Origin of the sequence: Nocardiopsis ganjiahuensis DSM 45031 (assembly GCF_000341085.1) — a bacterium.
GTDB lineage: Bacteria > Actinomycetota > Actinomycetes > Streptosporangiales > Streptosporangiaceae > Nocardiopsis > Nocardiopsis ganjiahuensis.
Map to the genome: position 1 here is coordinate 1 of NZ_ANBA01000028.1, position 56,615 is coordinate 56,615.

Here is a 56,615-nt window from a genome sequence, read left to right on the forward strand (position 1 = left end):
CCGACGAGGACGGCAAGTCCACCCTGTTCTACACCTACAAGGGCCGCGCCAACTCCGGTGTCGGCGATGGTGGAGAGGGTGAAGGCGAGGAGTGACTGACCGGGCCCGTTCACCCTGGTGTGAACGGGCCCTTCTCTCGACGGCTCAGCCGATCAGGTCGCCGGTGCCCACGGTTCGGGCCCTCGGCGAATAGCTTTTAGAGGAGAGGTTCGCAGCCCCGGACAGCCAGGTCGGACTCGTTTCGAACCTTGACCGCCTCGATGTCCTCCAGGTCGAAGGCCTTGAGGGCGGCCACCTCGACGCAGATTTCGTAGGCCACCTCACTGGAAGTCTGCCCGTCCTCTCCGTTGACGTATGGGCTGTCGTACGGGAGTGACGTGTTGACCAGGATCTCGCCGGGCTCTCCTTCCTCCCAGCCGGTGACCAGGTCCCACCACTCCCGGGGTTCGCGCTCCCCGTCCTGTCCGGGCCCCAGGGTCACAACGGCCTGTGCCTCGACATCCTCGATGAGGGAGACCTCGGGTTCCGGGGCCTCCTCCGTCTCCTCCTCGGCGGGCGCCTCCGGCTCGGGCTCAGGGCTCTGACTGGCCTCCGCCACGGCGGGCTCCTCCTCCGGAGCCCCGTTGGCCAGGGTGTCGACGATCGCGGCGCAGCTCGCCGTGATGAACATCAGCGCGAAGAAGCCTCCGCAGCCGATCCCGACCTTGGCTTTCGTGCTGAGGCTGTTCAGGGAGAAGCCGGATCTGTTCGGTGGATTCATGTGGGGGCTTTCCATCGAGAGGGTGGCGGTCGCTGGACCAGCCGTTGCATGCCGCGTCTACCTTATCAAGATCCGACCTGCTCGCCCTGGTTCGAGTCAACCGGTGCCGTTTTATTTTCCGCTGTGCGAACAAAAGGAAGAAGGACGATGACGGAGAAACAGATAGCCGTTGTGCTCATCACCGACCTGAGTAAGGTCGGTTCGGAAATTGAAAAGCAGTTGAAGAAAGCACTCGCTCCCGCAGAGAAGGTTGGGGAGTCGATCGGGCAGAAACTGACCAAGGGTTTCACCAAACAGACGGTCGCCTTCACCAAGAGCGGGCACCGGATGGCCCAGAGCTTCACCCAGGCTACGGGGCCCATAGATCGGGCCATCGCCAACTTCTCCGCGGGCTTCTCCGACGCCCGGCAGGCGGCGAGCGCTTTCACCGGTGTGGCGGGTCGGCTCGGCGGTGCGGCCCGCACGTCGGTCACCGCGGCCGAGAAGGGCTTCGACGACCTGTCGAAGACGATCGACAATACAGCCGTGCGGGTCGGTTCCGGGCTCCTGGGTGGTGTCCGGGCGCTCAGCCGTGGGACGGCGAGCCTGGGCAAGGGCGGGTACAAGGCCTTCCACCAGATGTCCGAGGGGGCCCGCCTCGTCGCCAACGGTGTTCTGGCGGCCTGGCAGTCCTATGACGGCCTCCTTCCCCGGCTGAGGGCCGTGGGCCAGGTGGGCGGTTCCACGCTGCGGGCTCTCCAGGTCGGGTTCCTGGCCGCACAGGTCAGGGCGATCAACTTCGGCCACAGCGTGGTGGAGGCAGCGGGGAACGGCCTGAGGTCCGTCAGCAAACGGATGAAGGAGCTCCGGGACACCATCAGCAACGGCTTCCGCGCGGGTATCGAGTCGGTGAAGACCTTCACCTCGAACCTCAAGCAGGCCTGGACCGAGGCGGGCGGTTTCACCGGGGTCATGAGCGCGCTCGGCCAGAGGATGAAGGACGGCTTCTCCGCCGGGGCGGCCGCGCTGACGAGCCTGCGCACGAACATCGGTCAGGCATGGAAGGACATCGGTGGGTTCAGGGGCGCGGTCAGCAGCCTGTGGAACGGCCTGCGTACGGGGGCCTCCGCGGCCGCCACCGCCTTCGGTGGGATCCGGGCCTCGGCCGCCAACGCCTTCAACTTCCTGAAGACCGTCGCCACCAACGGTTTCAACCAGATGTGGCAGAGCGCCGCGAATGCCTCCAAGGGCATCACCAACGTCTTCGCCCAGGCGTTCAAGGGGCTCACCAAGCTGGTTCCCAACCTCAATCTGGAGAACATCGGCAAGGGCATCGCCGCCGGTTTCGCCCGGCTGGACGGCATGGACATGCTCTCCTCCCGGCTCGAACGCATCACCGGGAGTGGGCAGCAGGCCGCCAAGGTCATCTCCGACCTCGCCCAGAGTGCCTCCCGGTTCAGCTTCGACCAGGCGACGGTGGGCAACTTCGGCGCCCGGCTCCTGGAGGCCGGGGTCAACGGCCAGCGGCTGATCCCAACCCTGGAGGCGATTGGCAACATCGCCGCGCACACCGGGAAGACCACCGCTGCCGGGTTCGACGAGGTCGGCAACGCCTTCCTGGAGATGTCCCGGGCGGGCACCGTCTCCCAGACCCACCTGGACTCAATGAGCAGACTCGGGATCAACGCGCTCGACATCCTCGCCAAACAGTCCGGAATGTCCTCCGCGGAAATGGCACAGCAAATCTCGAACGGTGCGATTGGCTCTCAGGAAGCCATGGACATGTTGGTGGCCGGCCTCTCCGAGGGGTCCGATTCCCTGGCCGGGTCCATGAACGACCTCAACAACACGGTGGGCGGCTCCTTCCGCAGGCTCAAGGACGAGGCCCTCGCCGCCCTGGGCACGCTCTTCGCGCCCCTCCAAGGGCCGATCAGCAGCGGGGTCGACTGGGTCATCGAGAAGCTGCAACGGCTCCCCGACTTCATGGCCGAGATGTCCGCGCTGTTCGGACCGGCCATGAGCAACCTCGGCGCCGTTTTCGCTCCACTCGCGCAGCAGATCGGTTCGGCTCTCGGTACCGCCCTGGGGCTGGCCCGGGAGGCACTCGCCGCGCTGGCTCCCCACTTCGAGAACTTCACGGCCTTCCTGCGCGAGAACAAGGAGATCGTCGCCCTGTTCGCGACGGCCATCGGTACCTTCGTGGTCGGCCTGGGGCTGGCGACCGGAGCGATCCAGCTCATGACGATCGCCAACAACCTTCTCAGGGCCTCGTTCCTGGGACACCCCATCGGCATGCTCATCGCCGGTATCGCCGCCCTGGTGGCGGGCCTGATCTACGCCTACAACAACTTCGAGGGTTTCCGGAACGTCGTGGACGCGCTCTGGGAAGGGCTGATGAGCGCGGTCGAACCCGTGGTCTCGTTCTTCCAGGAGACGGTCTGGCCGCTCCTGGTCGAGGGCTGGAACCGCCTCCTGGAAGCGGCTGCGCCCGTGGTCGAGGCGGTCAAGGAGTTCTTCGCGGGAATGGGTGAGGAGGGCGGCGCCTTCTCGGAGAAGATCACCGAGATCACCGACTGGATCGGTGAGCGCATGACCCAGCTCGCCGATATCTTCCAGGGGGTCCTGGACATCATCAGCGCGCTGTGGAGCGAGCACGGCGACACGATCATGGCCGTCGTCCAGATGTTCCTCGGGTTCGTCTCCGCCATCTGGTCCGGCGTCTGGACGGCCCTCGTCGGTGTCCTCAGCGGGGTCTGGACCATGATCCAGGGCATCATCGAGGGCGCCCTCGGGGTCATCCAGGGGATCATCAACGTCTTCGCGGGTGTCCTGACCGGTGACTGGTCCCGGGTCTGGGAGGGGATCAAACAGATCTTCTCCGGCGTCGGAACCGCCCTCGTCGGCATCGCCCAGGGTCTCTGGCAGGCGCTCGTCGGTGTCTTCAACGGTCTGAAGACCGCCCTCATGGGCATCTGGAACAGCATCTGGAACGCGGTCCGCGGACCGGTGTCCAGAGCGGTGACCGTCGTGCTCAACCTGGTCAACGGTCTCAAGAGCAAGCTCTTCAACGCGGGCAAGAACGTGGTCCGGGGCCTGATCGACGGCCTCAAGTCCATGATCTCCGGTGTCAGCGGCACCATGTCCGACATCGCGCAGAGCATCCGGGACAAACTCCCGTTCAGCCCGGCCAAGGACGGTCCCCTGCGCCGCTACCCCCCGCACCGGGGCGGGCGCAACATCGCCCGCTACCTCGCCGACGGTCTGGCCGACGAGACCCGCGCGGTGGACCGCGCGGCGCTCGGCCTCGCCGACACCATCCACGCCAGGGTGCCCGCCTCCATCGAGGTCCGTCGCCACGCCGCGAGTACGGGAGGGGCCGCCGCGGCCCAGCCCACCATCCAGGTGGTCAACCACTACCCCCAGGCCGAGCCGACCTCGGCCACCGTCAACCGTTCCCTCCAGTACGCCGCCGCGATCGGAGTGGTGTGATCATGCCCTTTCCCACCTATTCAGTGGACGGGGTCGCCCTGGACTCTCCGGGGTGGCACCTGGCCCCCGGAACCCAGCTGCGACCCCTGCCCGCGGTCCGGTCCGTCGAGGTCCGGCTGCCCGGCCGGGCCGGGGACGTACCCGTCCTGGGCCTGGACCACGAGGCCACCAGCCTCGGCCTGACCCTCAACGTCACCGACCGCGACCACCAGGGGCGCCGGGGCGGTTTCCCCGGGCTCGAAGGCAACCTGGAGGCCCTGACCGGTCTCTTCGGGACCCGGCACCGCCTCCTGGACCTGCGCTACCACGTCGACGCGCGCACCACCCGCCGTGCGGACGCCGAGGTGATCTCCTCGGCCGAACCCGAGGTCGACGTGGCCTCGGCCCGTGCCCGCCTGACCGTGCTCGTCCGGATCCCGGGCGTGTACTGGCGGGGGACGGACCTGTCCACCTGGCAGGCCCGCCTGCTCACCGACCCGCCCGAAGAGGGGACCGTGGTCAGCTGGCTCTCCGGTTCGACCGCGCCCATCACCGACGCGCAGGTGGAGATCCACGGCCGGGTAGACCGTCCCACGGTCGTGGACGTGGCCACCGGCGGCGGCTTCACCTGGCCCGGGGCGCTCAGTCCGAACCAGGGGCTGGCGGTGGACTGCGCGGCCATGCGCGCCCACCGCTTCCCGCTGGATTCCCCCGGGGAGCGTGAGGACGTCACCGGCCTGGTCAGCGGGATCGGACCGGGCTCGGCCTCCCGATGGCTCCACCTCACCCCGGCACTGGTGCGCGGCAACCCGCACCAGCGGCACGTCAGGGTCCGTGCGGACGCGGTCTCCGCGGGTGAGGCGACCGAGATCCGGATCAGCGCGAGGAGGTCCTTCCTGTGAACGGATTCGACATCCGCCTGGTGGCCCTGGCTCCCAACGGGGAGGAGCTGGGGCCGCTGCCGTATCCGAACAGTGTCGAGGTGGGCCAGCCCTACAACGACCTGCCGTCCCTGCGCGTGGACTACTCCGCCCACGCCCCGGGCGCCTCTCACCTGGAGCGGCCCTGCGAGGTGGCCGTCCAGACCTACGACCCCGGGACCGGGGAGTGGACCGAGGGGCCCGACTCCCGGTTCCTGCGGGTCAAGCGCTCCGGGGACCTGACCGACCCGACCGGTGTCCGCTCCTACCAGATGCCCGGTTACGGGTGGCAGCTGCGCAAGCTCCGCCTCTACCCGTCCGCCACCGGCACGGAGACCGAGGAAGGCAAGCGCGCCTTCGCGGGCGCCACGGTCGGCACGGTCCTGCGCACCTGGATCAACGAGGGGCGCTCCCGGGGCGCCCTGCCCGGCCTGGAGGCCGACTTCGACACCCAGCGGGACTCCGCGGGCCGGGAGTGGGACACCGCCCTGACCCTCGACTACGAACTCGGCACCGACCTGCTCTCCGTCCTGGAGGGGATGGCCGAGCAGGGAGTGTGCGACTGGCGGTTCGAGGGACGGACCCTGCGGGTGTTCGCCCCCGACACCGTGATGGCCCGCGACCTGGCCTCGGGGCCGGCCCCGGTCGATCTCAGGCTGGGCCGTGATATCACCGAGGCCCCCACCGACGCCAGCCTTGAGGACCTGGTCTCCCACCTGTTCGTGGCGGGGGACGAGGGTTTCCGGCTGGAGGTGGACAACCCCGGGGCGCAGATGCCCTGGGGGCGCTGGGAGGACTACCTCACCCAGGGCGGGGTCAGCGACGAGGGCACGGCGCGGCTGCTCGCCGGAGCCGCCCTCCAGCGCGGGGCCCGGGAACGGGTCCAGATCACCCGGGGGCTGATGCTGGGAGGCGCCCGATGGCTGCCCTGGCGGGACTACCGCCCCGGCGACCTGCTCCTGGCCCCGGACGGGGAGGGCCGCATGGCGTCGCTGCGGCTGCGCCAGATCACCCTGTCCCGCGACCAGGACGGGGCGGTCACCGGGAACCTGGTCCTCAACGACCGCTTCCTGGAGGCCGAGATCCGTCGGGCCCGACGCACCACCGCCCTGACCGGCGGAAGCGTCGGCAACGGCGGCAGCGGAGCGCAACCCGCTCCGGAGGGCCCGGACACCAGGCGCCCCGTGGCTCCCCAAGGGCTGATCGTGCACAGCGACGCCTACCTGGACGCCGACGGCGCGGCCCAGGGGTACGCCGGACTCACCTGGTCGCCCGTGGACTCGGCCATCGACGGCGGTGCCGTCGACACGGGCGCGTACCAGGTGTACGGGCGCCGCAACGTCACCGGTGAGGTGTGGCGCCGCCTGGTGTCGGTGGACCATCCCGACACCACGGTCGGCGTCTCGCCCCTGCCGGTCGGCCAGGAGTGGGCCTTCAAGGTCCGTGCGGTGTCCTCCCGCAACGGGCTGGCCGGACCGTTCGGGCCGCAGGAGGTGGTGACCCTGGCCAGTGACACGGAGGCGCCGCCGGTGCCCTCCGTCCCGCTGCTGTCCACCCGCCTGGGCGTGATCAGCGCCGAGTGGGACGGCGCCGGAGCCGAGGGCGAGCCCATGCCCGCCGACTTCCGGCACGCCCGCCTGTGGATGCGCGGCGACCAGGGCTGGGAGCACCGGTTCGACTACCAGGGGCCGCCCCGGGATCCGTGGACGGTCGAACACGGTGCCCTCACGGTCACGGCCGAAGGGCTTTCGCTGAACGGCTCGGCCACTCTGGTCCGTGACCTGGGCGGTCTCGACCAGACACTGGAGTTGGTGGCGCGCCGTGTCGACGAGGACCGGGGCACCCTGTGGCTGGCACCCCGTGCGGGCGACGCCCCGGAGCGGGGGAGCCACTACACCCCCGAGGTCCCGGTCGACCTCTACGAGGTACCCCTGGGCCAGAGCGTCGTCGTGCGGATCCAGACCCAGGGGGCCCGGGTCAGGGCGTGGCTGGACGGAACCCCCGTCCACGACGCCCCGCTGGCCTGGGGACAGCGGTTCGGCACCCGGTTCGCCATCGAGGGCATCGGTGTCGTCCTGAGTGAGGCACGTGTCCCCGCCACGGACACCTGGGAGCCGATCGCGCTCCTGGAAGGGGCGACCGCGGTCACCGTGGCCGGACAGCCCTACAACACGCCCCGCTGGTTCCGGCTGACCGCCGTCGACCGTTCGGGCAACGAGTCCGACCCGAGCGCGGAAGGGGCGGTCCGGACCGAACCCCTGGTCGACGTCGACCTCCACCCCGGCACCGTCAGGGCCGCCCACATCCGGGCCAACGCGGTGACGGCGGACAAGATCGACGTCGGCGCGATCGACGCCGGGCACATCCGGGCCGGGGCCGTCGAGAGCAGGCACATCACCGCCGACGCCGTCAACGGCAAGACGATCACCGGTGCCGTGGTGCGGTCCTCGGCCGGGCCGGGCCCGCGCTGGCAGGCGGACGGCAACGGGATCCGGTTCTGGAACCGGAGCAACCAGGTGACCTTCAACGCCAGCACCGGCACGGGCAACGTCCTGGCCACGGGTCGGTTCCAGACCGCCGCCAGCGGGAACCGGGTGTGGATCGACGGCAACCTCCGGGGCCGTCCGCGGATGGAGCTGCACACGGGTGACAGCAGCCAGGCGCAGCCCAGTGTCTTCGCGATGGGCCAGCAGTCGGACGGGTTCCCCGACGGTTCCCTGGTGGTGAGCGGCCGTGAGGAGAGGGTCAACAACACCGGCCGCGCCGACCTGGTCCTGGAGCCCGGCGGCGATTTCAAGCTGATCCAGAATCACGGGGCCAACGGCCAGGTGGGGATGCACAAGGCAGGCCGGACGCTCAGATTCCGGGGGGCCCTGCCCACCGGGATGCTGGGGGGCACCAACACCTTCATGGCCCGGGGCTTCGACCCCCAGGGGGAGAGGTGGACGGGGTGGCAGTGGTCCTGGGGGACGCCGATCCCCTCGGGGCGGTCCGCCATCCTCTTCGTTCAGCTCCGCTCCGGCGACCCCAGCGGCATGTCCATTTCCGTCAGCGGGGCGAACTCCACCGGGTTCAGGGTCGAAAAGCGCCCGTCAGGAAGTCAGCACTACTACCTGTGGGCTGTTCTCAAGGAAGGAGGGCACGGCGAATGACGACTGTGCGCATGTACTACCGGGACGACGACCGGGTGGACCTCGTCGAGGGGGAGCGGATCAGGTCGGTTCCGCTGGAGGCGGTGGCGACCCGGGTGGAACTCCTGGGATACACCGATCCGGCCGACGGCCTGGCGGCCTGCCTGGCCGAAATGGATCAGGTTGAGGACGACGACTCGCACCCCTACGACCAGGTCTACGACGCCTATCTGCCGTACCTGAGACGGGAACGGGGCTACCGGGACGCCCAGGGCACGGAGCACTCCGCACCCCGGAGCGGAACGGCCGGGGCGGAACTGCTCTCCGGCGGCACCAGTGCCGACGGGATCGGGGCCGCCGCGGAGTCCCCTCTGGACGCGGCGCTGGACGCGGCCCGCCGCAGGGCGCGCACGCAGCTGGGCGCCCCCGAACCGGGGGCGGGCCGGTCCGCGGCCGCCGTGGTGAGCGGTGCCGTGGCGATGGGCCGATCCGGCCCGGCCTCCCTGCTCGCCGAGGAGGCCGCGTCCCATGAGGAGGTCCTGGGCCGGCTCCGGAACGAGCCCTTGATCGCCGAACTCCGAGCGGAGTTCCGGGACCAGCTCGTTCCGCCGAGGGAACCAGGGGAGAGCATGTGACATCCCCTGAACCCCAGAGCAATCCCTTCTCCTCCGTGGTCACCGCGCGCGACGTCTACGACGCGACCCGCGAGACCCAGGCCGACGTACGCAACGCCCTGACCCGGCTGACGGCCCTGGAACGGGAGCACGCCGAGTTCAAACACCGACTCACCGCCCTGGAGCGCTGGCGCTACGCACTCCCGATCACCGGGATAAGCGCCGCCCTGGCCGCTCTGGGCGCGGTCCTCACCGCCCTGATCGGCTGACGCCCGCCGGGTCCCGCCCGCACCGCGGCCGGGACCCGGCCGCCGTCCGACCCCTTTCTCTTCTCTCCGAAGGAGCCCGCCTTGCCTGTCCCCCTGTCCAACCTGCCCGACGACTTCCACCGCGTCCGCGTCCGCGGCCGCTGGGCGCTGCTCCGCGGCGAGCACGCCCAGGGCATGGTCACCTTCCGCCCCAGTGTCGAATGGCTGATCTCCCCCGAACACGACCTGATCATCATGGGTGTCGACCTGGTCGAACCTATCGACGCTCAGGGCGAGGTGGACCTTAAACTGCCCGCCACCGACGACCCCGGCCTGGTCGGTACCCCCTTCCACTACGAGGTGGTGGTGGAGATCCCCGGGCTGGACCCCTACGAGTTCTCCCTCGTGGTCCCGCACGCCGCGGAGGAGGTGGACCTGTCGGCGGTGATCCCGCCCGGTCCCGAACACCCCGAACCGCCCGAGCCCTACGTTCTCAGCGTGAACGGGGAGACCGGCCACGTGTACGTTCCCGAGGGGCCGCCCGGAGAACGGGGGCACCAGGGCGACCAGGGGCCGCAGGGCGAGCAGGGCCCCGAGGGCGAACGCGGCCCCCGGGGCGAGACCGGTCCGCGCGGACCGGTCGGCCCCGGCCTGGCCCCGCTGGGCGAGCTCGAGAGTACCGGCGACCTGCCCGAGGAGGGTGAACGCCTGGGCGACGCCTACCTGATCGACGGGGCCCTGCACGCTTGGAACGGCGACGCCTGGCAGGACACGGGACCGCTACGGGGTGCGGACGGGCGCGACGTCCACCTCCGCAGGGGCCAGGACGCCCTCCAGTGGCGCCGCACCGGGCAGGAGTGGTCGGACCTGGTGGACCTGGCCGACATCACCGGCCCGGCCGGCAGCGACGGCACCGACGGCGAGACCGGTCCGCGCGGCCCGCGCGGAGACCGGGGGCAGGCCGGGGACGCGTCCTGGACCTGGTCGGCGCCGCACGGGGGCGCCGACCCGCCGCAGGCCGTGGCGCACCGCCACCACAACACCCTGGGAGAGGAGCGCGAGCTGGTCTCCCTGCACGCCGCGGTGGGTACCGTCGGCAACGCCGACATCGTGGTGGCCCTGGACCGCAACGGTACGCAGATCGGAGTCGCCACGATCCCGGGAGGCGCTCACTCGTCCCCGGTGGTGGGGCTGCAGGAGTCCCTGGGGGCCGGGGAGTACCTGCAAACCCGTGTGGTGCAGGGTGACGCCGGCGCTCGTGCGCTCACGGTGGAAGTGCGGGTGTTCTGATGCCGACCTTCGCCTTCAACACCTGCGGCGGCGCTCCGGGGCACCTGGTCACCGCGGGGGGAGAGAACCCCCACGGCGACGCCTGGCACGCCGTCGAAGGGCATGTGGCCTATGACGAGCGGCCGGACCGTTCCTGGCCCGCCATCCGCCTGGGCTCGCCGGTCGCGGGGCCCTCCTCGGTCGAGCTGCCTGCGGCGGGGGTGAGCACGGTCTCGGTCTACCTGTGGGTGCCCGCCGGGGGCCGGTGCGTGCTCTCCCTGCGGCGTGCCGGCGGTTCGGCACCGGCCGTCGAGTGGGACGCTGACGCGTTGCGGCTCGGCGGGCAGCAGTTGCCGGAAGCGGAGGACGCCCGGGCCCGGGGCCGGCTGGTCCGGGCACAGATCAGGGTGCGTTCGGAAGGTACGGACTACCGGCTCAACCACCGCAACCCCGAACTGACCGCCCCCGACCTGGAGGCCGAGGGGCCGGCCACGGGCACGGGCGACCGGGTGGCGGTCGCCGTGCCCGCGGGGCACACGGCTTGGATGATCCAGCTCCGGGCGGGTTCCGGCCCCTGGCCGGGGAGCGCGATCCTGCGCCACGGCTCGGAGTTCACCCGTGAGGTGACCCTGCTCCAGGAGGACCTCCTGGCGGCCGGGTACGAGCTGCCGCAGTTCGGCGCCGACGGCGACTACGGAAACGAGACGGTCGACGCGGTCATGGCCTTCCAGAGCGATCACGGCCTGCTGTCGGACGGCTCGGTCGGGCAGGAGAGTCGCGGGGTGCTGAACGCACTGCTGAACTCGGACCGGTACACGACCCCGGACGGGCACACGGGCTGGGGGATTCCGATGAGGTGAGCGGGGACGGGCGTGCGCGGAGCTTCTTTCGCGCACGCCCGTTTTCGGCGTGCGGATTCTGCCATCGGGCCGGGGCGGTGACAAGGGGGTGGGTGGGTTTACTCGTTGCGATGGCCGAAAGCGGCCATTTGACGCTGAGGAAAGAAGTCCCAGGTGCGACGGGGTCCCACCTCTCGAATGTATCGAACGTGCGTTCGATAACACCTCTGGTTTCCCCTTGCCCCTTGCGATCCGATCGTGTTCGGTGATCATCTATGGACGTTTGGCATGAGAGTAGTGGAACGAGGTACGAATTCTGATGGCTTTGGGCCGGGGTGTGACTGAAGAGGGCCGGGTGGTCTTCCAAGCCCGTGCTCCGGAGGAACTGCCGGGAGTGGTGGTCACCGTGGGCGGGCCCGCTGGGCTGGTCGTTCTCGTTCGCGAGGGGGTGCCCGTGAGTGAGGTGATGGCAGACGCCCGAGCCCTGTTGGACGAGGTGCGGCTGGTGGCCCTTCGCGGGTGGCTCGACGGTCGCAGGGTCGCGAGGGCCGAGGGGGTCGAGTACTCGAAGGTGTAACTGGCAAACTTTGGCAAAGTTGTAACCAGGGTGGATGGTCGAGGTTTCTTCGACTTCCCCAGCCATCGGGATTTGGTTGGCATCTTCCAGCTGTTTCCGGGGGTCCGCTATTGGGCAACTTTGCCAAACTATGCATCAATTGGGTCAAGTTTGGCTTAGTGTTGGGTTATGTCGAAGGAAACCCCACTCACTGATCTCCACTACGACCTTCTCGACCGGGCCATGGACGAGCGGCGGCTGGCGCTGGGTATGCGATGGCGTGACCTCGCCGACCGGGCGGGCCTGTCCGGGCAGGCGCTGCGCGACATCAGGCGAGGGCGCAGCGTGCCCAGGGATCTCACTGCCCGCAACCTCGAAGACGCCCTCGGCTGGAACCGCGGATCCATCCAGCGCGTACTCCGGGGGGACGAACCTGAGGTGGCGGCCGCACCGCCGCCCGCGGGTGCCTCGGACGGGCTGAGCTGGTGGGCCGACGGGGACGCGACGTGTTACGAACTCACACGCAGTATCGGTGGCAATCCCTTCTCCGCGCGCCTGGTGGTGCGGGACGGCCGTTCCCGGGAGCAGGTGGAGAAGGAGCTGCGCAAGGTGGTCGAACTGGCCCGGATCCAGCTGGAGACCTGACTCTTCGCGGTGTGCGCCGCTGCGGTGCCGTTCAGGCGGCGGAGGAGTCCAGATAGGCGTCCAGGACGTCCCCCAGCGAGTACAGCGGCCGGTCGGCCGACCCTCGCTGCTTCACGGTGATCCTGCCCCGGCGGGCGTAACCGCGCACGGCCGCGGCGCTCACGTCGTGACCGAGCACGCGCAGGGAGCGGGCGCCCTCGGCTGCGGTGACGAGCCGGTCCCCGGCGGCGCGCAGCAGGCGTTCACGGCCTTCGGAGACCGTGAGCTCGGTCCCGCATTCACGGCAGCGGGTGCGGTCGGCCCCGGCGCGGGCGTAACAGGGTTTTCCGCACCTTGCGCACACGCCGGCCAGGACGCGTTCCGTGGGCAGGTCCACGGAGCGTTCGGCCTGAGCCACGGCGGAGACGATCTCGTCGACGCACTCCGCGCCGATGTCGGAGCGGCGCAGCCACTGGACGAAGCGGCCCAGCCAGCGTGCCATGGACGCGAGGTCGTCCTGCGGGAGCCCGCCGCCGATCTCCTCCTGGAGGAGCCGGCACCAGGTGGAGAGCGTGTTGCGCAGGACCGCGGCCGCCTCGGACGCCCGGGGGTCGTAGGCCAGCGGGGTCTCGGTGGAGCGGCGCCCCAGGTTTCCCGGTCCGGTGCGGTGCTGCCGGGCCAGCGTCAGGTCCAGGTCGACCGCCAGCCCGTCCTCTTCGCCGACCTTGAGGAGGGCCAGGCGCAACTCCTCCGTGCATCCGGCGCACACGTAGGCGTCGTCGGCGATCGGATTGGCGCAGGAGGGGACGTCACAGGGGATGAGCACGGTTCTCCGTTCACGAGCGAGCAGGCAAGCAAGAGCAAGTTAGCCAAAGTTTGCAAAAGTTGCAAGGGTGATCGGAGGGCAGAAGGCGTGCAGATCCTCTTTGTTTTCAGGGTTTATCGCGCGTTTTGGCTGCTCTCTCTAACTCTGGGCTCGAGCAAGTTGAGCAAACTTGGTGCCAGATTTATGGTGTGTGTCTCGTCGGCGGCGCGGGCGTGTAACCCGTGATTCGCGTGTGACGCGCGTGCGTCCGTGCGGCTGTATGCGGCCACCGGGGCGGTTTCGGGCTCCCGGGGGCAATCGGGTCGGGTGGATCGGCGCCTTGGGGCTGTCGTTCCTGGTCTGGGCGGTGGCGGTGATCAGCCTGATCACCGCGGTCGTCGCGCTTGTCGCCTACAACGACCTGAACGGCAGCTTCCTGCGCTCGGGTCCGGAGAAGGAGCTTCAGAAGGCCCTGCTGCGGGGTGGCGTGGGCTGGTCGGTGCTGTTCGCCGCGGCCTGTGCCGGCCTCGGTGCCCGCCTCTACCAGTTGAACGACAACGCCCGTCCGGGGGAGCCGCGGGCGATCTATCGGACGACGGTCGCGGTGGCCGGATTTCACCTGGTCGTCACCGGATGGGCGCTGAACGGCGCCTGGGGCAACTGGATGGACGTCTCTGACCGGCCGCAGGGCACGGGCTTCCGAACAAGAAGCGGTGTCGAGGGCGGACACACGAAGGGCGCCGCCCGGCGGAGACCGCCGAGCGGCGCCCTGGAGGCGGGGCCGGCTCAGGAGGCGGGGTCGGCCGTTCGCTCGGCGGCGTCGCGCTCGGCCGCCACCTGGCGCCGGTCGGGGAGGAACCGGCCCAGGGCCCAGTGCAGCAGCAGCGCGCTGATCAGGGCCACCACCCAGCCGTAGTCGGCCAGCGGGGCCAGGAAGCCGATGAACGGCCCCTCCGGGCCCACGGGCAGGTCGGCGCCGCCCACGGCCAGCAGGGCGCCCGTGCCGAAGGCGACCATGGCGCGCCAGTTCCAGCCGCCCGAGTACCAGTACTCGGAGCCGCGCGTGTACAGCGCGGGCAGGTTGATCCGCGTGCGGCGCAGCAGCCAGTAGTCCGCGAGCAGGATGCCGGCGACGGCGCCGAGCAGGCTGCCGACCGTGCCCAGCCAGGTGAAGATGTACACGTTCTCGTTCTCGATGAGCTTCCAGGGGAAGATCATGACGCCGAGGAAGGACGTGATGATCGCGCCGGTACGGAAGCTGATCCAGCTCGGCTTCAGGTTGGCCAGGTCGTAGGCGGGGCCCACCAGGTTCGCGGCGATGTTGGTGGAGACGGTCGCCAGCAGCACGACGAAGATCGAGAAGAGCAGGCCGATGCCGCTCTCCATCTGGTTGACGACGTCGATCGGGTTCCACAGCGGGGCGTCGTACACGACGGAGGTACCGGCGGTCACCATGACCGCGATCAGTGAGAACAGCGCCATCGTGGTGGGCAGGCCCAGCGACTGGCCCACGACCTGCGCGCGCTGCGAGGAGGCGAACCGGGTGAAGTCGCTGATGTTCAGGGTCAGGGTCGCCCAGTAGCCGATCACACCCATCAGGGACGGGAAGAACAGCAGCCAGAAGGACGGGCCCCAGTCCACGCCGCCCTCGGCGGCCAGCATCGGACCGAAGCCGCCCGCCTCGACCGCCATCCACACCAGCAGGGCGACACCGCCGACCGCCATCAGCGGGGCGGCCCACACCTGGACCCGGCGCACACCCTCCATGCCCCAGAGGATGATCGCGACCTGCACCAGCCAGAACAGCCCGAAGGACAGCCACAGGGTCCAGGGGTTGCCGCCGATCTCGGACGCGTTCATCCAGCTGTCACCGAACAGGCGGCCGGTCAGGACGTACACGCCCTGACCGCCGATCCACGTCTGGATGCCGTACCAGCCGCAGGCGACCGCGCCGCGCAGCAGGGCCGGCAGGTTGGCGCCGCGCAGGCCGAAGGAGGAGCGCGCGAACACGGGGAACGGGATGCCGTACTTGGCGCCGGCGTGACCGGTCAGCACCATCGGCAGCAGCACGACGAGGTTGCCCAGGACGATCGTGACCATCGCCTGGCGCCAGTCCATCCCCGCCGCGATCAGCCCGCTGGCCAGCGTCCACGCGGGGATGCTGACCGACATGCTCACCCACAGGGCGGTGAAGCTCCCGGTGCCCCAGGTCCGCTCGGACATGGGGACGGGCTGGAGGTCGTCGTTGACGAACGGGCTCGCGGGCAGTGTGGTGCCCTCGGGCATCGACACACGGCCGTCGGGGTGGGTGACCTGCGAGGTCGACTCGGGTGCGGTCGCACCGGAGGCGGCGGGCCCGGGCGCGGGGGGTTCGGGTGTGGGAGGTGCTGAGGACATGGGTCACCTGCGTCGGTTCGGTGGTGCTGACGGGGAGCGGTGTGCGCGGGCGGTGGCACTGGGCCCGCGCGTGCGGGGCCTGTGGTGGGGACCGGTGGCGGGGCCTGCGGTGGCACCCGAAGGCCCCGGAACGCTTCCAGGCCGTCGAATATCCTCGCACGTCATCCGTGGCGCGGGGACTCGGCTCCGCGCGGACTCCGTGGTGCGGGCCCGCGGGCCGGTCCCCGCTGCGGCGGGGCGGCCCGCGGACCGTGCTGCCGGTGCCGCGCGTGGACGGTGTGCGCGACGTCGGTCGGAGCGGTGTTTCGGGAGCCGGGTCAGGGCACGGTCTCTCCCGACACCGCAGGGACGACGTCCCGTCCGTAGGCGTCGATCACACCGTCGACGTCGTCGTGCATCGCGTAGACCGCGAACTGGTCCACCCCCGCGGCGCGCAGCCGCTCCAACTTCTCCACGTGCGCCGACACCGGGCCGACCAGGCAGAACCGGTCCACGATGGCGTCGGGCACGAAGTCGGTGTCCGGGTTGTCGACCCGGCCGTGGTGGCTGTAGTCGTAGCCCTCGCGGGCCTTGACGTAGTCCGTGAGCTCCTGGGGCACCATGTCCGAGTGCTCGCCGTACCGGGCCACGAGGTCGGCGACGTGGTTGCCGACCATCCCGCCGAACCAGCGGCACTGCTCCCGGGCGTGTGCCAGGCCGGCCTCGGAGCCGTCGGTGACGTAGGCGGGGGCCGCCACGCACACCTTCACCTCGTCGGGGTCGCGTCCGGCGTCCGCGGCGGCCGCGCGCACCGCCCGGACCATCCACTCGGTCAGGTACGGGTCGGCGAGCTGGAGGATGAAGCCGTCCGCCTGGCGGCCGACCAGGTCCAGTGCCTTGGGGCCGTAGGCGCCCATCCACACCGGAAGGGAGCCGTCGCGCACCCAGGGGATGCGCATGTTCGCGCCGTCGACGTCCGCCTCGCGGCCCTCGGCGAGGTCCTTGATCGCGGTCATCGCCTCGGAGAGCCGGGCCAGGGTGGCGGGCCTGCGGCCCGCGACCCGCATCGCCGAGTCCCCGCGGCCGATCCCGCACACCGTCCGGTTCCCGTACATGTCGTTGAGGGTGGCGAACAGCGACGCCGTCACCTCCCACGTGCGGGTGCCCGGGTTGGTCACCATGGGACCGACCGTCAGGTTCTCGGTCCGGTCCAGGATGCGGCTGTAGATGACGAACGGCTCCTGCCAGAGCACCACCGAGTCGAAGGTCCAGCCGTGCGTGAACCCCTGCCTCTCGGCGCGCACCATCCGCTCCACCAGCAGGTCGGCGGGCGGGTCCGTCTGGAGGACGAGTCCGATGTCCATGTGAACCCTCCTCAGATCAGGTACTGGCAGGTGGACCTGGGCACGTACCGGCCGTCGCCGGCGCTGCCCAGGTAGGAGCCCCGGTCCACGATCACGCGGCCCCGCGAGAGCACGGTGCGGGCCCGGCCCGTCACCTTCCTGCCCTCGTACGCGGAGTAGTCCACGTTCATGTGGTGGGTCTCGGCGGAGAGGGTCTGCTCGGCGCCGGGGTCGTAGACCACCAGGTCGGCGTCGGCGCCCGGGGCGACGGTGCCCTTCTTCGGGTACATCCCGAACATGCGCGCCGGGGTGGCGCAGGCCAGCTCGATCCACCGCCTGCGGCTGATGTGCCCCTCCACCACGGCCTGGTGCAGCAGGTCCATCCGGTGCTCCACACCCGGCATGCCGTTGGGGATCTTGGAGAAGTCGCCCACGCCCATGTCCTTCTGCCCGACGAAGCAGAAGGGGCAGTGGTCGGTGGAGACCACGGACAGGTCGTTGGTGCGCAGTGCCCGCCACAGGTGCGCCTGGTGCTCCTTGGGCCGCAGCGGCGTGGAGCACACGTACTTGGCGCCCTCGAAGTCCGGCTCGGCGAGGTTGTCCGTGGACAGGAACAGGTACTGCGGACAGGTCTCCCCGAACACGTTGAGGCCCTTGTCCCGGGCCCGGGACAGCTCCTCCACGGCCTCGTTCGCGGACACGTGCACGACGTACAGGGGCGCGCCCGCCACCCGGGCCAGCTGGATGGCGCGGTGGGTGGCCTCGGACTCCAGCAGGGCCTTGCGGACCTCGCCGTGGTAGCGCGGATCCGTCTTTCCCTCGGCCAGGGCCTGTTCGACCAGGACGTCGATGGCGATGCCGTTCTCGGCGTGCATCATGGTGAGCGCGCCGTTGGCGGCGCCGCGCTGCATGGCCCGCAGGATTTGGCCGTCGTCGCTGTAGAACACGCCCGGGTAGGCCATGAAGAGCTTGAACGAGGTGATGCCCTCGTCGACGAGCACGTCCATCTCCTTGAGGGAGGACTCGTTGACGTCGGACAGGATGGCGTGGAAGGCGTAGTCGATCGCGCAGTTGCCGTCGGCCTTGGCCATCCACGCGTCCACCCCCGCGCGTACGGACTCGCCGGGCCGCTGGATGGCGAAGTCGACGATGGTGGTGGTGCCGCCCCAGGCCGCGGCCCGGGTGCCGGTCTCGAAGGTGTCGGCGGAGTAGGTGCCGCCGAACGGCATCTCCATGTGGGTGTGGCCGTCGACCCCGCCCGGGACGACGTAGTGGCCGGTGGCGTCGATCGTCTCGGCGCCGCTGTCGGCCCAGGTCCGGGCCGGTTCGCTGCCGCGCAGGGCGAGGGCGGCGACCTTGCCGTCCTCGACGAGGACGTCCGCCTCCAGCTCCTCGGACGCGGTGACGACCAGCCCGCCGCTGATGAGGGTTCGTGTCATGGGCCCCTACCCCTCGACCAGGGGGCCGTAGGCGTCCGGGCGGCGGTCCCGGTAGAACGCCCACTGCTGGCGGACCTCGTCGATCAGGCCGAGGTCGAGGTCGCGTACGACCAGCTCGGCATCGGTGTCGGAGGCGACGTCGCCGACGAACTGGCCGCGCGGGTCCACGAAGTAACTGGTGCCGTAGAAGTCGTTGTCGCCGTACTCCTCCCGGCCCACCCGGTTGATGGCCGCGACGAAGTAGGCGTTGGCGACCGCGGAGGCGGGCTGTTCCAGCTTCCACAGGTAGGAGGACAGGCCGCGGTGGGTCGCCGACGGGTTGTAGACCAGCTGGGCCCCGGCCAGGCCGAGCGCGCGCCAGCCCTCGGGGAAGTGCCGGTCGTAGCAGATGTAGACGCCGATCCTGCCGACCGCCGTGTCGAAGACCGGCCAGCCGAGGTTGCCGGGACGGAAGTAGTACTTCTCCCAGAAGCCCTTGACCTGGGGGATGTGGTGCTTGCGGTACTTGCCGAGATAGGTCCCGTCGGTGTCGATGACGGCGGCGGTGTTGTAGTAGAAGCCGGGCTGGTCGACCTCGAAGACCGGCAGCACCATCACCATGTTCAGCTCCTCGGCGAGCGCCTTGAAGCGGGTGATCGTGGGGCCGTCGGGGACGGCCTCGGCCCAGCGGTAGTGCTCGGCCTCCTGCACCTGGCAGAAGTAGGGGGCGTTGAAGACCTCCTGGAACCCGATGACCTTCGCCCCCTGTGCGGCGGCGTCCCGCGCGTACTTCTCGTGGGCGGCCGTCATGGATGCGGAGTCCCCGGTCCACTCGGTCTGTACGAGTGCGGCCCGGACGGTGTGCGGCATGGTTCCCTCGCTCCTCTTCGAGCGCCGCCCGGTTCGGGGCGGCGGAGAACGCTTGGTGCATCCGCGTGTGGCCTGTCCGCACCGGTGCGGCCCGGGTGTGCTCCGGGTCGCCGCCCGGGCCGAGGACCGGGCCGGTACACCGTGTGCGAGCTGGTTGGCGCGTCGTAGAGGTCGCACCCTAGGTAAGAGGGGAACGGCAGGTCAATGTCCGACATCCCCGCGGCTCCGATACGCATGGACGAACCGCGTGTGCAGGGGTGACGCGTGGGGAGCATGTCCTTTCTGTGGTGGTATCGATTCAGAGGAACCGACAGGTTTCACCACCCAGGACTCGCGAATTTCATGTCTGCGCACATATGACGGAGGGCCACCGGGCGGATGCCCGGCGGCCCTCATCCACGTGTGCTCGGCGGCGTCAGCCCGTCACGTCGACGTCGACCTCGTCGCCGCCCAGGTACTCGGCGCTCAGACCCATGTGGGAGACCTCCGAGGGGTCCTGCACGTCGAAGACGATCGCCACCACCACGGACTCGCCCGGGGAGACCTCGACACCCATGGGCACGCTGTCGTCGTAGCTCAGGGTGGCGCTGTAGTCCTCGCCGATCTCCTGGCCCGAGTACGTGTACAGGTGCTGCTCGTCGCGCCAGAACTCGATGTCCTCGGTGCCGGCGGGCGCCACCTCGACGTGCATCACCACGTACTCGTGGAGCGGGGTGAAGTACCCGACCTCGGTGAGGCCGGTCTCGACCTCCACGATGGTGAAGAGCATGCCGTTGTGCTCGATCTGCTCGTTCAGCGCGGGCATGTCCGGGTTCGAGCGCTCCTCGTTCCCGAGGCCGGTGCTGGTCGCGCCGGCGGACCCGCCCCCCTCGCCCTCCTCGGTCGTGGAGGGGCCGCTGGAGCCGCCGGAGTCGTCACTGTCGGCGAAGACGAAGACGAGCAGCAGGACCAGGACCACGCCGATGACGAAGAGGCCGCCGCAGCCCAGGCTGATCCACAGCCACGGGGAGGTCTTCTTGGCCGCGGGGGGCGGCGGGGGGTAGGCGCCGCCGTAGGGGCCTCCCTGGGGGTTTCCGCCGTACGGGTCACCGCCGTAGGGGCCACCCGGGCCACCGGGTCCACCGCCGTAGGGGCCGCCGGGCCCGCCGCCGTACGGGTCACCGCCGTAGGGGCCGCCGGGGGGCATCCCGCCGGGCGGGGGAGGGCCCATCGGGGGCTGACCGCCGCCGGGCGGCATCCCGCCCTGGGGCGGGGGGCCCATGGGCGGCTGGCCGCCGGTCGGGGGCATGCCGTTCGGCGGGCCCTGGTAGGGGCCGCCGGGGCCGTTGGGAGGAGGCTGGTTCATGCGGTCCTGGACTTTCTTCCACGGTGGTTGCTGAGAGCGGGAGCGTGCGACCGGGGGGATGCGAGGACGGCTGAACTGCGAGCCCGTCCGGGCCGGATGGCCGGAGTCAGGGGGCCTGGTCCGCACCGAAGTCTCTGACGCGGCCGAAGGCCGACCGGTTCCGGCTCGGGCACTCCCTACTGTGGGTGCATGGCACGACTGCTCATCGTTCACCACACGGTTTCACCCGCCACCCGGGAACTTCTGGACGGGGTGCTCGACGGTGCCCGTACCGACGATATCGAAGGCGTACGAGTCCAGGTCAAGGCTGCGCTGGCCGCGACCGTCACGGACCTCCTGGAGGCCGACGCGGTGGTCCTCGGCACCCCGGCCAACATCGGCTACATGTCCGGTGCCCTGAAGCACTTCTTCGACACGGTGTACTACCAGGCCCAGGCGGACACCCTGGGGCTGCCGTACACGCTCTACGTGCACGGCGACAACGACACCTCGGGGGCGGTGCGCTCGGTGGAGTCCGTCGCCAAGGGCATGGGGTGGAGCCGGCACCGGCCCCCGGTCACCGTCACGGGCCGTCCGGACGCGGCCGCCCGCGAGTCCTGCTGGGAGCTGGGCGCGGTCACCGCCCTCGCCGCCCTGGAACACGCGGAGGCGCGGGCGTAGCACGTGAGCGGGGCGGCCCGTGTGGCCACCGGACGCGGCGGGTGGTTATTTTTGGGGTGCTCCACTGACGGCTCCCGACCGTGGGAGCCCCGACGGATCGGCATCCCCCGTGCACGAAGCCCTGTCCCCGCCTCCCTCGCCCGTCACGATCCGCAACCGCGGCTTCGTGTTGGTCTGCGGCATCATCCTCCTGATGGCGCTCGGTTTCGCGTCGATGCTCGTGTTCGCTCCGGGGGGCGTCGCGGCCGATGAGGGGGCGCTCCCGGGCGAGGCCTGGGTCGTCTTCGTCGTCGTGGGCCTCTTCGGCGCCTTCTCCTACGTGCTCGGAGTCCACCCGCTGGTGCGGCTGTCCGAGGAGGGCCTCGAGCTGCGGGGCGTCCTGACGACCGCGTTCGTGCCCTGGGCGGAGGTCGAGACCCTGGACGCGGAGGGCCGGGGCAGGTTCGTGGTCGGTCTCCCCGACGATCGGGAAACCCGGGAAGGGACTGCGCCGGAGGCGACCTTTGAGGGTGGTGGGCGGCGGGCGGCCGACCACTTCCACTACGGGCAGTCGCTCGGCGGGGATCTCATACGCTACCGGCACCACCGGCGCGTGGTCCGGCGGATCGAGGCCTTCCGCGAGCGGATCGGCGAGGGGGCGGCGACCGGCCGCGCCTCCGAGATCGTGTTCACCCCGCCGGTGCTCCCGGCCCTCTGGGCCTTCCTGGCCTGCCAGGTCCCCCTCGCCGCGGGGTTCGTGCTCTCCCTCTTCGCCGGTTGAGACCGGCGGGGGCACGGGTCAGCGTCCGCCGGGGCGGGTGAGGGCGAGGGCCACCTGGCGCCAGTCCACGTCACCGAGGCCGTCGGAGCGCAGGTCCTCCACGACGGCCTTGAGGGTGCGCAGGTCCTCGTCGTCCGTGACGGGGACGGTGCCGTCCCGGTGGTCGCGGACCAGTCCGACCACGTAGCCGCGCAGGTGTTCCCAGCCCTGGTGGGCGCACTTCCTGGCCTGGCTGTGCCAACGCGCGTCGTGCGGGATCCAGGCGGCGATCACCTCGGTCGGTTCCGGGGTGGGCGGTGGCATCAGGGGCGGCCCTCCACGGTGGGCGGGAGCAGCCGAACGCTGAGGGTGCGTTGGCAGTTCCGACACTTCTGGTTGACGCCGCCGTTCCAGCTTCCGCAGTAGTTGCAGTACACGGGAAACCTTTCTTGTCGGGCCTGACCTTTGAGGTTAAAGGGGAAGGGGTGGCTTCATGAGGTGTTTCACGGGAGAAGTGGCCCGAGTTCGGTACTCGCTCACCCGGTGGCCGCCCCGGAGGCCTACCGGGCGGGCTCCGTGGGCGGGCCCGTCGGGGGAAAATTCCAAGCACATACCATTCTCTGACCACTTATGGGAGAGTGGGGGCAGCCTCGCTGCAGGAGGACGTGACGGTGGTCTTCCCCTTTCGTCAGAATTTCGGTCACGTCCTCGTCGGGAGGAACTGGACACCCGATATTCCGGTTTATACGTAAGAGGAGTTCTGGTGAGCCCTCACCCCCCGTCCCCCGTACAGCTGACCTACGCGCCCGAGGAGGAGTCCGCCCCGGCCGCGCCCATCCGGGTGCTGGTGGTGGACGACCACGCGCTGTTCCGGCGGGGATTGGTTTCGGTCCTGAACGACGAGACCGATATCGACGTGGTCGACGAGGCCGGGGACGGCGACGAGGCGGTGGAGCTGGCCACCCGGCTGCGCCCCGACGTGGTGCTGATGGACGTGATGATGCCGAACTCCACCGGCATCGAGGCCTGCGCCCGCATCCGCGCGGCGGTCCCCGAGGTCAAGTTCGTCATGCTGACCATGAGCGAGGACGAGGACGACCTGTTCGAGGCGCTCAAGGCGGGGGCCACCGGCTACCTGCTCAAGGAGATCGCGGTCACCGACATCGCCCGCGCGGTCCGCGCCATCGCCGAGGGGCAGTCCTTCATCAACCCGGCGATGGCCGTCAAGCTCATCGGTGAGTTCGCGGAACTGGCGAAACAGGAGAAGACCCCGAAGGCCGCACCCGCCATCCCCGAACTCACCCCCCGGGAGACCGAGGTGCTCAAACTCCTGGCGCGGTCCCTGAACAACCGGGAGATCGGCGAGCGCCTGTTCATCACCGAGAACACGGTGAAGAACCACGTCCGCAACATCCTGGAGAAGCTCCAGGTCCACTCCCGCACCGAGGCCGCCATCTACGCGGTCCGCGCCGAGTACATCACCTAGCTCCCGGACACGGCCCGCCCACGGGGGCGGGCCGGCCCCCGGTGAACGGCTGAGGGCCCGCCGCCCCGAACGGGACGGCGGGCCCTCCCTGGCTGTCCGCCCAGGTCTGGTGGTCCGTGCGGATCCGGGCCTAGAGCTTCGCCCAGGCCTCGGTGAGGACCTTGCGCAGGATGCGTTCGATCTCGTCGAAGTGCTCGGGGCCGCAGGTCAGCGGCGGCGACAGCTGGATCACCGGCTCGCCGCGGTCGTCGGCCCGGCAGACCAGCCCCGCCTCGAACAGGGCCGAGGAGATGAACCCCTTCAGAAGGGTCTTGGACTCCTCGGCGGAGAAGGACTCCTTGGTCTCCTTGTCCTTGACCAGCTCGATGCCGTAGAAGAAGCCGTCGCCGCGGACGTCACCGACGATGGGCAGGTCCAGCAGCCGCTCCAGGGTTGCCCGGAAGACGGGTCCGTTCGAGCGGACGTTGTCCAGGACGGCCTCGCTCTCGAACAGGTCGAGGTTGGCCAGCGCCGCCGCGGCCGCCACGGGGTGGCCGGCGAAGGTGATGCCGTGCAGGAACGCGACACCCTCCTCCTTGAAGGGCTCCATGAGCTTCTCGCGGGCGATCACCCCGCCCAGCGGTACGTATCCGCTGGTGGCTCCCTTGGCGAAGGTGATCATGTCGGGCAGGTAGCCGTACCTGGTCGCACCGAAGTACTCACCCAGCCGCCCGAACGCGCAGATGACCTCGTCGGAGACCATCAGGACGCCGTGGCGGTCGCAGATCTCGCGCACACGCTGGAGGTAGCCGGGCGGCGGCGGGAAGCAGCCGCCGGAGTTCTGGACCGGCTCGACGTACACGGCCGCGATGGTCTCGGGGTCGTTCTGGAGGATGGCCTCCTCGATCTGGTCCGCGGCCCAGCGGCCGAACGCCTCCAGGTCGTCGGAGTGCACGGGCGCCCGGTAGAAGTTGGTGTTCGGCACCTGGATGGTGCTCGGGACCAGCGGCTCGAAGGGGCTCTTGATCGCCTGGAGTCCGGTGATGGACAGGGCTCCCAGGCTGGTCCCGTGGTAGGCGATGTTGCGGCTGATCACCTTGTGCCGGGTGGGCTGGCCGATCGCCTTGAAGTACTGGCGGGCCAGCTTCCACGCCGACTCCACGGCCTCGGAGCCGCTGCCGGTGAAGAACACCCGGTTGAGGTCGCCCGGTGCCAGTTCGGCCAGGCGGTCGGCGAGCTCGACGGCCCGGGGGTGGGCGTAGGTCCAGATCGGGAAGTAGGCCAGTTCGCGGGCCTGTTCGGCGATGGCGTCGGCGATCTCGGTGCGCCCGTGCCCCAGCTGGGACACGAACAGCCCGGACAGTCCGTCCAGATAGCGGTTTCCGTGGTCGTCGTAGACGTACTCACCCTCGCCACGGGTGATCACCGGGACCTCGGCGTTGTCGTAGGCGGCCATTTCCGTGAAGTGCATCCACAGGTGGTCCTTGGCGGCCCGTTGCAGGTTCTCCGAGTTCAGACGCGGTTCCACTTCGGCTCTCCGAGTTCTCTGGGTGGTACGGGAGGCAGGCATGGGGACCGGGGGCGGTCACCACGTACCCTACGCGCCCTACTCAATAGAAATAGTCGCATCCATGGGGCTTCTGTCAAGTATCCGTCGAGTAATCCAATCTTCACAACGGAATCCCTTGAAGTCCCTGGAAGGGGGTGGCAATGTGACCCAACACACCCACCAGCGCGCTCCGGCGCGCCCGAACTCAGGGGAGCCGCCGTGACCCAAGGGCCCGAGACCGACCACCTCCGCAACTTCGTCAACGGCGGGTACGCCGACACCGCGCAGGGCCGTCGGAGCGAACTCGTCGACCCGGCCACGGGGCGGGTCTTCGCCACCGCTCCCGTCTCCGGCCCCGAGGACGTCGACGCCGCCTTCCGGGCCGCACGGAGGGCCTTCGACGACGGCTGGCGCGACTGGACACCCGCCGAACGCCAGATCGCGCTCAACAGGTTCGCCGACGCCGTCGAGGCCCGCGCCGACGAGCTCGTCGCCGCCGAGGTCCGCAACTGCGGCAAGCCGATCGGCCTCACCAGGTCCGAGGAGATCGGCCAGGTCCTCGACGCCCTCCGCTTCTTCGCCGGGGCCACCCGGAACCTGGAGGGCCGCGCCGCGGGCGAGTACCTGCGCGACCACACCTCCTGGATCCGCCGCGAGCCCCTCGGCGTGGTCGGCCAGATCACCCCCTGGAACTACCCGATGGCCATGGCGGCCTGGAAGATCGGCCCCGCCCTCGCCGCCGGGAACACGATCGTCCTCAAGCCCTCGGACACCACCCCGGTCTCCACGCTCCTCCTCGCCGAGATCGCCGCCGAGTTCCTGCCCCCGGGCGTGTTCAACGTGGTCTGCGGCGACCGCGACACCGGCCGCGCCCTCGTCGACCACCCGATCCCGGCGCTGATCTCCCTCACCGGTTCCACCCGGGCCGGGTTCGAGGTCGCCCAGGCCGGGTCCCGCGACCTCAAGCGCCTCCACCTCGAACTCGGCGGCAAGGCGCCCGTGATCGTCTTCGACGACGCCGACGTTGAACAGGCTGCCGCGGGGATCGCCGAGGCCGGCTACTTCAACGCGGGCCAGGACTGCACCGCCGCCACCCGCATCCTCGCCGCCCCCGGCATCCACGACGACCTCGCCGCCGCCCTCGCCGAGCAGGCCCGCGGCACCGTCACCGCCGGGCCGGACAACCCCGACGCCGCCTACGGTCCGGTCAACAACGCGAACCAGCTGGCCCGCGTCACCGGGTTCCTGGAGCGCGTCCCCGACCACGCCGAGATCCTCACCGGCGGAACCAGGGTCGGCGACGAGGGCTTCTTCTACGCGCCCACGGTCGTGTCCGGTCTGCGCCAGGGCGACGAACTGGTCACCGACGAGATCTTCGGCCCGGTCCTGACCGTCCAGCGCTTCACCGACGAGGACACCGCCGTGGCCTGGGCCAACGCGGTCGAGTACGGCCTCGCCTCCAGCGTCTGGACCAAGGACCACGCACGCGCCCTGCGGGTCTCGCGCCGCCTCGACTTCGGCTGCGTGTGGATCAACACCCACATCCCCGTCACGGCCGAGATGCCGCACGGCGGCTTCAAGCACTCCGGCTACGGCAAGGACCTGTCGACGTACTCGTTCGAGGAGTACACCCGGGTCAAGCACGTCATGAGCTACATCGGTTCCTGACCGGAGCCCACCCACCAGAACCGACAGGAACACCCCATGGTCACGACAGCGAACAGCAGCACAGAGGAGCCCGCGGTGACGGCCCAGGACGCGTCGGCCCAGGACTCGCCGAACCCCTCGGAGCAGGGCCCGGAGATCAGCCTGGAGCGGGTCGTCAAGGCCTACCGGACCGGCTCGGACACCGTCCGCGCGGTCGGCGGCGTCGACCTGGAGATCGCCCGCGGCGAGTTCTTCTCACTGCTGGGCCCCTCCGGATGCGGCAAGACCACCACCATGCGGATGATCGCCGGGTTCGAGGAACCCACCGAGGGTGTCGTGCGCCTGTCCGGCCGGGACGTCACCGGCGTCCCGGCCAACCGACGCGACGTCAACATGGTCTTCCAGAGCTACGCGCTCTTCCCCCACATGACGGTCGAGGCCAACGTCGCCTTCGGCCTGGAGCGCAAGCGGGTCCCGAAGGCGGAGATCCGCCGCAGGGTGGGGGAGATGCTCGAACTCGTCGAGCTGGGCCACCGCGCCAAGCACCGCCCGGCCCAGCTCTCCGGCGGACAGCAGCAGCGGGTCGCCCTGGCCCGGGCCCTGGTCAACGAGCCCGGCGCCCTCCTGCTCGACGAACCCCTCGGCGCGCTGGACCTCAAGCTCCGCCAGTCCATGCAGGTCGAGCTCAAGCGCATCCAGCGCGAGGTCGGCATCACCTTCGTCTACGTCACCCACGACCAGGGCGAGGCCCTGACCATGTCCGACCGGGTCGCGGTGATGAACAACGGCCTCGTGGAGCAGCTGGGCACCCCGGCCGAGATCTACGAGCGCCCCGCCACCCGGTTCGTCGCCGACTTCATCGGCACCAGCAACCTGCTCACCGGCACGATCGGTGCCGCCGACGCCGCCGGCCACCACCGGGTCGAGCTGGGCCACGACCTCACCGCCCTGGTCGCCGAACTCCCCAAAGGGCTCTCGGCCGGGGACCGGGCCCACCTGACCGTCCGCCCGGAGAAGGTCCGGATCGGCCTGGAACGGCCCGGGGGCGACCTCAGCATCCTGCCCGGCACCGTCGCCGAGACCGTCTACATGGGCTCGGCCACGCACTACCAGGTGTCCCTGGCCAACGGGGCCGAGGTGACCGTCTACCAACAGAACTCCTCGGACTCCACCCTGGTCGCCGGCCGCGGCGAGGCGGTCTGGCTCTCCTGGGCTCCGCGCCACTCGTACGCGCTGCCCGTCTGAGCCCGCCCCGCGCCCTTCCGCCGACCCCGGCCCGGCCACTCCCCGCCCCGACGACCGGCAGACCCCCACACCCGAAGTAGGGAACGACGACATGAACCACCCCTCGCGAGCGCACCTGAACCCGGCCCTCCTGCGCGGCCTCACCAGGGCCCGGCGCACCGGCCCCGGCCTGCCCGCGCTGCCCGGCCTCTCCCGTCGCCGCACCCTCCAGGCCGGCGGCGCCGCTGCCGCCGCGCTCGCCCTGTCCGCCTGCGGTGTCGGCGGCCAGCAGCGCGACCCGGAGGCCGACGCCGACTACTGGGCGGACAAGGAGGAGACGGGCTCGCTGCGCTGGGCCAACTGGCCCCTGTACATGGACCCCGAGCGCACCCAGCTCGCGCAGTTCAAGGAGTCCACCGGCACCGACGTGGAGTACCACGAGGACGTCCAGGAGGCGGCGTCGTTCTTCGGGCAGATCCAGCCCAAGCTCGCCAACGGGGACGACATCGGCTACGACCTGATGACCCTCCCCAACGGCTTCGAGTTCAGCAAGCTCGTGGAGCTCGGCTACGTGGTCCAGCTCGACCACGCGCGGCTGCCCAACTTCGCGGAGCACGCGGGCGAGGTCTACAAGAACAGCGCCTACGACCCGGGCAACAAGTACAGCGTCCCCTACACCTCGGGCATCACCGGGATCGCCTACAACGCGGACTACGTCGACCGTGAGATCACCAGCATCGCCGACCTGTGGGACACCGCCTTCGAAGGCAAGGTCGGTATGTTCGCCGACCCGCAGGAGATCGCCAACTTCGGCCTCCTCCTCAACGGGGTCGACCCGGCCGACTCCACCAGGGAGGACTGGGAGGCCGCGGCCGAGAAGCTCCGGGAGCAGCGCGAGTCCGGGGTGGTGCGCGCCTACTACGACCAGGACTTCATCCAGCCGCTCACCAACGGCGACCTGTGGCTCACCATGGCCTGGTCCGGCGACATCTACCAGCAGAACGCCGAGGAGGGCACGAACCTGAAGTTCGTCATCCCCGAGGAGGGCGCCACCCTCTGGACCGACAACCTGCTGATCCCCTTCACCTCGCGGGCCCCGGTCGACGCGATCAAGCTCATGGACTTCCTCTACGACCCCGAGATCGCCACCGGGCTGACCGAGTACATCAGCTACATCCCGCCGGTCCCGAACGCCCAGGAGGTCATGGCCGAGTGGGCCGACGCCGAGGACGACGGCGAGCGCGCCGAGGCCCTCAGGGAGCTGGCGGAGAGCAACCTGGTCTTCCCCGAGGAGAGCGACTACCAGCGGCTCCACAACTACGTCGCCCTGGAGACCGACCAGCAGGACGAGTTCTCCTCGATCTTCCAGGCCATCACCCAGAGCTGACCCACGTCTCTGACCGACCCGGAGCTGACCCCTCCCGACCGATCCCGAGCTGATCCCATGAGAAACCGCACGACGACGCCCTACGTCCTGGTCCTCCCGGCGTGGATCTGGCTGGCGCTGTTCTTCGTGGTCCCCATCGGCGGGATGCTGTCGTTGTCGCTGACCACGGGAAACGTGGTCACCGGCTTCCAGCAGACCTTCGAGGTGGGCAACTACGTCACGGCCGTCAGCACCTACTGGGAGCAGATCCTGCGCTCCCTGTTCTACGGTGCGTGCGCCACGCTGCTCTGCATCGCCGTGGGCTACCCCATGGCCTACTGGATCGCCTTCCGCGCCGGACCGCACAAGTCCACGTACCTGCTGCTGATCCTGCTGCCGTTCTTCGTGTCGTTCGTGCTCCGCACGATCTCCTGGCGGTTCCTGCTGGCCGACAACGGCGTCGTCCTGGGGTCGCTGAAGTCGGTCGGGCTGGTCCCCGCCGACCTCCAGCTGCTCAACTCCGCCCCGGCGGTGGTCATGGGACTGGCCTACAACTTCCTGCCGTTCATGGTGCTGCCGATCTACGCGGTCCTCGAACGGATGGACCCGCGCCTGGTGGAGGCCGCGCACGACCTCTACGCCGGCCGGTTCCAGGCCTTCGTCCGCGTGATCCTGCCGGTGTCCCTGCCCGGGGTGTTCGCGGGGGTGCTGATGACCTTCATCCCCACCAGCGCCGACTACGTCAACGCCTCGGTGCTGGGCGGCACCCACAACACGATGATCGGCAACGTCATTCAGACGCAGTACCTGGTCAACAACAACTACCCGATCGCCGCGTCGATCACCTTCGTCCTCATGGGGCTGCTGCTCGCGGGCATCTTCAGCTACGCGCGCGCCCTGGGCACGGAGCGGGTCATGGAGGTGCACACCTGATGAGCGTCCGACTCGGCACGGAACCACCCTCCGCACCCCCACCGCCCCCGGCCCGGCTCGGCGGCACCGGGCGCACGCGCGGCCCCCGGCGCCGGATCGACTGGGGCCGCTACTACACCTGGCTGGTCCTGGCCTGGCTGTTCACACCCATCGTGTTCATGGTGGCGTTCAGCTTCAACGACCCCGCGGGCAAGCACAACATCACCTGGCAGGGCTTCACCTTCAAGTGGTACGCCAACGCCTTCGCGCACCCCACGCTCAACGAGGCGATGTTCAACTCCGTGAGCATCGCGCTGCTGAGCATGCTGATCGCGGGCGCGCTCGGCAGCCTGCTCGGGCTGGCGCTGGGCCGGTTCTCGTTCCGCGGAAAGCAGCTCACCAACCTGGTGATGTTCTCCGCGATCAGCGCCCCCGAGGTGGTGCTCGGCGCCGCCCTGCTGTCCACGTTCCTGATGATGAACGTGACCACCGGCTACTGGACGACCGTCGTCGCGCACGTGATGTTCTGCGTGTCCTTCGTGGCCATCACCGTGCGGGCGCGGGTGATCACCCTGGACCCGGCGCTGGAGGAGGCCGCCCGCGACCTCGGGGCGGGGCCGTTCACCACGTTCCGACTGGTCACCCTGCCCATGCTCTTCCCCGCGATCATGGCGGGCGGGCTGCTGGCCTTCGCCCTGTCCATCGACGACTACATCATCACGACCTTCGTCAGCGGCGACGTCACCACGTTCCCGCTGTGGGTCTGGGGCGCCACGCGGGTCGGTATCCCGCCGCAGGTCAACGTGATGGGCACACTGCTGTTCGGGGTCGGGCTGATCATGGCGGTGGTCAACGTCGTCATGGCCAACCGCCGCAGGTGAACCCCGGCGGGGATTCCCGACTCCCATGACACAAGCACCGGCCGCCGGACCCGGCGGCCGGTCGATCGACGAGAGACGAGTGAGAGCCATGGCCGACAGCACGCGCGCCGATGCGGCACGGGCCCTGGAAGGAGCACGCCCGCGGGTGTTCTGGCTGGACCCCGACATCCCCGGGCACGACGTCCCCGAACCCGCTCCGGCGCTGGTCGGCGACGTGCACGCGGACCTGGCCGTGGTCGGGGCGGGTTTCAGCGGGCTGTGGGCGGCGCTCATCGCCAAGGAGCGCGACCCCGACCGGGACGTGGTCCTGGTGGAGGCCCGCACCACCGGCTGGGCGGCCTCGGGCCGCAACGGCGGCTTCTGCGCGGCCAGCCTGACCCACGGCTACGACAACGGGGCCGAGCGCTGGCCGGAGGAGATCGAGGAACTCGAACGCCAAGGCGCGGCCAACCTCGACGCCATCGAGGAGACCGTCCGCAGGTACGGCATCGACTGCGAGTTCGAGCGCACCGGCGAGACCCTCGTGGCCACCGAGCCCTGGCAGGCCGAGTGGTTCGAGGAGGCGGCCGCGGCCCAGCGGGCCAAGGGCCAGAAGGTCCAGGTGTGGGACGCCGAGGAGGTGCGCCGACGGATCGACTCGCCCACCTACGTGGGCGGGTACCACGAGTCCGACGGCGTCGCGATGATCCACCCCGCCAAGCTCGCCTGGGGTCTGCGCGCGGTGTGCGAGCGGCTCGGTGTGCGGATCTTCGAGAACACCCCCGTGCGCGCCATCAGCTCGGTGCCCGCCGGGCTGCGCCTGGAGACCCGGTCGGGGACGCTGCACGCGCGCAGGGTGGCCTGGGGCGGCGGGGCCTTCCCAGGTCCGCTGCGCCGGCTCAAGCACTACCTGGCGCCGGTCTACGACTACGCGCTGATGACCGAACCGCTCACCGACGAGCAGATGGCCTCCGTCGGCTGGGAGGGCCGCCAGGGGGTTTCGGACTCCGCGAACTTCTTCCACTACTACCGGCTCACCGCGGACAACCGCATCCTGTGGGGCGGTTACGACATCGTGCACCACTACGGCGGCAAGGTGCGCCCCGAGTACGAGCAGCGGCCGGAGACCTTCCAGAAGCTGGCCGAGCACTTCCTGGAGACCTTCCCGCAGTTGAGGGGGATCCGCTTCGGGCACACCTGGGGCGGGGTCATCGACACGTGCAGCCGCTTCTCGGTGTTCTTCGGTGACGCCTACGGCGGGCGGCTGGCCTACGCCGCCGGGTACACCGGTTTGGGCGTGGGCGCCACCCGGTTCGGGGCGCAGGTGATGCTGGACAAGCTGGACGGCCTGGACACCGAGCGCACGAGGTTGCGGATGGTCAGGGAGAAGCCGCTTCCGTTCCCGCCGGAGCCGGTCCGTTCCCTGGGTATCGAGCTCACCCTGCGGGCCACGGCCGCCGCCGACCGCAACGGGGGACGGCGCAACCTGTGGCTGCGGGGCCTGGACGCGGTGGGCATGGGTTTCGACAGCTGACCGGCTTCGGAGATTCGGGGCGGGTCCGATCCGGCCACTCGGGCACACCCGACCGGAAACCGGCTGTTTCCGGCAAGGATCGGTAATGCTGTGCCAAGGGTTGCCATGTGGGGCGATGCGGACGGCGTGGCGTACGCGCAGGTCATCCGGCCGGGGTGAGTATGGGCAGCGGGCCGCGGGGGAGTTACCGAAGGTGACCCAGCTCCTCCCGCGGGCCGACCCTCCTCACCCGAACCCACCGCGTGGCCGCCCACTGGCCCAAATTTCAAGGCCGCGCGGTGTTTGCTCCGAACGGCGCCCGTGCCCCGGCACGGGCGCCGTTCGCGTTCACCCGAGGGTCTCGCGCGGGGTCCGGCAGTGAGAGGACAGCGTGCTCTCCAGGCCTGGGGGAGGGGTGTTCCTCGGCGCCTTCTTTTTCCTGGCAAGGGAGCAGTAGGTTGGGGTTGAAGGTTGATTGAGGGTGACCATTTTGGGTGATTTGTCTTCGGTGTCCGAGTGTCAACAACGTGCAGATTTTGGCCTCTTGGCGATCTAGACCCGCAGGTCACCGAGACTGCTCCCCGCGCACGCGGGGATGGACCTGTCAGTGGTAGTGGTCGCCGCTCTGCTGATGGCTGCTCCCCGCGCACGCGGGGATGGACCCCCCCACTACGGCCCCCGCCACCACGGCGGGGGCTGCTCCCCGCGCACGCGGGGATGGACCCGAGGTCGCCGAAGGCCGGCGCACCTCCAAGGCCTGCTCCCCGCGCACGCGGGGATGGACCCGGCGCGTCTTCACGTTCTAGAAGGTGCTCGAGCTGCTCCCCGCGCACGCGGGGATGGACCCTTCTTCGCCGCTGACGAGGACTCGGTAATTCCCTGCTCCCCGCGCACGCGGGGATGGACCCGCCAGATCGGCCGAGTCGGAGCGCACCCGGAACTGCTCCCCGCGCACGCGGGGATGGACCCGCAACGACAAGGAGGGCGGCGACAAGAAGGCGCTGCTCCCCGCGCACGCGGGGATGGACCCCACCAGTCACCCCCCGTACTTTCCGGATAGTTCTGCTCCCCGCGCAGGCGGGGATGGACCCGGGTACAGGTGAGGGAGCGTGCCTGCAGACTCTTCTTCAGGGTTGAGGAACATCGGAACAGGATCCGGCGCTTAGCGCGGGTTTCCGTTCCGATGTTCCTCAACCCCTGACACGTAGGCGTGGTCGACCGTCGGTCGAACTGGTCGACACGGCCCCGGCTGTGGGGTCAACGGGGACGTCCCTTGCGCTTGTGCTTTGACTTTCGGTAAGCGTCCAGGGCCTTCCGCGAGCTCTGCCATGTTCCATCGCGGCTCTGGAAGGCCTCCAACCGTCCGCGCTGCGCGGCCTGACGCAACGCGGCCAGCGAGAACTCCTCATTGACGAGCGCGGCGAGCGGGACCATGCGTGCGGGCCCCGCCACGTTGGGCACGATGAACCGTTCAAGGTTGTCGATCATCGCACGCGCGATCAACTCCCCCAACGAACCAGGGTCCCCGGCATCGGCTCGTTCCATCGCGGTCAGGTACGTGGGGCGCTGCCGCTTGAGGATGATGACCGGGGGATACCCCAGGCGAACCAGGATGAGGTTGAGCACCAACCGCCCCGTGCGCCCGTTGCCGTCGATGAAGGGGTGAATCTGCTCGAAGGTGTTGTGGAGCAGGGCGAGCTTCTCCGGCAGGGGCTCGCGGTCCTTGGTGCTGGCGCTCTCGAGTTCCAACCGACGGACCTGGCTGATCCAGTCGTCCATACCAGCGGGAACAAGAGGCCACTGAGGCGGAGTCATACCGGCCGAGAACGGGCGGATGTCGTGTTCACGGAAGTTGCCCGGTCCCTCCCGGTCGGTGGCGTCCGGATGGGGCGCCACATCCCACACCGGTGTCATGGCGAGCTGGTGGATGTGCCGGACCTCGCCGATGGTCAGCAGCCGGCCGTCGTGCCACTCGCCTGGTTCCAGCGCCTGCCGGTAGACCCAGCGAGCCGCGTCGGCGTAGCCGCGGACCTCGGTGTACTCCTTCAACGGCTTGGCGCCCACCGCGCGCCCTTGGTCCAGCAGAGCTTCGACCTCGCGCAGGACGAGCGTGTTGCCCTCCAACGCCGTCGAGTGGTGCGCTTCAAGATGCCAGATGTCGTCCCAGACAGCCCTGGCCTCGCGTGGATCGGGCAGGCCTCCGTACCGTTGCAGGTCCTCAATGGCCTTCTCGAGCCGTTGGTAGACGGTGGCCCGGCTCGGCCTTCCTCGTCCCACGCGGCACCCTTCTTAAGTTGATAAGCCCTGGCCTCAGCGAAATGAACTTATCAAAAGTGGGTGGTGCAAGGCCCCCGTTTCTCCTGACTGGCGGGGAATTTGAGGCCATCGTGCTTGTGGCCGTACCGGTCGATGCCACGTGTCCAGCAGCCTCACCTGCCCCGGCGGCTTCAGCGGTTCCGGGGCAGGTGAAGATCACCCTGCCCGCTCACCAGGTCGACGGCACGAACTGGAGGTCGAAGAACATCGGAACAGGATTTAGCGATAGACCTCCGAGCTCTCACCGGTCGGTGGTGAGCGCCTCCAGGGCACGGGTCTTGTCGGCCTCGCTCGGCAGGGCGTAGCGGCGGGTGGTGTTCAAATCAGCGTGGCCCATCAGTTCGGCCACCAGGACCACGTCGACCGGTGCGGCGACGAGGTCGCCGCGGCCTCGCACGAGGTCGGTGCCGAAGGTGTGGCGCAGCACGTGCGGGCCGAACGCCTCCCCGTCGTCGGCTGGCCCGATCCCCGCTGCGGCGCCCAAGGCGGTGACCACTCTGTTGGCGGCTCGGGTGGACAGGCCGGCGCTGTCGCGGTTGTGGATCAGTGGGCCCGCGGGGTTTGTGGGTTTGGCGGAGCTTGGGCGTCACCCGCTCCCCTTGGCGCTGGCGGGCGCTTCCTGCGAGTGCCCCCTGACGGCTGTCAGGGGGCCTTCCTTCCTTTTTGCACGCTGTGCTGTGACTGCGGTTAGAGCGGGAACTCGACCTGGAAGACTGCCTCGCCGAGCGTCTCGGCCTGGGAGTGCGCGAAGAGCAAGACGGCGCTGATGGCCATGGCGGGCCAGGCCCACCACCGGCGCGGCGCACGGTGGCGACCCCGAGCGGTGCTGGTCGGGGCCGTGGGCGAGGTCCCGATAGCTTCCCGGGCCTGCGGTGCCTGTCGAACCCTCTGTTCGGCCTGTTCCTGGCGCTGTCGGGTGACCTCGGTCCAGTGCGGGACCGCGTGGTGCTGGAGCCTGTAGGCCAGGCGGGGGTCGCCTTCCATCTGGCGCAGCAGCCGTTCCTGGCGGGATCGGTGGGATTCGGGCGGAGTGGCTGGCGGGTGGGAGTGCGGACCCCAGAGTTCGATCAGGGTCGTCTGTTGCTGCTGGGGTCGGTGAGGCCCGGGCGGGGCAGCCGACTGGCGGTTGCTGCCGGGGCGGGAGAAGCGGTGGCCCCGGGGTGCGGCCAGCCTCTGGCGCACTCCGGAACTCACCTGGCTGGGGCCGGTCACCGGTTGGCCTCGGGGAGGTTGAACTCGGCCCAGATCACGGTGCCCAGACCCTGGCAGAAGGGGAAGTCGATCACCGATCGAGTACCCCAGCTGTCGGCGAGGCGGTCGATGAGCATCAGGCCCCGGCCGCGCTCGGCGTGGGCCCACTCCTCCAGGGTGTGCTGGGGGGTCTGCGGGTCCTGGAACTCGGTGGTGTCGGTGCGCATGCCGTCGTCGATGATCGCGACCTGGAGGGTGGTGGCGGTGGGCATGTGCAGGGTGCGGACGACGCGGCCTTCGGTGTCCTGGCCGGAGCGGGAGTGGTCGACGGAGTTCGAAAACATCTCGCTGGCGCAGAACACCATGTTCTCGCTGGTCTCCTGGTCCATTCCGGACAGGCGGTGCAGGTCGGCGGTCAGATCCGTGCGCACCCAGGAGGTCTGGGCCAGGTCACCGGGGTAGAGGCGCGAGGGCCAGCGGCGTCCGGCGAAGGGTTCTGTGGAGGTGTGGAGCGGGGGGCGCACGTGCGGCAGACTGGTCATGTCGGCAACTCGCTTTCTGTTGAAACGGGTGTTGGTTGTCGGCCTGCTCTGGGGGTGTTGGCGCACCCGCCAGAGCTTTTTCATGAGTACTGAAGGCCAAAAGGCGGACGCACTGGGTCTTGAGGGCGAACCGGGTTCTAGGAGTCGGGCGAGGAGCTGAGGCCCAGGAGTCGGCGGCCGAGCAGGCGCAGGAGTTCGTGGCGGGTGGGCGCGGTGATCCGCTCGAAGGGGTCGCCCTCACCCGTCCAGCCGATCGGGCGCCGGGCGACGTAGGTCTCGTGGGGCGAGGCGCCCTCGATGGTCAGGTTCCAGTGCCGGTAGAGGAGCGGGCACAGGATGTGCTCGGGGATGGGCAGCTCGTCCTCGCAGGCGGAGGCGTTCATCTGCGAGGAAAACGGCATGCGCGCCCCGTCACCGCCGACCGCCTTGAGCGCGTGGGGCGGGTTGGGGTGCTCGGCGATGGCCTGGTTGACGAGGTCGGTGGCCAGCTCGCAGTCCCGTTCCTCGCGGGTGATGCGCAGCGCTTCCCGGATCAGGGGGAGCCGGTTCCGGAGGGTGTGGGCGTGCCACTCGGCCAGCTGTGCGGGGGTCAGGTGCGCGGGCGGTTGCAGGGCTTCCTCGGCGACGGTGAGCAGGTCGTCGGTGTAGATGTCGAGCATCAGAGCCCCACCCCCAGCCGGCGCAGCCCCGCCAGAAGCAGCTGAAGGATGTGCAGGGGTGCGGAGTCCAGCGGCCGACGGGGCATCGGGATCCGTGGCGGGCGGGGAGAGCACAACGGCTGTCCCGAGCTCAGGGTTCGGTGAGCAGGGGCGTAGCTGCGTACGCGGCGGGCCCGGCGGGGGCGGCGGCGACGCATCGCCTCGGAGGCCGACCAGCGCACATGCGCCAGTTCGGACAAGTTGAGGTAGCGCGGCATAGGTGCACTCCTGGTGCTCAAGTGCCAGGTGGGAAGCCCAGCGTGGGAATGAGTAAGCTCAGAGAATCATGAAATCCTCAGGGTTTCAATAAAACTAGATTTTTAGATACACAGGGTGTGAGGAATTCATCCTGTCTGTAACTGGATGCCCGAATCGCCGACCAGCCGTAACATCCTGAGAGACACCACCCCCAGGAGAGAGCCCATGTCTGACCCATCACGCCCGAGCGTTCGCAGGCGACGACTCTCGGAGGAGCTTCGCCGCTACCGGAACGCAGCGGGCATGACCCTGGACGATGCGGCAGCCGCTACCGAATGGAGCGTCGGCAAGGTCTCCAACATCGAGACCGGTGTCCGGCTTCGGCCCAGCGTGGTCGAGGTGCGAGCCTTGCTCGACGTCTACGAGGTGACCGACGAACAGCGCCGCCAGGCCCTCTTCGCGATCACTCGGCAGGCAGGCAAGAAGGGCTGGTGGACCAAGTACAGTGACGTCTTCCCAGACGAGTTCCCCGTTCTGGAGTCCGACGCCACAGCGATCAGCACTTACGAACCGATGATCATCCCGGGGCTACTGCAGACACCGGGTTACGTAGAGCTTCTGACCCGCTCAGGGAATCTGGTCCGAGACCCGGTCGACATTCTGCGTGTGGTCGATGCGCGACGCCGTCGACAGGAAATTCTCGCCCGCGCGGACGGGCCCGACCTGTGGGCGGTCATCGACGCGGGCGCGGTTGAGCGACTGCGCTCTATACCTGAGGTGTGCCGTGAACAGGTCAGCCACCTGGCTGATATGGCAGACAACGGCGACGGAATCACGGTCCAGGTGGTCCCGTTCAGCGCGGGAATCCACGCTGGAGCCAAGGGCAGCTTCGTTCTGATGGACTTCGCTGCAGCGGATCCGGTGGTGTACCTCGAAATGGATCAGGACGGCCTCTTTCTGGAGGAGCCAGACGAAGTCACTCGGTACCGAAACCTTTTCAACCACCTCGTGAGCAGGTCACTCAACGTCGACGAGAGCGTCGCCTACCTGCGCGAGATAGCCAAAGCACCCTGAGAGAGCACCCGTGAACCTCATTCCCAACCCCGACGTCCTTGATTTCCGCACGTCCAGCTACAGCGACCGAAGTAACTGTGTCGCCGTCGCCGACGTTCCCGGGGGCGCTGTGGTCCGCGACTCCAAGCACCCTGAGCGCGGCTACCTGCCGTTCTCCGGCCCGGAGTGGGTCGCGCTGCTGCGCACCACGCGATCGTAGGCACAACAGAAGGGAGCCCCCGCAGCGGCGAGGGCTCCCTTTGCTCATTCCCGCGAACACTGTACCCCCGGCATCCCGGCGCGGGAAGCAGACGTCGTTGGCCGTAGACGGCCAGGGGTTCGGGACTTTTTCCTCTGAACTCGGGGTGCAGCTCTGGGCAGGAGTGCGGATGAGTCAGTCAGTGCTCCCACTCCCAGAGAAGGACTCAGGCATGCATGTCCCCATCGAAGAGCTCACCTTCTACAAGTCCAGCTACAGCGACCGGAGTGACTGCGTCGAGGTGGCGCGGTTCCGGAAGTCCTCGTATAGCAGCGGCCGACAGGAGAACTGCGTCGAGGTGGCTGATCTGCCCACCGGGGTAGCCATCCGTGACACCCAGAACCGGGAGGCGGGCCACCTGTCCTTCTCCGCCTTCGAGTGGTCCGCGCTGTTGAAGACCGAGGCCGGTCGCTAACGGCTCCAAGCGACTCCAAGAACAGAGGACCCCCACCAGGCAATCGAGTTCTGGTGGGGGTCCCCTGCATTTCCGCTCGAATCAGTACCCCCGTCAGTACCCTCGCCAGGCCTGGCGGTCCTGGTGGTAGCCGATGATCTTCGGGACCATCATCGTCGAGGCCTCCACCTCGCCCTCCTGGCGGTCGATCGGGAACACCAGCGCGGCCCGCAACAGGTCGTCGTCCAGGAAACGCAGTTCGGGAGCGTCCTCCGGCAGCGTCAGCTCCGGGGCGCCGCCCGGCTCACTCTCGGACACCCCCAGGTAGAAACCCCAGTTCCCGAAGGTGGGCACGTCCACGTTGTACGGGGTGACCTCGATCCCGGCCTCCCTCAGGGAGTGGCCCACACTCCAGTAGGCGTTCGGGGCGAAGAACGGCGAACCGGCCTGCACCACCACCCGGCCCTCCGGTTCCAGGGCCTGCTCCAACAGCGCGTAGAACTCGATCGTGTACAGCTTCGAGGTGCCCACGTCGGTACCGTCCGGCAGGTCGGCGATGACCACGTCGAAGTTGTCCGGGTTGTCGCGCAGCCACTGGAAGGCGTCGGCGTTGACCACCTCCACCCTCGGGTCCTGGAAGGAGTCGTCGTTGAGTTCGCGGATCACCTGGTTCGTGGAGGCCAGCTCGATGACGGCCGGGTCCAGGTCCACGAGGGTCACCGACTCGACGTCGTCGTAGCGCAGCAGTTCCCGGATGGCCAGACCGTCGCCGCCGCCCAGCACCAGCACGTCCTCGCGCGGTCCGTCCATCGCGGGGTGGATGAGCGACTCGTGGTACCGGTACTCGTCCAGGGTGGAGAACTGCAGGTCCCCGTTGAGGAACATGCGCACGTCCCGGCCGTCCAGGGACTGGGTGAGCACGATCTCCTGGTACTCGCTGCGCTCGGCGTACGCGATCGGGTCCCGGTACATGGCCTGCCGGGCGTCCACCTCGAAGGTCTCGGCGTAGTAGTAGGCCAGGCCCAGCACGGTGACGATGAACGCCAGCCCCACGCTCAGACCCGCGTAGGCCTTCCTGGTCAGGTCCGTACGGAACAGCCACAGAACCACGGCCACACCGATGACCGCGTTCAGCACGCCCACCATCACGGCGCCCTTGGGCAGCCCCAGCAGCGGCAGCAGCAGGAACGGGAAGGCCAGGCCGCCGATCAGGCCGCCCACGTAGTCGGCGGCGAACAGGTCCGCGACCGCCTCGGAGGCCTCCTGCTTGCGGATGCGCTGGATGAGCGTCATCAGCAGCGGGATCTCGATGCCGATCAGCGTGCCGATGACGAACGCCAGCAGCACCAGCGTGGGCTGGTAGGCGGCGGCGGACAGCCAGGCGAAGGACCCGTACAGCAGCAGGACGGACAGGCCGCCGATCAGTGACAGCAGGCCCTCAACGACGGCGAACGACAGCGCCGGCCGGGCCTGGTACCGCTTGGACAGCAGCGAACCCACACCCATGGCGAACACCATCACGGACAGGACCACCGAGGCCTGGGTGATGGTGTCGCCGAGCAGGTAGCTGCCGATCGCGACGAGTGCCAGCTCGTACACCAGGCCGCAGGCGGCGCAGATGAACACCGCCAGCAGAACGAAGAACCGGGCCGCACGCGGCGGAACCGGGAGTCGGGGCCGCGCGTGGGCCGTGGTCTCGCTCAAGGTACTGCTTTCTCGAGGAACGATGAGGGTGGCCCACGGGTCCGTGCGGACACGGTGGACCTGCCGGGACGGGGCACCTGGCCCCGGACCCCGGGCGCCCTAGGAGATGGCCGCTGCCACGACCAGGGCGATGGAGACGTGTGCGGTCGCGCTGACCCACGTCGCCGGGTGCCATTCGTTGTTGCTGATCATGTGGCTGACCTTGCCCGGGGTCATCAGGTCGATCAGCAGGAAGGACAGGGCCATGACGACCAGGCCGATGAGGCCGAAGACCGTCGCGGACAGCAGTCCGGGGACCAGGCCCAGCTCCGAGTAGCTGGACAGGATCGCGGAGACGACCACGATCGACGCCCCGAGGGTGTTCGCGGACACCAGCAGGATCGCGTTCGGATTGCGGTCCTCCCAGATCAGCTTGTGCAGCTTGCCGGGGGTGAGCAGGTCGGTGATCAGGTAGCCGAGGAGCATGATGACCGTGCCGACCACGCCGTAACCCAGGGCGTAGAGGGAGCTGGTGAGGATCTCGTTCATGGCCTTGTCCGTGTAGGAGTGCTTCGGGTGTCAGGGGGTTGGACTGCGAGAACAGTCCCGCCCCCTGACCGGCAGACTACTTGCCGAAGCCCGAACCCCCGCCGCGGTTGTCGCTTCCGCTGCCGCCGCTGTTGGAGTTGTTGTTGCCTCCACCGCCGAAGCCGCCGAAGAAGAAGAAACCGCCACCGCCACCGCTGCGGCCGTTGTCGCAGTCGTCGGTCGGTGTCGCGCTGGGCGTGGGTGTGGGTGTGCTTCCGGAGGCCGAGGTCGTCGAGTTCGACGTGCCGGACGTGCTCGACGTACTGGAAGTGGCGCTGTCACTCGGCTCGCAGTCAGCGTTGTTGCTGCCGCCCGAACACGCCGAGAGCAGGACCAGCAGCGCCGTGGCGCCGCCGATCGCGGCGATCTTGTGTCGTGGAGCGCGTGCTCCTCGGATCTTGGTCGTGGCCATCTCGGCCTCCTCTTAGAGGGTCAGGGTTGTGGTCGTCGTCACCAGTTCGTCGCTCTGCGGGTAGGCGTGCCAGGTACGCCAGCGCAGCGACGCCTCGCTGCCAGAGGTCAGGTGCAGCGCGGTGATCGCCAGCGGATCACCGGGGAAGGCGACGAGCAGCCCGCCGGGTGAGTCGGAGGTCTCGTCGTGGATCTCCGTCACCCGCCGGGCCAGTTCGGCGCGAGGCAGCGACTCGACGACGGAGTCGAAGCGGTAGTCGCCCACCCCAGGCAGGGGGTGCTCGGCGTTGCCGGGTAGCCCGCCGGGAACCCCCGGCAGACAGGCGACCGTCTCCACCAGCTCCCCGCCGTCGGACGCGGGCCGCAGGACCACCTGGTGCGAGGCGCCGAGCACCCGGAGCTCGACCTCGAGACCCGGCACCGTGACGGTGCGGGTGGCGAGGGGTTCGACCAACGGGTGGCTCAGGGTCCAGACCAGGTCGTCGGCCTTGGTGTCGACGAAGGGGGCGCTGATGCTCGCGCGCATGTGGGCATCAGCTCCCGGGGAAGATCGTGAAGGTGCCGGCGTGGATCTTCTCGCCGGTGCTGACTTCCCAGCTTCCGTGGTCGAAGCGCTCGAAGGCGAGCAGCTTGCCGTCGGCGGACTCGTAGTCCGCGTAGTCCATGCCGCCCTCGGCCTTGAGGCCGGTGGTGCCCTCGGACCGGTAGGAACCGGAGCCCTTCTCCTCGAGCTTGTAGGTGACGCCCTCGAGCTCGATGCTCTTGCCCTGGGGGACCATCGTCAGGTCCGGGCGGCCGGTCCACAGGGCGAGTTCGACGTCCGGGTCCTCCTCGACCGAGAGCCAGCGCTTGCCGCCCTCGACCTCGAGGAAGTGCTCGGACCAGACGTAGCCGCCCTCGGACAGGCGCAGGGTGCCCCGGATCCAGGTGCGCTCGGTACCCCAGTCGATCATGTCGCCCGCCTTGATGTTGCGCGGGTCACCGGCGGTGTCCGTGGTGGAGGGGCCGGCGAAGGGGTCCTGGGGCGGCGGGGGCGCGGTGTCCTGCTTACGCGCGGCCGAGCGCTGTTTGTAGATCAGGACTCCGATCACGATCCCAACGATGAGAATCAGTAGCAGAAGGAGTTCGATCACCAGTGTTCCTCGTTTCGCGGTGAAGCACGTCTTTTTGTTTCCGGGGCGGGGCAGTCCTGCTGTTCGGTCTGACGCCGGCTCGGGGGTTCTGGTTCCGGATCCGGCCGGATCCGGTCAGGAACGAAGAGGTGGGGAGGGGACCGCCCCTGTGAGGGAGGTGTTGAACGGTCCGCGCTTTTCGGGTCTTTCGGACTTTGGTCCTGACCCCACAGTAGGTGGTTTTCGGGCCGGTGGGGGGACCGGCCGGAAACGTACTGGAAACGGTGCGGGGCCCGCTCCGGAAGAGCGGGCCCCGGCGGGGTTTCGGACGGTTGTCGCAGCTGGGGGCGCTCCGGTCAGGCCCGGGGGTCGCCGGTTTCCAGGGGGAGGGAGTCGTCCCCGCCCCAGCGGCTCCACGACCCCGGGTAGAGGCGGGTGTCGGCGAACCCCGCGTGCTCCAGGGCCAGGAGGTCGTGGCAGGCGGTCACCCCGGAACCGCAGTAGGCGGTGACCGTGCGCGCCGAGTCCGCGCCCAGGGCGGCGAAGCGCTCACGCAGGACCCCGGGTGCGGCGAGCAGGCCGTCCGGGGTCAGGTTGGCGGGCCACTCGGCGCTGCGGGCACCGGGGATGTGCCCGGCGCGGGCGTCGACCGGCGCGGGCTGTTCGCCGGTGAACCGGCCGTGCACCCGGGCGTCCAGGAGGAGCCGGTCCGGGTCGGCGAGCTCCTGCTGGAGCTCCTCGGTGCCGACCAGGCGGCCGGCCGGCCAGGGGAGAGCGGTCCGGTGCACGGGCTCGGCGGTGACCTCGCCCTTCTCCAGCTCGCCGGTCCAGGCCTGGAGGCCGCCGTCGAGGAAGGCGGCGGGGGTGCCGATGACGCGGAGCATCCACACCAGCCGCGCGGCCACCGAGCCGTTCGCGTCGTCGTAGACGACCACGGAGGAGCGGTCGCCGATACCCAGGCGGCCCAGGGTGCGGGCGAAGTCGGCGGCGGCCGGCAGCGGGTGGCGGCCGCCCTCGGCACTGGCCGGTGCGGCGAGGTCGGAGTCCACGTCGGCGTGCACGGCGCCGGGGATATGGCCGTTCAGGTAGGCCTCGTGGCCGGAGCGGCCGTCGAGGTACCAACGGGAGTCGACGAGGACGACCTCGTCACGGTGCTCACGGAGCCAGGCGGCCGAAACGGCCACCGGAAGGGACAGAGTCTGATCGGACATGGCGACAGCCTAGTAGCGGTCACCTTTCGGAGAGTCGCCGTGTCCGTACTCTCGGTGCCGACCCCGGGTGGTGCTCCCGGGTGGCGCTCCCGGACGGCGAGTGCGGGTGGCGGAGGCGGAGCTCCGGGTTCCCTGCCCCGGGTACTGGCCCGGGGTACCGGCGCCGTTCCCGGCCCCGGGTGGCGGAGGAGGGCTCTCAGTGCGGAGTCGGAAGGGGGAGGCACCGGTGCGCCGAGGGTCGGAAGGCGACCGCGGCCAGCCCGGCCAGCAGCGGGACCGAGAACCACAGCTGGTACCAGAACACCGAGCCCAGGTCCGACCAGGGCATCGTGGTCACGGCGGCCGCGGCCACCGTACCGATCCCGAACATCACCGCGCCGCGGGACAGGTACCGGGGGGAGGTGGGCAGTCCGTCGAGGAACAGCCGGACCGCCAGGATCGCGACGCCCAGCAGCCACAGGGAGAGGAAGATCTGGTGCCGCGCGGGGTCGGGCACGGCGGCGTTCCAGGCCCAGAGGGTCAGTCCGAGGCCGACGACGAGAAGGGCGGGACCGCCCACCGCGGCGGGGGTGGTGGGAGTCCGGCTGAGGGTACGGGTGTGTGCCTCCATATCCGCAACCCATGCCCGGAAGATCCTGATCCATGCCCTCGCGGCCGGATCGTGTCCTACGCTCCGTCAACCTGTTTCCGAGGAGGGAGCGGCTGTGCGGCGGGGTTCAGGAAGCCGCTGCCGCCCGTGTCGCCCGGTCCATCCGGTGGACGTGCAGGATCCACCACAGCCCCAGAACCGGCAGGACCAGCGGGATGAACAGGTAGCCGCTGCCGAACCCGGACCACACGGTGTCGTCCGGGAAGACCCCGGAGGCGAACACGCTCAGCGCGCCCACCACGAGTACCCCGGCCATCTCCACCGAAACCGAGACCAACGCCACCAGGCGCGAGGTGCGTCCCGCCCGGGCCAGGCCGACCGCGGCGATCAGATAGACCACACCGGCGAGCACGGACAGCCCGTACGCCAGCGGCGCCTCGTCGAACCGGGTCGCCAGCTGGTAGCTGCCCCGAGCGGTCGCGGCGAGCGCGAACACCGCGTACACCGCCACCAGCACGCGGCCGGGGCCGGTGCGCAGGGTGCGGTCGCCGACGGGGTCGGACGCGGTGTTCGGACCGGAGGCGGAACCGGTTCCGGCGGTGTCAGACAACGGGGCTCCACAGCTGCTCGAGGCGGACCAGGAGGACCGGGAGGATCAGGCAGGCGAAGGCGATCACGGCCGGGCCCCACTTGCTGCGCTCCATGAACCCCCACACGGCGCAGGCGGGCGGCAGCAGTGCGACGGTCGCGACGTAGGAGATGAACATGATCATCTCCTCGGGCCGTTCGCCACCCACCATCGTCACGACGGTCGCGCCGACCTGCCCGAGCACCAGCAGCCACAGGACACCCATGCCCACCAGATGGGGGACCAGCATCGGCTGGTCGCGGAAGGTGGAGACGAGGCACCACACGGCCATCGCCAACGACACCATCTGAATGGTCATGGTCAGCCAGTCGACCACGCCGCCTCCACTCGGGTACTCCGTGTGCCCGCCCATGTCAGCGGACCGAACCAAACTACGACAGACTGTAGTACCTCAGGTGTACTGCCTCGTACCCGGTCCGTGGGGGTGTGCGGGGGCGTGCGTGCGGAGTGTGCGTGCGGGGCTCGAACCCCTTGGGGTGCTGTCGGCCGAAGGGCGGAGCGGACCCCGCGGCCGGCGGAGGGCCGCGCTGGCGGAGGGCCGTGTCGACGGAGGGCCGCGCAGACGAAGGGTCCTGTGGGGGCGCGGGTCCGGACCGCTGGTGATCGGGGACCGGGGCGTCCCCGGTGAGGCCGGGCGGGCGGAAGGCGTACGACCGGACCCCGGCGGGGGAGTGCCCCGACCCCGGGTCTCCCGCCGCTCGGTGGCGGGCCGGTCGTACGCCTGGACGGTTTCCGTGCCGGGCGGGCCTCACCTCAGCCGGCGGAGCTCTCCAGCGCCTTGACGGCCCGCTCCGCCTCCCGCCGGGCGCACGCCCGGATGAGCTGGGCGTAGGACTCGCCGGTCATGGACTTGATTGAGGAGACGCCCGACCCCACGTAGCGGCGGGCCGCGAGCAGGCCCGCGCTGGTGCCCTTCCCCCACTGGCCGTCGACCCCGTGGGGCTCCAGGTGCTCACCGAAACCGGCGGCCACGATCAGTCGCTGGACGGCCTTGACCCCCTCCGAGGGGGTGGGGATGCCGTCGCCTTCCTTGAGTCCGAGCAAGTCGAGTCCTTCCGTGACGGCCCCGGGGGGCTCTGCGAATGTGCCGTCCTGAACGAGCTGGTAGGCCTTGTCGCCAGGGCAGGAGGTGGAGATGAAGTCGCGGTGCCCGAGGACGGTCCCGGCGACGGAGGTGTCGGGTTCCATCAGCCACTGGCGGAGCGCCCGGACCGCGTTGATCTGTTCGGGGGTGATGGCGTCGGTCGGACCGGTCGCCAGCGTGCAGGAGTAGTGCGAGGAGTTCCCGCCGGGTTGGGCCGCCTGGGTGCGGTACAGCCCGCGCCCCTCGAGCACGTATCCGTGCGCGCAGGCCATGAAGGAGTTGCCGGTGAAGTACACCGTCCCCCGCCGCCGGGCCAGCCAGGTGCCGTTGGGGGTGGTGGGACACCAGATGTGCCCGCCGTAGGTCTCCTCGGTGATGGAGAACGCTGACTTGCGTGCAGCCGCTGCTTTGGGAGAGAAGTGGGTTTTCCTCCGCAGTTCGACCTTCCACATGTCGTACTTCGTGGACTTGGTGGGGGGACGACGATGCAGCGAGGTCGCGTGTCCTGCCAGCGTTGCGGCGAATTGGAATGCCTCTGCAGCCGCCCGGCTCTTCTGGCTGAGGGCCTGTGCGTTGACCGTTCGGTTGTTGTGCCCGTCCGCCAACAGTGAGACACGGATGAACAGTTCGAGCTGGGCTCTGGTCAGTGAGCGAAGAAACGCGTAGGAGGGCACACGCTCGGGTGCCTGTTCGAGAAGGACCGGTCCGGCATCTGTGGACAGGTGGAATTCCACGAGGTGGCGGTTGCGGGCCTCCCTCCATCGGGGAACGCCATCAGATACCTGCCCTGTCCGGGGAAACCCCTCAGAGGGCGGACCGAGAAGGGTCCGAAGCGCGGCCCTGATTCGGGTGACGTTCTCCGGGTTCTTCTCTTCCGACTGGTAGATGACAACGCCTTTGCTGGGGAGGCGGCTACGGCTCTGGGGTTTGATGTGCCCTTCCGCCCAGAACCATGCCACCAACTCGACCAGGGAATCCGACCACTTGGGATCGGTCGGCAGGCTGTCACAAGGAGCCGCTAGGGGAATGCGGTCCCAGTAAGTCAGGGACTCGGTGGTTGTCCAAACACGTTCCCGGCCCTGCTGCGTTCGTTCAGCGCGGCCTGTGGCAGCCCACTTGCCGTCAGCTGACTTCTGGCGTTGTGTTCCGGTTCGCCGGTAGAAGCGCTCCACCGGCCAGCGGTGGTGCGTGGTCGTCAGGGAGGAGTGTGAGTGGCCCTCCATGCGGACGAGGGTGCGTTCGGTGGCCGGGAAGACGTTGACGGCCTGGACCGGCTGCCACTGGGAGGCCCCGGTCGTGTGGTCGAGGGTGAGCACGGTGTCGCCCGCGCGGACCTGCCGGAACGACCGCCAGCCGTCCTCGGTGAGGATCTCCGTCTCCTCGTCCACGCAGTACCCGATGTCCACCCATCCCCGGGAGGGGCCGGTGTGGAAGTTGCGGGTGTTGCGCCAGTAGGTGAGGCAGGCGGAGTGGTTCTTGCCGGAGAGCCCCTGGTTCGCGCTGTCGTAGTGGATGACGAGACCGGAGCGGGGAGTGGCTCGGGAGGCGGGGGAGGTGCCCCAGCCCAGATCGGACCTGGATACGTATTTGCTCGGTCGAGGCATACACCCATTGTCTCCAGCGAAGACTTCTCTAGGTGGTGAACCAGTGACAACGGGCTATATGAGTCGAAAGTGATTTATGTTCCGTGGAGCCGCGCCTCTTTCGGCGCGGGGCACGCCGCATCACGGGTCCGCCGGAAAGCACCCGGATCTCCGGGACGGGTGTGCGTGGCGGTGCGGGTGTGTTCCGAACCGGATGCGCCACGATGGGAGATCCGACCCTCGAACCCCACCCCTCGGAGGTGACCGGTGCTCTCCGCCCACGCCGTCAGCGTCGTCCGGGAGGCCGAACAGGCCCTCATGGACCGACTGCCCGAAGGTGCCCTCATGCGCCGCGCTGCCACCGGTCTGGCCGTCCACTGCGCCCGTATGCTGCCCCGCGTCTACGGTTCCCGCGTCACCCTGATGGTCGGCGGCGGCGACAACGGCGGCGACGCCCTGTTCGCGGGAGCGGACCTGGCCGCGCGCGGTGCGTTCGTACGGGCGGTGCTCGCCGGCAAGAGGGCCCATCCGGGCGGGTTGGCGGCCCTGCGCGCGGCGGGCGGCCGGGTGATCGGGGACGGGCCGGCCGCCGCGGCCGGTTCCTCCACGCCCTCTGGGGCGGCAGGGGAGGCCAGGGCCACAGAAAATTCTGGGTCCGCAGAGAACCGTGAGGTCCACCGGGCGCGGATCTCCGAGGAGGCGGAGTCGGCGCTCTTCGACACCGACCTCATCGTCGACGGCCTCCTCGGTATCGGCGGCCGCGGCGGACTGCGCGAACCCTTCGCCGCGCTCGCCGCCCTGGCCTCGAACTCACCGGCCCCGGTGGTCGCGGTCGACCTCCCGAGCGGGGTGGACGCCGACACCGGGGTGGTTGCGGGCAGCGCGGTGCGGGCGGACGCCACGGTCACCTTCGGCACGTACAAGCCCGGCCTGTTCGTCGACCCGGGCGCGGAGAGGGCGGGCCGGGTCCACTTCGTGGACATCGGCCTGGCCCCGGAACTGCCCGGAGCGACGTTGCTCCGTCCACAGGCTGTGGACATCGCCCGGCTCCTCCCGACCCCTTCGGCCGAGGACGACAAGTACCGCCGGGGTGTGCTCGCCGTACGCGCCGGGTCCGACCGGTACCGGGGCGCCGCCGTCCTGTGCGTCGGCGGCGCGCTGCGGACCGGCGCGGGCATGGTCCGCTACGGGGGCGGCGAGGAGGTCCTCGCGCAGGTGATCGCGCGGTGGCCGGAGACGGTGGGGGTGCACCTGGACCCGGCGAGCGGTACCGGCCTGGGGCCCGGGCGGGTCTCGGCGGTGGTGGTCGGCTCGGGCCGCGGCACGGACCCGGCCGACGCCGACGAGCTGCGCGCGCTGTTGGAGAGCGATGTTCCGGCGCTGCTCGACGCCGACGCGCTCACCCTGGTGGCGGAGAGCGCGTCCCTGGCCGATCTGGTGCGTCGGCGCCGGGCGCACACTCTGCTCACTCCGCACGCGGGGGAGATGTCCCGCCTGCTGCCGGACACCGACCGCGCCGAGATCGAGGCGCACCGGCTGGAGCAGGCCGAGCGCGCGGCGGGGCTGTACCGGTCGACGGTGCTGCTGAAGGGGTCGACGACGGTGATCGCGCATCCCGGTGCCCCGGCGGTGGTGAACCCGACCGGGACTCCTCTGCTGGCGACGGCGGGCTCGGGGGACGTGCTGTCCGGGGCGGCGGGCGCGCTGCTGGCGGCGGGGCTGTCCGCCCAGGACGCGGGGACGTGCGCCGCCTACCTGCACGGGCGGGCGGCGGTGCTGGCCCGGGACGGGGCGCCGATCAGCGCGTCGGACCTGTTGGACGCGCTGCCGCTGGCGGTGGCGGAGGTTCTGTCGGCATGAGGGGCGGTTGCTTTCAGTGACCGGATCGTGACGTGTTAAAAGGCGCCATTCAGGTATAAAGCGGACATTTGCTTTCTGTTGGTATTGCCTACTGAGTGAGGACGACGATGTCCGCGGACGTGCACGAGAGGCCCCCGAGCCCACCCGGGCTGTGGCGCCGGTACCTGGACTTCCCCCTGATCTGGAAGATGGCCGTCGCCCTCGTCACGGGCGCCGCCGTCGGCCTGGCGATCTCGGCCACCGGTACCCAGGCGTGGACCCTGCCGGTCCTGGACACGCTGGGGGAGATCTTCCTGCGCCTGCTCCAGATGCTGGTGTTCCCGCTGATCATCACGACCCTCATCGCGGGCGTGGTCTCCATCTCCCCGCAGCGCCTGGGGCGGATCGGGCTCAAGGTCTTCGCCTTCTACCTCGTGACCTCGGCGTTCGCGATCACGATCGGCCTCGGCGTGGCTCTGGCCGTCTCCCCGGGGAGCGGACTGGACATGCCCGGCGACGGCGGTGAGGAGGGCGCCGAGGTCCCGGCGATCTCCGAGACGCTGCTCGACATCGTCCCCGCCAACCCGTTCCAGGCCCTGGTCGAGGGAAACGTCCTCGGCATCATGTTCGCCGCCATCGCCTTCGGCCTCGCGCTGACCTTCATGGTCAACAGCGATGAACACCGCACCCGCGAACTGGGGATCTTCCTCCGCCGCGGCGTGGACGGCGCCGTGGAACTGGTCTTCCGCGTGGTCAAGGGTGTCCTGGAGTACGCCCCGATCGGCGTGTTCGCGCTGATCGCCGTGGTCCTGGCGGAGACCGGCACCGAGGCCGTCGGGCCGCTGCTCAAGCTCACCGGGGCGGTGTACGGCTCCATCGTCGTCATGGTCCTCGTGTACGCGGTCCTGCTGATGCTGTTCCGCGCGGGCGTGGCCCGGTTCTTCGCCGCCGCGAAGGAACCGATGCTCACGGCCTTCGTCACGCGCTCCAGCAGCGGCACCCTACCGGTCTCCACCCGGGCGGCCGAGAAGATGGGCGTCAGGGAGGGCGTGTACGGCTTCACGCTGCCTCTGGGCGCGACCATCAACATGGACGGCACCGCCATCTACGTCGGCGCCGCCACCGTGTTCGTCGCCAACATCGCCGGTGTGGACCTGACCACCGCGCAGATCGCCACGGTGGTGCTCACCGGCGTGCTGGCCTCGATCGGCACGGCGGGGGTCCCGGGGTCGGGGCTCATCATGCTGACCATGGCGGTGACCTCGGTGGGCCTGCCGATGGCTCCCGTCGCCCTGGTGGCCGGCGTCGACGCGATCCTCGACATGGCGAGAACCATGTGCAACATCACCGGCGACCTGACCGGCACCCGCATCATCGCCGGGACCGAGAAGGGGATGCTCGGTGATCCGGACGACCCGGATGCTTCGGAGGCCTCGGAGGCCTCGGAGGCCTCGGACACCTCGGCTACCTCGGACACGGAGGTTCCGGCGGAGGCGGGTTCCGGGCCCGTCGGAGGTGTCGGCGAACCCGGGACCGAGGAGTCACCGGTAGGCGCCCGCGATGTGACCTGACCTTTCTAGGGTGGACGCTTTGGAGCCGGACGAACCGGGTTCGTGCTCGCGGTCAGACAAGGCACCCCCTGTGCTCCTCAAGTTCCACGGCGCGCCGTCACCCACCGGGTGGCGGCGCGCTTCGTGTTTTCCGAATCTCTCGACCCCGGGACTCTCACCATGAGCCGTGCGCGCAAGAAGCACCATCTGAGACGCCACCCCGGAGCCGCCCCCTCCCGGAGGGTTGGGCCCCCGAGCCGATCGCCCCGAGCCCTGCTGGCCAAGGCCCGTGAGCACTGGGCCAGGGACGATGAGGTGATCCTCGGCCGGGCGGTCGCAGTGGGCGGCATCGCCGTGCTCGTGGCCGTACTGGGCATCATCGGCGGGATCGCCCTCGGCCTGGTCGCCTCCCCCTTGGTCCGCGACGCCGTGTTTCGTGAAGCCGGACCGAGCGTCGAGGTTCAGGCACAGGTCGGTGAAACCGTCGAGGGCCGGGCCCTGCTCGCCTTCACCACCGACTACGGCCACCGGGTGGAGACCGTCGCCGGCGGTGCCTACAACCCGATCGAGGACACCCGGACAGTCACGGTCCGTTACCTGCCCGACGCCCCGCACGAGGTTCAGCTACGGCCGTCGGGCCCCTCGTCCTGGCTGCTGGTGCCGGTTCTGCTGCTTGTGTGCGCGGTGGCCTGGTGCGCGGACACCTGGTACCGGGGCGGCCTGCCGGGCCGCGAACGTCGACGCCTGGTCAGGAAGCCCGCGCGGTTGCCCGTCGCCCGCTGGGCCCTGCCCGCGGTGCTGTGCCTCGGTGCCGCAGCGGCACTGTACGCGCGGCCCTTCCTGGGCACCGCCCCGGCTGATCTGCTGCGCCTCGACCCCGGGGGCACATGGTTCGCGGCTGCCACGACGGCGCTGCTCACCGCGGTGGTCCTGGCCCGCACCGCCCTCGCCAGGTATGCCGCCCGCACCCGTCCCCGGCGTACCTACCCGGAGCCGTCGACCAGGGCGGTGGTGGTCGGCCTGGTGCTGGTCTGCCTGCCGGTGTTCGTGGTGCCCGCGAGCGCGGCCGCGGCTTATTTTCTGGAAGAGCGCGAGATCGCCGAGGGCAGCACTGTCCAGGCCACCGTTCACGAGGTGACCAAGGAGAGCGGCGGCGGTTGCTGGTACTCGGCGCGCCTGTCCTACGAGGCCGCCGGGATGCCGCACGAGCGCTCCGTCTCCGTCCACTGCTCCGATGCGGGTTCCTTCCGTGCCGGTGCGGTGGTGCCCCTGGGAATCAGTGACGTCGATCCCACGCGGGTGAGACCGGCCGGATGAGCGCCGCGGCGTTCCTTGAGCGTGTTCTCCCGACCCCGTTGGAGCTGAGCTGTGGAACCGAAGCGCTCGCCCCGGCGTCTCTTCGATGACCCCTCAGGTCCCTGCCCCGCCCCTGGAAGGCATCCTCCATGCCGTGGCCCCTCAGCCTGGTGCTCGTCCTGATCTCGACCGTGGTGGTCCTACTGGCGCTGCGTTCCGAACACCGCATCCTGGTCGACCGGCGTGGCGACCCCCGCCACCGCGGTCGTGTTCCGGCGCCGACCCGGCGGGACCTGCTGCGCGCCGCACTGCTGCCCGGCGCCCGGGTCCGTTTCTGGTGCGGGATCTGCGGATTCCTCTGCCTGGCCCCGCTGGTGTTCGGGGAAGGTACCGACGCTGCGGCTCCGGGGGCCGTCCTGCTTCTGTTCATGGGGCTGGTCGGGGTCCGCGGGCCGGGGAGGGAGCATCAGATGGTTCGGGCCGGGACCGGTCCGGACGCCGACGCCGACCCGTGGGACCGGAGAGTCCCCCAACCCGGGGGCGGCACGCTCCTGAACCGGGGGCGTGCGGCGACCGGGCTCCTCCTCGCCGCGGGCGCGGTCGTGGCGACGGTCTGGGGCGCACTGGGCCTGGCGGCCCTGGAACCGATACCCCCGTGGTGGCCGCTGGTCGCGCTCCTGGCCGGGCTGCCGGTCGCCTGCCTGGGCGTCTACCTGCTGCACCTGGCGCTCGCCCGGGTCAGCCTGTCCGGCAGCTGGATCCGGGTGGTGCACCGCCTCCACGTGACTTACGTGCCGGTGGAGCTGGTGGAACGTGTGGAGGCCCGGCGACTGCACCTGAGCGACGGAAGGGCGGTACTCACAGGGGTCGACCTGGATGCCGAGCGGATCTCCCGGTTCCTCGGCCACACCCGAGCCGGACTGGGGCCCGTGCCGCAGCGGAAGGTTCAGCGGGACCGGGAGCTGCCGTTCGAACTCGCCTTCCTCTGGCTGGGGGTGTTCCTGCTGCTGGCCCTCTGAGTCCCGGCCCTCCATCTCACCGAATCCCGAATCCCGAGCCCTCGCCCCTGGAAGGCATCCCCCGTGAGTCGTGTCCCCCTTCCGTCCGGCTTCAACGCCTTCGCCCGTGACCTGGAGTCCCACCGGCGCTCCCTGTCACCCCGGCCGCCCGCCGTCGACCGCTACCCGGCCTTCGTCCGCGGCTGTGTCCTGGTCCTCGGGCTGCTGGTCGGGGTGGTGGTCTTCCACGCCACCGAGCGGCTGGCCTGGCAGGCAGCGTTCGTCCGGCACGGGGTGGTGACCGAGGCGGAGGTCGTCAGGGTCGACCACGGGCGGCCGGTGGTGCGGTTCACCACCGCCGACGGCGCCGAGGTCACCGCCCTCGCACGAGGCGAGCACACCTCGAACACTCCGCTCCGGCCGGACGTCGTCCACCTCCCCGAGGACCCCGAGCAGGTCGCCCTCACCGACCACCGGTGGCCGCTGTGGCCCTGGGCGGTCCCGGCCGGGCTCCTGCTGCTCGGCTTCCTGGTCCTCCAGCACCGGGCCGGAGTCCGGGCGGGCTGGTTCCGCCGCCGGGTCCGGGTCCTGCGCTGGGGGGACCCCGGGGCAGGGCTCCCCGTGGCGGCGGTCCCTGCCCTGGGCGGTCCCGGGCGGGGCGCTCGTGGCGGTGGGGATCGGGCTGTACACCCTGCCGCTGCTCGGTCCGGTGACCGGTGCGGTGCCGCTTCAGCTGTGCGGGTTCGGGGCGGCGCTCGTCGTCTACGGGCTGGGCCTCGGCGTCCAGGCGCTGTACCTCCACGCCGAACACGCACCCGTGCACCACGCTCCACGGATGTTCCGGCCGGTGCCGCGCTGGTCCGTCTACCTGGTGCTGGTCGCGGGCCTGCTGGTCCCCGGCGCGCTCCTCCTGCTCTTCACCCTGTTCTTCCCTCTTCTCCCCGACGGAGAGCGCCGGCACGGTACCGCCGAGGTCGTGGACTACGAGTGCGCCTCCCACGGGCGCAGCTGCACCTACCGCCTGACCGTGGAGTACGAGGCGGACGGGCTACCGCACCGGGGCACGATCCGGGTCCGGGAGCCCGCGGCCGCCGAGGACCTGATCCGCGCGGCCGAGGCCCCGGTGAGCTGGGACAGTACCGACCCCTCCGACGTCCGCTGGGAGAAGCGATGAGCCGCGACCTGCCGCCCGGTTTCGTGGAGTTCACGAACGAGCTGGCCCGGACCCAGAGCAAGGACCGGAGAGGTGAGGGCTCAGGCTGCCGCGACGGTCTGTTCATCGGCGTGTTCGTCTGGATGGTGGCCCTCCTCCTCTCCTTTCCCGCGGGGGCCGCACTGCGCCAAGTGGCCTTCGACGTCGGGCCGACCCGCACCACCGAGGCCGAGGTGGTGCGGACCGAGTACGGGAATCCGGTGGTCCGGTACACCACCGAGGACGGTGAGTCCGTCCACGCCCGGCTGTTCGACAGCCCTCGCGACGACGGCTCCCGGACCCTGGAGGTGGTCTACCGGGTCAACCATCCGAAGGACGCGATCGCGGCCGACCACCCCCGGACCTTCGCGGGGCCGGTACTCCTCCTGCTCTTGGCGGCCTGGGTGCTGTTCGAGCTGTTCCACCGGCGCGGGCTGCGCGCCGGGTGGTTCTGGCGGCGTGCCCGAACCATGGTGAAGGGTCCGCTGACCCGCTCCGAACAGCGCAGGCCGCTGAACCGGCGCCCCGGTGTCTACCAGGGGAAGGACCGCGTGGTCCACGCCCCCTGGGCCCCGGGTGTCGTAGGGGCGGCGCTGACCCTGGGCGGCCTGGTGATGCTCGGTGCGGCCCTGGTGAGTTCCCCCGAGATCTGGGCGATGTTCGCATCCGTAGCCCTGGCCTTCGGGGTCAGTTTCCTGCGCGGAGCTCTCTACCAGTACGCCGACACCGCCCCGGTCCCGAACCCGCCGCGCCCCTTCCGGCTGCTGCCCCGTGGCGCGGTCCGTTGGGCGTCCCCCGTGCTGCTGATGGCCGCGATCGTCGTCACGTTCTCGGCCCTGCCGCTCGGGAACGAGTCCGAACCGCCCAGCTCCGGGGTCGAGGTCCCCGGTCGGGCGAGGATCGTGGACGACGGCTGCTCCCAGGTCAGAAGCGGATCCGCCTGTGAGGCGTACGTGGTGCTGGAGTACCGCGCGAACGGGATGGACTACCGGGAGCGGGTGGTCGTCGACCTCCTGGGGCTGGACGAGTTCGTCGCCCGGGAGACGGTCGCCGTCGCCTGGGACCGGGACGACCCCAGCCAGGTCAGGCTGGTGGGCCCGTGACCAGGAAGCGTCGTTCCAACAGGCCCCACCGGACCCCGGAGTGGCAGCTCAGGAAACTTCGGGACCGGGGGCCCTTCCACGGTCAACCGATCCCTGAACCGCCGTCCGCCCCGGAGACACCGCCCGGAGGGCCGCTGCGCCGCGCCTGGCAGCGGGTGATCGGCCCGGTCCTGCTGGCAGTGTTCTCCTGCGGCATCGCCCTGTTCCTGGTCGCAGGGCTGCTGGGGGAGTCGCTCCAGGGGCGAGCCGAGGAGGCCGCCTTCGAGGAGCGGGCCGTGAGCACGGCCGCGACGGTGGTCGGGGTGGTGCGCGGCGAGGCCGAGGTGGTCTTCCTCACCGAGGAAGGAGCCACGGTGCGGACGCTCCTCCCAGGCTCCTTCACCCCTGACGACCCCCGCGAACTGGTGGTTCAGTACCTTCCGGAGGATCCGAACCGCGCCTATCGGGAGGACCACCGCTGGTCATGGCAGGCCGTGCCCGCCGCGCTGGGGCTTCTGGCGGCGGTCGGCCTCGGTGCTGGCGGCTTCCTGCTGTTTCGGCGCCGCTTTCGTTCCCGTTCCCGAGCCGACTCCGGCC

The 56,615-nt window shown here is 69.9% G+C and carries 54 protein-coding genes and 1 CRISPR repeat array (1 of these 55 running past the window's edge); of the genes, 28 read left to right on the plus strand and 26 right to left on the minus strand.

Annotation, left to right across the window (positions count from 1 at the left end; genetic code table 11):
* Positions 1–196 precede the first annotated feature (196 nt).
* On the minus strand, positions 197–760 hold the full coding sequence (locus D458_RS0129155) for a hypothetical protein (RefSeq protein ID WP_017590254.1): 564 nt from the start codon (positions 758–760) through the stop codon (positions 197–199).
* 147 nt (positions 761–907) lie between these two features.
* On the opposite strand from D458_RS0129155, the gene D458_RS0129160 reads away from it, so the two are divergent.
* The 9 genes from D458_RS0129160 to D458_RS0129200 all read left to right on the plus strand — a co-directional run bounded on the left by D458_RS0129160 (position 908) and on the right by D458_RS0129200 (position 12,429).
* Positions 908–4,228 (plus strand): phage tail protein, encoded by a 3,321-nt coding sequence (locus D458_RS0129160; protein WP_152521283.1) that lies wholly within the window; start codon positions 908–910, stop codon positions 4,226–4,228.
* 2 nt (positions 4,229–4,230) lie between these two features.
* Positions 4,231–5,109 (plus strand): hypothetical protein, encoded by an 879-nt coding sequence (locus tag D458_RS0129165; RefSeq protein ID WP_026119794.1) that lies wholly within the window; start codon positions 4,231–4,233, stop codon positions 5,107–5,109.
* Positions 5,106–8,279, plus strand: coding sequence for a fibronectin type III domain-containing protein (locus D458_RS0129170; protein ID WP_020480268.1), 3,174 nt, complete (start codon positions 5,106–5,108; stop codon positions 8,277–8,279). Before D458_RS0129165 ends, D458_RS0129170 begins: the two co-directional genes overlap by 4 nt.
* A complete protein-coding gene (locus D458_RS0129175; protein WP_026119795.1) occupies positions 8,276–8,893 on the plus strand; it encodes a hypothetical protein in 618 nt (205 codons plus the stop codon). Before D458_RS0129170 ends, D458_RS0129175 begins: the two co-directional genes overlap by 4 nt.
* The gene (locus D458_RS0129180; RefSeq protein WP_017590258.1) at positions 8,890–9,141 is read left to right on the plus strand and encodes a hypothetical protein; all 252 of its coding nucleotides are present in this window, start codon (positions 8,890–8,892) and stop codon (positions 9,139–9,141) included. Before D458_RS0129175 ends, D458_RS0129180 begins: the two co-directional genes overlap by 4 nt.
* A gap of 81 nt (positions 9,142–9,222) precedes the next feature.
* On the plus strand, positions 9,223–10,410 hold the full coding sequence (locus D458_RS37195) for a collagen-like domain-containing protein (protein ID WP_026119796.1): 1,188 nt from the start codon (positions 9,223–9,225) through the stop codon (positions 10,408–10,410).
* Positions 10,410–11,249, plus strand: a complete 840-nt coding sequence (locus tag D458_RS0129190) for a peptidoglycan-binding domain-containing protein (RefSeq protein WP_017590259.1) — start codon at positions 10,410–10,412, stop codon at positions 11,247–11,249. The genes D458_RS37195 and D458_RS0129190 overlap by 1 nt, the downstream gene beginning before the upstream one ends.
* Positions 11,250–11,682: 433 nt before the next feature.
* Positions 11,683–11,805 carry a hypothetical protein gene (locus tag D458_RS38035; protein ID WP_275042302.1) on the plus strand — a complete coding sequence of 41 codons (123 nt, stop codon included), beginning with the start codon at positions 11,683–11,685 and terminating at the stop codon, positions 11,803–11,805.
* A gap of 168 nt (positions 11,806–11,973) precedes the next feature.
* On the plus strand, positions 11,974–12,429 hold the full coding sequence (locus D458_RS0129200) for a helix-turn-helix domain-containing protein (RefSeq protein ID WP_026119797.1): 456 nt from the start codon (positions 11,974–11,976) through the stop codon (positions 12,427–12,429).
* A gap of 31 nt (positions 12,430–12,460) precedes the next feature.
* Here D458_RS0129200 and D458_RS0129205 read toward each other — a convergent pair whose 3' ends face one another.
* From D458_RS0129205 to D458_RS0129235, 6 genes are all read right to left on the minus strand, one after another.
* Positions 12,461–13,234, minus strand: a complete 774-nt coding sequence (locus D458_RS0129205; protein ID WP_017590262.1) for an LIM domain-containing protein — start codon at positions 13,232–13,234, stop codon at positions 12,461–12,463.
* 765 nt (positions 13,235–13,999) lie between these two features.
* Positions 14,000–15,610 (minus strand): NCS1 family nucleobase:cation symporter-1, encoded by a 1,611-nt coding sequence (locus tag D458_RS0129215; protein ID WP_017590263.1) that lies wholly within the window; start codon positions 15,608–15,610, stop codon positions 14,000–14,002.
* 317 nt (positions 15,611–15,927) lie between these two features.
* Entirely contained in the window at positions 15,928–16,953 is a 1,026-nt protein-coding gene (locus D458_RS0129220) for a TIGR03842 family LLM class F420-dependent oxidoreductase (protein ID WP_017590264.1), read from the minus strand.
* Positions 16,954–16,964: 11 nt separating this feature from the next.
* Positions 16,965–18,371 (minus strand): dihydropyrimidinase, encoded by a 1,407-nt coding sequence (gene hydA, locus D458_RS0129225; protein WP_017590265.1) that lies wholly within the window; start codon positions 18,369–18,371, stop codon positions 16,965–16,967.
* Positions 18,372–18,377: 6 nt separating this feature from the next.
* A complete protein-coding gene (locus D458_RS0129230) occupies positions 18,378–19,220 on the minus strand; it encodes a nitrilase-related carbon-nitrogen hydrolase (protein ID WP_017590266.1) in 843 nt (280 codons plus the stop codon).
* 415 nt (positions 19,221–19,635) lie between these two features.
* On the minus strand, positions 19,636–20,565 hold the full coding sequence (locus tag D458_RS0129235; protein ID WP_017590267.1) for a hypothetical protein: 930 nt from the start codon (positions 20,563–20,565) through the stop codon (positions 19,636–19,638).
* A 189-nt stretch (positions 20,566–20,754) separates the two neighbouring features.
* On the opposite strand from D458_RS0129235, the gene D458_RS0129240 reads away from it, so the two are divergent.
* Both D458_RS0129240 and D458_RS0129245 read left to right on the plus strand, forming a co-directional pair.
* Positions 20,755–21,225, plus strand: a complete 471-nt coding sequence (locus tag D458_RS0129240) for a flavodoxin family protein (RefSeq protein WP_017590268.1) — start codon at positions 20,755–20,757, stop codon at positions 21,223–21,225.
* 109 nt (positions 21,226–21,334) lie between these two features.
* Entirely contained in the window at positions 21,335–21,985 is a 651-nt protein-coding gene (locus D458_RS0129245) for a PH domain-containing protein (protein WP_017590269.1), read from the plus strand.
* An 18-nt stretch (positions 21,986–22,003) separates the two neighbouring features.
* On the opposite strand, the gene D458_RS0129250 is transcribed toward D458_RS0129245, so the two are convergent.
* Positions 22,004–22,288: a hypothetical protein gene (locus D458_RS0129250; protein WP_017590270.1), complete on the minus strand. Its 285-nt coding sequence runs from the start codon at positions 22,286–22,288 to the stop codon at positions 22,004–22,006.
* A 439-nt stretch (positions 22,289–22,727) separates the two neighbouring features.
* Between D458_RS0129250 and D458_RS0129255 the strand changes: the two genes are divergently transcribed.
* Positions 22,728–23,450 (plus strand): response regulator, encoded by a 723-nt coding sequence (locus tag D458_RS0129255; protein ID WP_017590271.1) that lies wholly within the window; start codon positions 22,728–22,730, stop codon positions 23,448–23,450.
* A gap of 130 nt (positions 23,451–23,580) precedes the next feature.
* On the opposite strand, the gene D458_RS0129260 is transcribed toward D458_RS0129255, so the two are convergent.
* Complete coding sequence (locus D458_RS0129260) at positions 23,581–24,957, minus strand: aspartate aminotransferase family protein (protein ID WP_017590272.1); 1,377 nt, start codon at positions 24,955–24,957, stop codon at positions 23,581–23,583.
* 240 nt (positions 24,958–25,197) lie between these two features.
* Between D458_RS0129260 and D458_RS0129265 the strand changes: the two genes are divergently transcribed.
* The 6 genes from D458_RS0129265 (at position 25,198) to D458_RS0129290 (ending at position 32,521) form a co-directional block, all read left to right on the plus strand.
* Positions 25,198–26,646, plus strand: a complete 1,449-nt coding sequence (locus D458_RS0129265; protein WP_017590273.1) for a gamma-aminobutyraldehyde dehydrogenase — start codon at positions 25,198–25,200, stop codon at positions 26,644–26,646.
* A gap of 36 nt (positions 26,647–26,682) precedes the next feature.
* Positions 26,683–27,870, plus strand: a complete 1,188-nt coding sequence (locus tag D458_RS0129270; RefSeq protein ID WP_017590274.1) for an ABC transporter ATP-binding protein — start codon at positions 26,683–26,685, stop codon at positions 27,868–27,870.
* Between the two features lie 91 nt (positions 27,871–27,961).
* Positions 27,962–29,236, plus strand: coding sequence for a polyamine ABC transporter substrate-binding protein (locus D458_RS0129275; protein WP_017590275.1), 1,275 nt, complete (start codon positions 27,962–27,964; stop codon positions 29,234–29,236).
* Between the two features lie 57 nt (positions 29,237–29,293).
* Positions 29,294–30,148 (plus strand): ABC transporter permease, encoded by an 855-nt coding sequence (locus tag D458_RS0129280; RefSeq protein ID WP_017590276.1) that lies wholly within the window; start codon positions 29,294–29,296, stop codon positions 30,146–30,148.
* On the plus strand, positions 30,148–31,008 hold the full coding sequence (locus D458_RS0129285; protein ID WP_017590277.1) for an ABC transporter permease: 861 nt from the start codon (positions 30,148–30,150) through the stop codon (positions 31,006–31,008). Before D458_RS0129280 ends, D458_RS0129285 begins: the two co-directional genes overlap by 1 nt.
* An 88-nt stretch (positions 31,009–31,096) precedes the next feature.
* Positions 31,097–32,521: an NAD(P)/FAD-dependent oxidoreductase gene (locus D458_RS0129290; protein WP_026119799.1), complete on the plus strand. Its 1,425-nt coding sequence runs from the start codon at positions 31,097–31,099 to the stop codon at positions 32,519–32,521.
* 553 nt (positions 32,522–33,074) lie between these two features.
* A CRISPR array of direct repeats spans positions 33,075–33,591; the repeat unit is 29 nt; unit sequence CTGCTCCCCGCGCACGCGGGGATGGACCC.
* A gap of 166 nt (positions 33,592–33,757) precedes the next feature.
* Here the strand turns inward: D458_RS0129290 and D458_RS0129295 are convergent.
* From D458_RS0129295 to D458_RS35905, 6 genes are all read right to left on the minus strand, one after another.
* Positions 33,758–34,777: a Fic family protein gene (locus D458_RS0129295; protein ID WP_017590279.1), complete on the minus strand. Its 1,020-nt coding sequence runs from the start codon at positions 34,775–34,777 to the stop codon at positions 33,758–33,760.
* Positions 34,778–35,057: 280 nt separating this feature from the next.
* Positions 35,058–35,363: a site-specific integrase gene (locus tag D458_RS0129300; protein WP_338037036.1), complete on the minus strand. Its 306-nt coding sequence runs from the start codon at positions 35,361–35,363 to the stop codon at positions 35,058–35,060.
* Between the two features lie 140 nt (positions 35,364–35,503).
* Positions 35,504–35,800, minus strand: a complete 297-nt coding sequence (locus D458_RS37785) for a hypothetical protein (protein WP_017590281.1) — start codon at positions 35,798–35,800, stop codon at positions 35,504–35,506.
* Between the two features lie 224 nt (positions 35,801–36,024).
* Complete coding sequence (locus D458_RS0129310; RefSeq protein WP_017590282.1) at positions 36,025–36,549, minus strand: ATP-binding protein; 525 nt, start codon at positions 36,547–36,549, stop codon at positions 36,025–36,027.
* 137 nt (positions 36,550–36,686) lie between these two features.
* Positions 36,687–37,208, minus strand: a complete 522-nt coding sequence (locus D458_RS0129315; protein WP_017590283.1) for a hypothetical protein — start codon at positions 37,206–37,208, stop codon at positions 36,687–36,689.
* A complete protein-coding gene (locus D458_RS35905; RefSeq protein WP_083936464.1) occupies positions 37,208–37,465 on the minus strand; it encodes a hypothetical protein in 258 nt (85 codons plus the stop codon). The genes D458_RS0129315 and D458_RS35905 overlap by 1 nt, the downstream gene beginning before the upstream one ends.
* Before the next feature lie 205 nt (positions 37,466–37,670).
* Here D458_RS35905 and D458_RS0129320 point away from each other — a divergent pair, with 205 nt between their 5' ends.
* From D458_RS0129320 to D458_RS0129330, 3 genes are all read left to right on the plus strand, one after another.
* Positions 37,671–38,519: a helix-turn-helix domain-containing protein gene (locus D458_RS0129320; RefSeq protein ID WP_026119800.1), complete on the plus strand. Its 849-nt coding sequence runs from the start codon at positions 37,671–37,673 to the stop codon at positions 38,517–38,519.
* Between the two features lie 10 nt (positions 38,520–38,529).
* Positions 38,530–38,718, plus strand: a complete 189-nt coding sequence (locus D458_RS0129325) for a DUF397 domain-containing protein (RefSeq protein WP_017590285.1) — start codon at positions 38,530–38,532, stop codon at positions 38,716–38,718.
* A gap of 211 nt (positions 38,719–38,929) precedes the next feature.
* Entirely contained in the window at positions 38,930–39,172 is a 243-nt protein-coding gene (locus tag D458_RS0129330) for a DUF397 domain-containing protein (protein WP_017590286.1), read from the plus strand.
* 93 nt (positions 39,173–39,265) lie between these two features.
* On the opposite strand, the gene D458_RS0129335 is transcribed toward D458_RS0129330, so the two are convergent.
* From D458_RS0129335 to D458_RS0129380, 10 genes are all read right to left on the minus strand, one after another.
* Positions 39,266–40,855, minus strand: a complete 1,590-nt coding sequence (locus tag D458_RS0129335) for a polyamine aminopropyltransferase (RefSeq protein ID WP_017590287.1) — start codon at positions 40,853–40,855, stop codon at positions 39,266–39,268.
* Between the two features lie 99 nt (positions 40,856–40,954).
* Entirely contained in the window at positions 40,955–41,383 is a 429-nt protein-coding gene (locus D458_RS0129340; RefSeq protein ID WP_017590288.1) for a DUF350 domain-containing protein, read from the minus strand.
* Positions 41,384–41,459: 76 nt separating this feature from the next.
* Positions 41,460–41,834 (minus strand): hypothetical protein, encoded by a 375-nt coding sequence (locus tag D458_RS0129345; protein WP_017590289.1) that lies wholly within the window; start codon positions 41,832–41,834, stop codon positions 41,460–41,462.
* A gap of 12 nt (positions 41,835–41,846) precedes the next feature.
* Positions 41,847–42,359 carry a DUF2617 family protein gene (locus D458_RS0129350; protein WP_017590290.1) on the minus strand — a complete coding sequence of 171 codons (513 nt, stop codon included), beginning with the start codon at positions 42,357–42,359 and terminating at the stop codon, positions 41,847–41,849.
* A 7-nt stretch (positions 42,360–42,366) separates the two neighbouring features.
* Entirely contained in the window at positions 42,367–42,966 is a 600-nt protein-coding gene (locus D458_RS0129355) for a DUF4178 domain-containing protein (RefSeq protein ID WP_017590291.1), read from the minus strand.
* Positions 42,967–43,301: 335 nt separating this feature from the next.
* Positions 43,302–44,156, minus strand: a complete 855-nt coding sequence (locus tag D458_RS0129360; RefSeq protein ID WP_017590292.1) for a sulfurtransferase — start codon at positions 44,154–44,156, stop codon at positions 43,302–43,304.
* A 196-nt stretch (positions 44,157–44,352) separates the two neighbouring features.
* Positions 44,353–44,766: a hypothetical protein gene (locus D458_RS0129365; protein WP_017590293.1), complete on the minus strand. Its 414-nt coding sequence runs from the start codon at positions 44,764–44,766 to the stop codon at positions 44,353–44,355.
* A gap of 106 nt (positions 44,767–44,872) precedes the next feature.
* Complete coding sequence (locus D458_RS0129370) at positions 44,873–45,283, minus strand: hypothetical protein (protein ID WP_051049812.1); 411 nt, start codon at positions 45,281–45,283, stop codon at positions 44,873–44,875.
* A 64-nt stretch (positions 45,284–45,347) separates the two neighbouring features.
* Positions 45,348–45,710 (minus strand): cyclin family protein, encoded by a 363-nt coding sequence (locus D458_RS0129375; RefSeq protein ID WP_017590295.1) that lies wholly within the window; start codon positions 45,708–45,710, stop codon positions 45,348–45,350.
* A 437-nt stretch (positions 45,711–46,147) separates the two neighbouring features.
* Positions 46,148–48,082: an N-acetylmuramoyl-L-alanine amidase gene (locus tag D458_RS0129380; RefSeq protein WP_017590296.1), complete on the minus strand. Its 1,935-nt coding sequence runs from the start codon at positions 48,080–48,082 to the stop codon at positions 46,148–46,150.
* 246 nt (positions 48,083–48,328) lie between these two features.
* Between D458_RS0129380 and D458_RS0129385 the strand changes: the two genes are divergently transcribed.
* The 4 genes from D458_RS0129385 (at position 48,329) to D458_RS0129400 (ending at position 53,765) form a co-directional block, all read left to right on the plus strand.
* Positions 48,329–49,921 carry an NAD(P)H-hydrate dehydratase gene (locus D458_RS0129385; protein ID WP_017590297.1) on the plus strand — a complete coding sequence of 531 codons (1,593 nt, stop codon included), beginning with the start codon at positions 48,329–48,331 and terminating at the stop codon, positions 49,919–49,921.
* Between the two features lie 107 nt (positions 49,922–50,028).
* A complete protein-coding gene (locus tag D458_RS0129390; RefSeq protein ID WP_017590298.1) occupies positions 50,029–51,471 on the plus strand; it encodes a dicarboxylate/amino acid:cation symporter in 1,443 nt (480 codons plus the stop codon).
* Between the two features lie 159 nt (positions 51,472–51,630).
* Positions 51,631–52,767 (plus strand): hypothetical protein, encoded by a 1,137-nt coding sequence (locus D458_RS0129395; RefSeq protein WP_239648100.1) that lies wholly within the window; start codon positions 51,631–51,633, stop codon positions 52,765–52,767.
* Between the two features lie 128 nt (positions 52,768–52,895).
* The gene (locus D458_RS0129400; RefSeq protein WP_017590300.1) at positions 52,896–53,765 is read left to right on the plus strand and encodes a hypothetical protein; all 870 of its coding nucleotides are present in this window, start codon (positions 52,896–52,898) and stop codon (positions 53,763–53,765) included.
* Between the two features lie 135 nt (positions 53,766–53,900).
* Here the strand turns inward: D458_RS0129400 and D458_RS38255 are convergent, their stop codons facing one another.
* A complete protein-coding gene (locus D458_RS38255; protein WP_017590301.1) occupies positions 53,901–54,287 on the minus strand; it encodes a hypothetical protein in 387 nt (128 codons plus the stop codon).
* Between the two features lie 121 nt (positions 54,288–54,408).
* Between D458_RS38255 and D458_RS36165 the strand changes: the two genes are divergently transcribed.
* The 3 genes in view from D458_RS36165 to D458_RS0129420 are tightly spaced (each overlapping or abutting the next) and all read left to right on the plus strand, a layout consistent with a single transcriptional unit that may run on beyond the window.
* Entirely contained in the window at positions 54,409–54,918 is a 510-nt protein-coding gene (locus D458_RS36165) for a hypothetical protein (protein WP_017590302.1), read from the plus strand.
* Positions 54,915–56,039: a hypothetical protein gene (locus D458_RS36170; RefSeq protein WP_017590303.1), complete on the plus strand. Its 1,125-nt coding sequence runs from the start codon at positions 54,915–54,917 to the stop codon at positions 56,037–56,039. Before D458_RS36165 ends, D458_RS36170 begins: the two co-directional genes overlap by 4 nt.
* Positions 56,036–56,615, plus strand: partial view of a hypothetical protein gene (locus tag D458_RS0129420; RefSeq protein WP_152521286.1) — the 5' portion only. It continues 359 nt past the right edge of the window; only the first 580 of its 939 coding nucleotides appear in the window; the start codon lies at positions 56,036–56,038; the stop codon falls past the right edge of the window. Before D458_RS36170 ends, D458_RS0129420 begins: the two co-directional genes overlap by 4 nt.

Bases quoted from the DNA above. Each gene is read 5' to 3' on its own strand.
- D458_RS0129155 (WP_017590254.1), bottom strand. From the start codon at position 760: ATGAATCCACCGAACAGATCCGGCTTCTCCCTGAACAGCCTCAGCACG.
- D458_RS0129160 (WP_152521283.1), top strand. From the start codon at position 908: ATGACGGAGAAACAGATAGCCGTTGTGCTCATCACCGACCTGAGTAAG.
- D458_RS0129165 (WP_026119794.1), top strand. From the start codon at position 4,231: ATGCCCTTTCCCACCTATTCAGTGGACGGGGTCGCCCTGGACTCTCCG.
- D458_RS0129175 (WP_026119795.1), top strand. From the start codon at position 8,276: ATGACGACTGTGCGCATGTACTACCGGGACGACGACCGGGTGGACCTC.
- D458_RS0129190 (WP_017590259.1), top strand. From the start codon at position 10,410: ATGCCGACCTTCGCCTTCAACACCTGCGGCGGCGCTCCGGGGCACCTG.
- D458_RS0129200 (WP_026119797.1), top strand. From the start codon at position 11,974: ATGTCGAAGGAAACCCCACTCACTGATCTCCACTACGACCTTCTCGAC.
- D458_RS0129215 (WP_017590263.1), bottom strand. From the start codon at position 15,610: ATGTCCTCAGCACCTCCCACACCCGAACCCCCCGCGCCCGGGCCCGCC.
- D458_RS0129220 (WP_017590264.1), bottom strand. From the start codon at position 16,953: ATGGACATCGGACTCGTCCTCCAGACGGACCCGCCCGCCGACCTGCTG.
- hydA (WP_017590265.1), bottom strand. From the start codon at position 18,371: ATGACACGAACCCTCATCAGCGGCGGGCTGGTCGTCACCGCGTCCGAG.
- D458_RS0129230 (WP_017590266.1), bottom strand. From the start codon at position 19,220: ATGCCGCACACCGTCCGGGCCGCACTCGTACAGACCGAGTGGACCGGG.
- D458_RS0129235 (WP_017590267.1), bottom strand. From the start codon at position 20,565: ATGAACCAGCCTCCTCCCAACGGCCCCGGCGGCCCCTACCAGGGCCCG.
- D458_RS0129240 (WP_017590268.1), top strand. From the start codon at position 20,755: ATGGCACGACTGCTCATCGTTCACCACACGGTTTCACCCGCCACCCGG.
- D458_RS0129250 (WP_017590270.1), bottom strand. From the start codon at position 22,288: ATGCCACCGCCCACCCCGGAACCGACCGAGGTGATCGCCGCCTGGATC.
- D458_RS0129270 (WP_017590274.1), top strand. From the start codon at position 26,683: ATGGTCACGACAGCGAACAGCAGCACAGAGGAGCCCGCGGTGACGGCC.
- D458_RS0129275 (WP_017590275.1), top strand. From the start codon at position 27,962: ATGAACCACCCCTCGCGAGCGCACCTGAACCCGGCCCTCCTGCGCGGC.
- D458_RS0129280 (WP_017590276.1), top strand. From the start codon at position 29,294: ATGAGAAACCGCACGACGACGCCCTACGTCCTGGTCCTCCCGGCGTGG.
- D458_RS0129285 (WP_017590277.1), top strand. From the start codon at position 30,148: ATGAGCGTCCGACTCGGCACGGAACCACCCTCCGCACCCCCACCGCCC.
- D458_RS0129290 (WP_026119799.1), top strand. From the start codon at position 31,097: ATGGCCGACAGCACGCGCGCCGATGCGGCACGGGCCCTGGAAGGAGCA.
- D458_RS37785 (WP_017590281.1), bottom strand. From the start codon at position 35,800: ATGGAAGGCGACCCCCGCCTGGCCTACAGGCTCCAGCACCACGCGGTC.
- D458_RS0129310 (WP_017590282.1), bottom strand. From the start codon at position 36,549: ATGACCAGTCTGCCGCACGTGCGCCCCCCGCTCCACACCTCCACAGAA.
- D458_RS0129315 (WP_017590283.1), bottom strand. From the start codon at position 37,208: ATGCTCGACATCTACACCGACGACCTGCTCACCGTCGCCGAGGAAGCC.
- D458_RS35905 (WP_083936464.1), bottom strand. From the start codon at position 37,465: ATGCCGCGCTACCTCAACTTGTCCGAACTGGCGCATGTGCGCTGGTCG.
- D458_RS0129320 (WP_026119800.1), top strand. From the start codon at position 37,671: ATGTCTGACCCATCACGCCCGAGCGTTCGCAGGCGACGACTCTCGGAG.
- D458_RS0129330 (WP_017590286.1), top strand. From the start codon at position 38,930: ATGCATGTCCCCATCGAAGAGCTCACCTTCTACAAGTCCAGCTACAGC.
- D458_RS0129340 (WP_017590288.1), bottom strand. From the start codon at position 41,383: ATGAACGAGATCCTCACCAGCTCCCTCTACGCCCTGGGTTACGGCGTG.
- D458_RS0129345 (WP_017590289.1), bottom strand. From the start codon at position 41,834: ATGGCCACGACCAAGATCCGAGGAGCACGCGCTCCACGACACAAGATC.
- D458_RS0129350 (WP_017590290.1), bottom strand. From the start codon at position 42,359: ATGCGCGCGAGCATCAGCGCCCCCTTCGTCGACACCAAGGCCGACGAC.
- D458_RS0129360 (WP_017590292.1), bottom strand. From the start codon at position 44,156: ATGTCCGATCAGACTCTGTCCCTTCCGGTGGCCGTTTCGGCCGCCTGG.
- D458_RS0129365 (WP_017590293.1), bottom strand. From the start codon at position 44,766: ATGGAGGCACACACCCGTACCCTCAGCCGGACTCCCACCACCCCCGCC.
- D458_RS0129380 (WP_017590296.1), bottom strand. From the start codon at position 48,082: ATGCCTCGACCGAGCAAATACGTATCCAGGTCCGATCTGGGCTGGGGC.
- D458_RS0129390 (WP_017590298.1), top strand. From the start codon at position 50,029: ATGTCCGCGGACGTGCACGAGAGGCCCCCGAGCCCACCCGGGCTGTGG.
- D458_RS0129395 (WP_239648100.1), top strand. From the start codon at position 51,631: ATGAGCCGTGCGCGCAAGAAGCACCATCTGAGACGCCACCCCGGAGCC.
- D458_RS0129400 (WP_017590300.1), top strand. From the start codon at position 52,896: ATGCCGTGGCCCCTCAGCCTGGTGCTCGTCCTGATCTCGACCGTGGTG.
- D458_RS36170 (WP_017590303.1), top strand. From the start codon at position 54,915: ATGAGCCGCGACCTGCCGCCCGGTTTCGTGGAGTTCACGAACGAGCTG.